Annotated in this window: 49 protein-coding genes, 4 tRNA genes and 1 pseudogene (1 of these 54 cut by a window edge); 37 read left to right on the forward strand and 17 right to left on the reverse strand. The window is 58.8% G+C overall.

From position 1 onward, the window contains the following. Nucleotides 1-1628, reverse strand: the 5' portion of a protein-coding gene (locus tag KGA98_RS15375; RefSeq protein ID WP_223502729.1) for a response regulator. 1126 nt of this gene lie to the left of the window's left edge; the window shows 1628 of its 2754 coding nt (coding positions 1-1628); the start codon lies at nucleotides 1626-1628; the stop codon falls past the left edge of the window. A 215-nt stretch (nucleotides 1629-1843) separates the two neighbouring features. On the opposite strand from KGA98_RS15375, the gene KGA98_RS15380 reads away from it, so the two are divergent. From KGA98_RS15380 to KGA98_RS15420, 9 genes are all read left to right on the forward strand, one after another. After that, nucleotides 1844-2563: a response regulator transcription factor gene (locus KGA98_RS15380; protein WP_090457285.1), complete on the forward strand. Its 720-nt coding sequence runs from the start codon at nucleotides 1844-1846 to the stop codon at nucleotides 2561-2563. Beyond that, the gene (locus KGA98_RS15385; RefSeq protein WP_154860361.1) at nucleotides 2553-3911 is read left to right on the forward strand and encodes a sensor histidine kinase; all 1359 of its coding nucleotides are present in this window, start codon (nucleotides 2553-2555) and stop codon (nucleotides 3909-3911) included. Before KGA98_RS15380 ends, KGA98_RS15385 begins: the two co-directional genes overlap by 11 nt. 132 nt (nucleotides 3912-4043) lie before the next feature. Then, nucleotides 4044-4544 carry a hypothetical protein gene (locus KGA98_RS15390; protein WP_223502730.1) on the forward strand — a complete coding sequence of 167 codons (501 nt, stop codon included), beginning with the start codon at nucleotides 4044-4046 and terminating at the stop codon, nucleotides 4542-4544. Nucleotides 4545-5391: 847 nt separating this feature from the next. Next, nucleotides 5392-6294, forward strand: coding sequence for a cysteine synthase CysM (cysM, locus tag KGA98_RS15395; protein WP_057713655.1), 903 nt, complete (start codon nucleotides 5392-5394; stop codon nucleotides 6292-6294). Continuing rightward, complete coding sequence (rlmD, locus tag KGA98_RS15400; protein WP_057713656.1) at nucleotides 6294-7646, forward strand: 23S rRNA (uracil(1939)-C(5))-methyltransferase RlmD; 1353 nt, start codon at nucleotides 6294-6296, stop codon at nucleotides 7644-7646. Before cysM ends, rlmD begins: the two co-directional genes overlap by 1 nt. A gap of 122 nt (nucleotides 7647-7768) precedes the next feature. After that, nucleotides 7769-10012: a GTP diphosphokinase gene (gene relA, locus KGA98_RS15405; protein WP_090457279.1), complete on the forward strand. Its 2244-nt coding sequence runs from the start codon at nucleotides 7769-7771 to the stop codon at nucleotides 10010-10012. A 133-nt stretch (nucleotides 10013-10145) separates the two neighbouring features. Further along, nucleotides 10146-10979 carry a nucleoside triphosphate pyrophosphohydrolase gene (gene mazG / locus KGA98_RS15410; protein WP_218494360.1) on the forward strand — a complete coding sequence of 278 codons (834 nt, stop codon included), beginning with the start codon at nucleotides 10146-10148 and terminating at the stop codon, nucleotides 10977-10979. Nucleotides 10980-11007: 28 nt separating this feature from the next. Further along, nucleotides 11008-11550 (forward strand): DUF2058 domain-containing protein, encoded by a 543-nt coding sequence (locus KGA98_RS15415; protein ID WP_008051468.1) that lies wholly within the window; start codon nucleotides 11008-11010, stop codon nucleotides 11548-11550. Between the two features lie 158 nt (nucleotides 11551-11708). Next, entirely contained in the window at nucleotides 11709-12656 is a 948-nt protein-coding gene (locus tag KGA98_RS15420; RefSeq protein WP_223502731.1) for a hypothetical protein, read from the forward strand. Between the two features lie 67 nt (nucleotides 12657-12723). On the opposite strand, the gene KGA98_RS15425 is transcribed toward KGA98_RS15420, so the two are convergent. The 6 genes from KGA98_RS15425 to KGA98_RS15450 form a co-directional block, all read right to left on the reverse strand. Beyond that, nucleotides 12724-12912, reverse strand: coding sequence for a hypothetical protein (locus tag KGA98_RS15425; protein WP_057713661.1), 189 nt, complete (start codon nucleotides 12910-12912; stop codon nucleotides 12724-12726). 400 nt (nucleotides 12913-13312) lie between these two features. Further along, nucleotides 13313-14533: a beta-ketoacyl-ACP synthase I gene (gene fabB, locus KGA98_RS15430; protein WP_007974551.1), complete on the reverse strand. Its 1221-nt coding sequence runs from the start codon at nucleotides 14531-14533 to the stop codon at nucleotides 13313-13315. An 11-nt stretch (nucleotides 14534-14544) separates the two neighbouring features. Then, the gene (gene fabA / locus KGA98_RS15435) at nucleotides 14545-15060 is read right to left on the reverse strand and encodes a 3-hydroxyacyl-[acyl-carrier-protein] dehydratase FabA (protein ID WP_003227150.1); all 516 of its coding nucleotides are present in this window, start codon (nucleotides 15058-15060) and stop codon (nucleotides 14545-14547) included. Between the two features lie 247 nt (nucleotides 15061-15307). Further along, a complete protein-coding gene (locus KGA98_RS15440) occupies nucleotides 15308-17209 on the reverse strand; it encodes an ATP-binding protein (protein WP_223502732.1) in 1902 nt (633 codons plus the stop codon). Beyond that, the gene (locus KGA98_RS15445; RefSeq protein ID WP_223502733.1) at nucleotides 17206-18138 is read right to left on the reverse strand and encodes an ABC transporter substrate-binding protein; all 933 of its coding nucleotides are present in this window, start codon (nucleotides 18136-18138) and stop codon (nucleotides 17206-17208) included. Before KGA98_RS15445 ends, KGA98_RS15440 begins: the two co-directional genes overlap by 4 nt. Nucleotide 18139: 1 nt before the next feature. After that, the gene (locus KGA98_RS15450) at nucleotides 18140-20263 is read right to left on the reverse strand and encodes a TonB-dependent receptor plug domain-containing protein (RefSeq protein ID WP_223502734.1); all 2124 of its coding nucleotides are present in this window, start codon (nucleotides 20261-20263) and stop codon (nucleotides 18140-18142) included. Nucleotides 20264-20458: 195 nt separating this feature from the next. On the opposite strand from KGA98_RS15450, the gene KGA98_RS15455 reads away from it, so the two are divergent. From KGA98_RS15455 to KGA98_RS15475, 5 genes are all read left to right on the forward strand, one after another. Further along, nucleotides 20459-21484, forward strand: coding sequence for an NAD(P)H-dependent glycerol-3-phosphate dehydrogenase (locus KGA98_RS15455; RefSeq protein ID WP_150812165.1), 1026 nt, complete (start codon nucleotides 20459-20461; stop codon nucleotides 21482-21484). A 30-nt stretch (nucleotides 21485-21514) separates the two neighbouring features. Beyond that, nucleotides 21515-21862, forward strand: a complete 348-nt coding sequence (locus KGA98_RS15460) for a DUF4389 domain-containing protein (RefSeq protein ID WP_057713666.1) — start codon at nucleotides 21515-21517, stop codon at nucleotides 21860-21862. Next, on the forward strand, nucleotides 21859-22314 hold the full coding sequence (gene sixA, locus KGA98_RS15465; protein ID WP_223502735.1) for a phosphohistidine phosphatase SixA: 456 nt from the start codon (nucleotides 21859-21861) through the stop codon (nucleotides 22312-22314). Before KGA98_RS15460 ends, sixA begins: the two co-directional genes overlap by 4 nt. A 200-nt stretch (nucleotides 22315-22514) precedes the next feature. Continuing rightward, nucleotides 22515-24182, forward strand: a complete 1668-nt coding sequence (locus KGA98_RS15470) for an AMP-binding protein (protein ID WP_223502736.1) — start codon at nucleotides 22515-22517, stop codon at nucleotides 24180-24182. 32 nt (nucleotides 24183-24214) lie between these two features. After that, nucleotides 24215-24661 carry a hotdog fold thioesterase gene (locus KGA98_RS15475; protein WP_223456127.1) on the forward strand — a complete coding sequence of 149 codons (447 nt, stop codon included), beginning with the start codon at nucleotides 24215-24217 and terminating at the stop codon, nucleotides 24659-24661. Between the two features lie 1355 nt (nucleotides 24662-26016). On the opposite strand, the gene KGA98_RS15480 is transcribed toward KGA98_RS15475, so the two are convergent. Together KGA98_RS15480 and KGA98_RS15485 are read right to left on the reverse strand one after the other, a co-directional pair. Continuing rightward, nucleotides 26017-27132: a TadG family pilus assembly protein gene (locus KGA98_RS15480; protein ID WP_223502737.1), complete on the reverse strand. Its 1116-nt coding sequence runs from the start codon at nucleotides 27130-27132 to the stop codon at nucleotides 26017-26019. Between the two features lie 21 nt (nucleotides 27133-27153). Continuing rightward, entirely contained in the window at nucleotides 27154-27564 is a 411-nt protein-coding gene (locus KGA98_RS15485) for a TadE/TadG family type IV pilus assembly protein (RefSeq protein ID WP_223502738.1), read from the reverse strand. A gap of 1387 nt (nucleotides 27565-28951) precedes the next feature. On the opposite strand from KGA98_RS15485, the gene KGA98_RS15490 reads away from it, so the two are divergent. From KGA98_RS15490 to pyrF, 6 genes are all read left to right on the forward strand, one after another. Beyond that, complete coding sequence (locus tag KGA98_RS15490; RefSeq protein WP_046042984.1) at nucleotides 28952-29758, forward strand: alpha/beta fold hydrolase; 807 nt, start codon at nucleotides 28952-28954, stop codon at nucleotides 29756-29758. After that, nucleotides 29755-30609 (forward strand): alpha/beta hydrolase, encoded by an 855-nt coding sequence (locus KGA98_RS15495; protein ID WP_218494369.1) that lies wholly within the window; start codon nucleotides 29755-29757, stop codon nucleotides 30607-30609. The genes KGA98_RS15490 and KGA98_RS15495 overlap by 4 nt, the downstream gene beginning before the upstream one ends. Nucleotides 30610-30659: 50 nt before the next feature. Continuing rightward, complete coding sequence (locus KGA98_RS15500; RefSeq protein WP_223502739.1) at nucleotides 30660-31319, forward strand: glutathione S-transferase family protein; 660 nt, start codon at nucleotides 30660-30662, stop codon at nucleotides 31317-31319. Nucleotides 31320-31327: 8 nt separating this feature from the next. Beyond that, nucleotides 31328-32134, forward strand: coding sequence for a DUF4892 domain-containing protein (locus tag KGA98_RS15505; protein WP_223502740.1), 807 nt, complete (start codon nucleotides 31328-31330; stop codon nucleotides 32132-32134). 69 nt (nucleotides 32135-32203) lie between these two features. Next, entirely contained in the window at nucleotides 32204-33259 is a 1056-nt protein-coding gene (locus KGA98_RS15510; protein WP_090457260.1) for an AI-2E family transporter, read from the forward strand. A 213-nt stretch (nucleotides 33260-33472) separates the two neighbouring features. Next, a complete protein-coding gene (gene pyrF, locus KGA98_RS15515; RefSeq protein ID WP_008016546.1) occupies nucleotides 33473-34171 on the forward strand; it encodes an orotidine-5'-phosphate decarboxylase in 699 nt (232 codons plus the stop codon). 131 nt (nucleotides 34172-34302) lie between these two features. Here the strand turns inward: pyrF and KGA98_RS15520 are convergent, their stop codons facing one another. Beyond that, nucleotides 34303-35307: an NADP-dependent oxidoreductase gene (locus KGA98_RS15520; protein ID WP_223502741.1), complete on the reverse strand. Its 1005-nt coding sequence runs from the start codon at nucleotides 35305-35307 to the stop codon at nucleotides 34303-34305. Nucleotides 35308-35545: 238 nt separating this feature from the next. Between KGA98_RS15520 and KGA98_RS15525 the strand changes: the two genes are divergently transcribed. From KGA98_RS15525 to KGA98_RS28680, 4 genes and pseudogenes are all read left to right on the forward strand, one after another. Then, complete coding sequence (locus KGA98_RS15525; RefSeq protein WP_223502742.1) at nucleotides 35546-36307, forward strand: SDR family oxidoreductase; 762 nt, start codon at nucleotides 35546-35548, stop codon at nucleotides 36305-36307. A gap of 265 nt (nucleotides 36308-36572) precedes the next feature. Further along, nucleotides 36573-37958 (forward strand): PLP-dependent aminotransferase family protein, encoded by a 1386-nt coding sequence (locus KGA98_RS15530; protein ID WP_223502743.1) that lies wholly within the window; start codon nucleotides 36573-36575, stop codon nucleotides 37956-37958. Between the two features lie 987 nt (nucleotides 37959-38945). Further along, nucleotides 38946-39170, forward strand: a pseudogene (locus KGA98_RS28675) (HAMP domain-containing protein); the annotation flags it as partial. Beyond that, nucleotides 39168-40031, forward strand: coding sequence for a methyl-accepting chemotaxis protein (locus KGA98_RS28680; protein ID WP_411736667.1), 864 nt, complete (start codon nucleotides 39168-39170; stop codon nucleotides 40029-40031). The pseudogene KGA98_RS28675 and the gene KGA98_RS28680, both read left to right, overlap by 3 nt. Nucleotides 40032-40147: 116 nt before the next feature. Here KGA98_RS28680 and KGA98_RS15540 read toward each other — a convergent pair whose 3' ends face one another. Next, a complete protein-coding gene (locus tag KGA98_RS15540; protein ID WP_057713677.1) occupies nucleotides 40148-40906 on the reverse strand; it encodes a hypothetical protein in 759 nt (252 codons plus the stop codon). Between the two features lie 386 nt (nucleotides 40907-41292). Here KGA98_RS15540 and KGA98_RS15545 point away from each other — a divergent pair. From KGA98_RS15545 to KGA98_RS15560, 4 genes are all read left to right on the forward strand, one after another. Continuing rightward, nucleotides 41293-41368: transfer RNA gene (locus KGA98_RS15545), tRNA-Glu, on the forward strand. Between the two features lie 2 nt (nucleotides 41369-41370). Continuing rightward, nucleotides 41371-41446: transfer RNA gene (locus KGA98_RS15550), tRNA-Gly, on the forward strand. A gap of 104 nt (nucleotides 41447-41550) precedes the next feature. Then, nucleotides 41551-41626 (forward strand) — tRNA-Glu (locus KGA98_RS15555). A gap of 3 nt (nucleotides 41627-41629) precedes the next feature. Continuing rightward, a tRNA-Gly gene (locus KGA98_RS15560) sits at nucleotides 41630-41705 on the forward strand. A 57-nt stretch (nucleotides 41706-41762) separates the two neighbouring features. On the opposite strand, the gene KGA98_RS15565 is transcribed toward KGA98_RS15560, so the two are convergent. Further along, nucleotides 41763-42632, reverse strand: a complete 870-nt coding sequence (locus KGA98_RS15565; protein ID WP_223502745.1) for an AraC family transcriptional regulator — start codon at nucleotides 42630-42632, stop codon at nucleotides 41763-41765. Nucleotides 42633-43042: 410 nt separating this feature from the next. Between KGA98_RS15565 and KGA98_RS15570 the strand changes: the two genes are divergently transcribed. The 9 genes from KGA98_RS15570 (at nucleotide 43043) to KGA98_RS15610 (ending at nucleotide 51282) form a co-directional block, all read left to right on the forward strand. Next, nucleotides 43043-43237, forward strand: a complete 195-nt coding sequence (locus tag KGA98_RS15570; RefSeq protein ID WP_223502746.1) for a Flp family type IVb pilin — start codon at nucleotides 43043-43045, stop codon at nucleotides 43235-43237. Nucleotides 43238-43438: 201 nt separating this feature from the next. Then, nucleotides 43439-43963 (forward strand): prepilin peptidase, encoded by a 525-nt coding sequence (locus KGA98_RS15575; protein WP_223502747.1) that lies wholly within the window; start codon nucleotides 43439-43441, stop codon nucleotides 43961-43963. A gap of 2 nt (nucleotides 43964-43965) precedes the next feature. Further along, nucleotides 43966-45294 (forward strand): AAA family ATPase, encoded by a 1329-nt coding sequence (locus tag KGA98_RS15580; RefSeq protein ID WP_223502748.1) that lies wholly within the window; start codon nucleotides 43966-43968, stop codon nucleotides 45292-45294. A gap of 15 nt (nucleotides 45295-45309) precedes the next feature. Further along, on the forward strand, nucleotides 45310-46134 hold the full coding sequence (gene cpaB / locus KGA98_RS15585; RefSeq protein WP_223502749.1) for a Flp pilus assembly protein CpaB: 825 nt from the start codon (nucleotides 45310-45312) through the stop codon (nucleotides 46132-46134). Nucleotides 46135-46209: 75 nt separating this feature from the next. Then, entirely contained in the window at nucleotides 46210-46644 is a 435-nt protein-coding gene (locus tag KGA98_RS15590) for a hypothetical protein (RefSeq protein WP_317848888.1), read from the forward strand. Beyond that, on the forward strand, nucleotides 46638-47858 hold the full coding sequence (locus KGA98_RS15595) for an AAA family ATPase (protein ID WP_154909326.1): 1221 nt from the start codon (nucleotides 46638-46640) through the stop codon (nucleotides 47856-47858). Before KGA98_RS15590 ends, KGA98_RS15595 begins: the two co-directional genes overlap by 7 nt. A gap of 3 nt (nucleotides 47859-47861) precedes the next feature. After that, a complete protein-coding gene (locus KGA98_RS15600) occupies nucleotides 47862-49304 on the forward strand; it encodes a CpaF family protein (protein WP_223502750.1) in 1443 nt (480 codons plus the stop codon). Next, nucleotides 49301-50287: a type II secretion system F family protein gene (locus KGA98_RS15605; RefSeq protein ID WP_223502751.1), complete on the forward strand. Its 987-nt coding sequence runs from the start codon at nucleotides 49301-49303 to the stop codon at nucleotides 50285-50287. The genes KGA98_RS15600 and KGA98_RS15605 overlap by 4 nt, the downstream gene beginning before the upstream one ends. A gap of 29 nt (nucleotides 50288-50316) precedes the next feature. After that, complete coding sequence (locus KGA98_RS15610) at nucleotides 50317-51282, forward strand: type II secretion system F family protein (protein ID WP_223502752.1); 966 nt, start codon at nucleotides 50317-50319, stop codon at nucleotides 51280-51282. A 199-nt stretch (nucleotides 51283-51481) separates the two neighbouring features. On the opposite strand, the gene KGA98_RS15615 is transcribed toward KGA98_RS15610, so the two are convergent. The 5 genes from KGA98_RS15615 to KGA98_RS15640 all read right to left on the reverse strand — a co-directional run bounded on the left by KGA98_RS15615 (nucleotide 51482) and on the right by KGA98_RS15640 (nucleotide 57351). Continuing rightward, entirely contained in the window at nucleotides 51482-51751 is a 270-nt protein-coding gene (locus KGA98_RS15615; RefSeq protein ID WP_150672620.1) for a DUF3613 domain-containing protein, read from the reverse strand. 18 nt (nucleotides 51752-51769) lie between these two features. After that, nucleotides 51770-52483, reverse strand: a complete 714-nt coding sequence (locus KGA98_RS15620; protein WP_223502753.1) for a tetratricopeptide repeat protein — start codon at nucleotides 52481-52483, stop codon at nucleotides 51770-51772. A gap of 119 nt (nucleotides 52484-52602) precedes the next feature. Then, entirely contained in the window at nucleotides 52603-53826 is a 1224-nt protein-coding gene (locus KGA98_RS15625; protein ID WP_223502754.1) for a type II and III secretion system protein family protein, read from the reverse strand. 595 nt (nucleotides 53827-54421) lie between these two features. After that, nucleotides 54422-54829 (reverse strand): PA2817 family protein, encoded by a 408-nt coding sequence (locus KGA98_RS15635; protein ID WP_007972361.1) that lies wholly within the window; start codon nucleotides 54827-54829, stop codon nucleotides 54422-54424. A gap of 74 nt (nucleotides 54830-54903) precedes the next feature. Then, nucleotides 54904-57351 (reverse strand): acyl-CoA dehydrogenase, encoded by a 2448-nt coding sequence (locus tag KGA98_RS15640; protein ID WP_223502756.1) that lies wholly within the window; start codon nucleotides 57349-57351, stop codon nucleotides 54904-54906. Nucleotides 57352-57550 lie beyond the last annotated feature (199 nt).

Below are 57550 nucleotides of genomic sequence, written 5' to 3' on the forward strand. Positions count from 1 at the left end.
AACGCCTGCCGTGCCAGCTCGTGGTTTTCCAGTACCGCCACCCGTCGCCCGAGCAAGGGTGCCGAGGGCAGGTCTTCGGCATCGTCGCGGGTTTTTGGCAGGCTCAGGCTGATCCAGAATTCCGACCCTTCCCCCGGCGTGCTGTCGACGCCGATCTCACCGCCCATCTGTTCGATCAGGCGCTTGGAAATCACCAGGCCCAGGCCAGTACCGCCGGGTTGCCGCGACAGCGAGTTGTCGGCCTGGCTGAAGGCCTGGAACAGGGCGCGTACGTCCTGGTTCGACAGACCGATGCCGGTGTCCTGAATGCTGATGCGCAACTGCACGGTGTCTTCGTGTTCTTCTTCGAGCATGGCGCGGGCGACGATGGTGCCTTCGCGGGTGAACTTGATCGCATTGCTCACCAGGTTCGTCAGGATCTGCTTGAGCCGCAGCGGGTCGCCCACCAGCGACAGCGGCGTGTCCCGGTACACCAGGCTCACCAGTTCCAGCTGCTTGGCGTGGGCAGCCGGGGCGAGGATGGTCAGGGTGTCCTGTAGCAGGTCGCGCAGGTTGAACGGAATATGGTCGAGCACCAGCTTGCCGGCCTCGATTTTCGAAAAGTCGAGAATCTCGTTGATGATGCCCAGCAGGCTGTCGGCGGATTTTTCGATGGTGTCCAGGTAGTCGAGCTGGCGCGGGGTGAGCTCGCTTTTTTGCAGCAGGTGGGTGAAGCCGAGAATGCCGTTGAGCGGCGTGCGGATTTCATGGCTCATGTTGGCCAGGAATTCGGACTTGATCCGGCTCGCTTCCAGGGCTTCCTTGCGCGCCAGGTCCAGTTCGATGTTCTGGATCTCGATGGTTTCCAGATTCTGGCGCACGTCTTCGGTGGCCTGGTCGATGCTGTGCTGCAATTCTTCCTGCGCATTTTGCAGGGTGCCGGCCATGCGGTTGATGCCGGAGGCCAACTCGTCCAGTTCCTGACTGCCGAGTGGCGGCAGGCGGGTTTCCAGATGACCGTCCTTGAGTTGAGCCACGGCCTGCTTGATCTGGCTCAATGGCCGATTGATCGTGCGACCCATGCGCAAGGCCAGCAGTGCCGCACCTATGAGCCCCGCCGCGATTAACATCAGGCTGGCGAACAGGCTGCGGTAACCGCGCAACAGCATGCTGTTATGGGACAGTTCAAGCTCGACCCAGCCCAGCAGGCGGTCGGCTTCTTCGGGAATCACGTCCCCGGCCAGGTTGCGGTGTTTGCCGAATACCGGCAGCAGATAGCGGGTCGCATCGTTGCCACTGCGGCGCAGCATCTGCGTGCCACTGCCGGAGGGTGTCTGGTTGAGCATGGTCGGGCCGGCGTGGGCCAGCAGCGTGCGGTCAGGAGCCAGGAAGGTCACGGCCCGCACGTCGGTTTGTTCCAGGGCCTGGGTGGCGATGCGTTCGAGCAGTTCGTTGTCCTGATGGCCCATGGCTGGCGCCGTCAGTGGAGCCAACTGCTCGGCGATCATTTCGCCGCGCTGCATGAGTTGGGTTTGCAGGTCAGCCTGTTGCATCCAGGTAAAATATCCCCCCAGCACCAACGCCATCAGGCTGGTTGGCAACAGGGTCAGCAACAGCACGCGGCCTTTGATTCCCAGTTTCTTGAGCACGCATCTCTCCTGCATCCCGCTATTCATAGGCCTGCACATGCATCCGCCATGCACCACTTGCGCAGTGTAGCGATTTGCTCGCGGGCAATCTTCGTAAAAATGGTGCCGTTATTCGTCGGTCCAGACGACTCATTGTCAATACGGACAAACGGTGGGTTGCCCCTGGCGAGGCAATCTTGAATAATCACTCAACTGAGAATTATTTGCAGATAATTATGACTCCCATCACTGCCGGCCTTCCCCGAATCCTGTCCATCGAAGACGACCTTGTGCTCGGAGCCTACGTTCATGAACATCTGGACCGCAGCGGGTTCCAGGTGACCTGGTGCCAGAACGGTCAGGAAGGCCTGGACATTGCCCGCCGGCAACCATTCGACGTGGTGTTGATGGATATTCTGCTGCCCGGCATGGACGGCCTGGCGGTACTGACCCAATTGCGCCAGAGTCATTCCACCCCAGTGTTGCTGATGTCGGCCCTCGGTGCCGAGGCCGATCGCATCAGCGGCTTTCGCCTGGGGGCTGATGATTACCTGCCAAAGCCCTTCAGCATGGTGGAGTTGCGGGTGCGCATCGAAGCCATTCTGCGGCGGGTGGCACTCGACCGCCGACCGGCACCCGCAGTGCCGGCCCCGTCGATGGACAGCCTGCGTTTCGACGATGAAAGCTTCGAGGTCTTTTATGGCGAACAGGCCGGTGGCCTGACCCGCAGCGAGTATCGGTTGCTGGAGACGCTGCACCGCAGCGCCGACGAAGTACTGAGCAAAGCCTTTCTTTATCAACAGGTGCTGCAGCGCGGTTACGCGGCCCATGACCGCAGCCTGGACATGCACATCAGCCAGATTCGCCGCAAGCTCAAGGCCATTGGATATACCGAGCGCGAAGTGCGTACGGTTTGGGGCAAGGGCTACATCCTGAGCGCCGCCGATGACATGTAACTTGCCGGGCAGGCATTCACTGTTCTGGAAACTGGCCTGTCTATTGGTCGCTTTCTGTCTGCTGATGATCTGGCTGAGTTGGTCCTGGGGCCGTTACATGGAGCAGCGTAACCAGTTTCTCTCCGATGAGGCCCGCGGCACCCTGTCCGGTTATGCCGCCGAAGCCGAGCAGGCATGGCAGCAGCGTCAGAGCGCCGGTATCGATGACTGGCTGCAAGGCATGCATCAGCGGGAAAAAGGCTGGGTCGGTGTCATCGGCGGTGATTTGCAGTCCTTGAGCAACCAATCGCTGACGGACAAGGAAGTTGAACGCCTGACTTTTTTGCGCGGCCTCGATTGGCCCATCCACAAGAAAGGCCGGCCGTGGATGCGCATACCGTTTCCCGGTGACCCCTCCGTCGGCAGCCTGGTGATCGAGTTGCCCAAGCGCTTCGTACCCGGGCGTTACCGGGTGTTCTGGCGGGTGATCACCAACGGCGTGATTCCGGGATTGTTCACCTTGCTGTTGTGCGTCGGGCTGTATCGTTTGTTGGTGGTGCCGCTCAACAGTCTGCGTGAACAGGCCAATGCCTGGCGTGCCGACCAACTGAATGTGCGCCTGTCGAGCCGCACCACCAATCGTTCCGATGAATTGGGCGAGTTGGGCAGGGCGTTCGATCACATGTCCGAGCGCCTGCAAAGCACTGTGGCCTTGCAGCAGCAACTGCTGCGCGACTTGTCCCACGAATTGCGCACGCCCTTGAGCCGCCTGCGGGTGGCCAGTGAAAGCGAGCAGGGGCTGGAGCCATTGCGCGAACGCATCGGCCGTGAAGTCGATGGCATGCAGCGCCTGGTGGAAGACACGCTGCAACTGGCGTGGCTCGATACCGAGCGCACCCGATTGCCTGACGAAGCGATCCAGATCCAGGCCCTGTGGGAAATGCTCACGGAGAACGCCTGCTATGAAAGTGGTTGGCCCGATACGCAGTTGCAATGCACCGTAGATTCATCCTGTTGGGTTCGCGGTCATCTCAACACCCTGGCCCAGGCATTGGAAAACATTCTGCGCAATGCGATTCGGCATTCACCTGATGGTGGGGTTGTCCTGCTCGGCGGCCGGCGTGATGGAGATTTCTGGCATCTATGGCTGGAGGATCAGGGCGGCGGCGTGGCGGAAGCTGATCTGGAGCGGATCTTCCTGCCGTTCACCCGACTCGACGGTTCGCGGCCGGGGGATGGTGGATTTGGGTTGGGCTTGAGCATCGCCCGAAACGCGGTGCAGCGTCAGGGCGGACAGCTTTGGGCGCAGAACACCGGGAGCGGTTTGCGGATGAATATGCGGTTGTTGGTTCATACGTCGCCGGTTTAACGGGCGATATTCAGATTTTTGTTTTGAGATAATTCGCAACATCTTCACAGGGTATTCCTTGGATAAAACCCTCAAGGTTTAAAGTTGAGTGGCGATATCTGATTTGAGAATAAAAAAGCCAAGGAGATGTCGATGAATATTAATTATCCGGCCTTGTCGATGAAGGCAGATGCCTATTTTGTCAAGAATCCTCTCGAAACAGCCAACAGCTACACAAAGGGGAGCGCCGATGATGCCGTTGATGCGCTAAAACTAAATGGCAAGCTTTCACTTGAAGAGCTGAAAAACTCATTGAAGGGGTATGATTTCACGTCAGTCAGTACCTATGAACTTGCAATGGCAGGTTCTTTGCTTTTTGAACATGGCCTGTTAGGTGACGATGTGGCGCACTTTTTTACTTCCGGCAGGATGGCCTATGATGAAGCTGGTCGTCCAACGGGAACGGATGTTAAATTCAATGCAATAGCCATGTTCAATCAGATGCTTGAAGACAGGCTGGCGGATGGTGAAACGCACGCGGAAGGTTTTCATAGAATAACCAAGGGCTTGATTCAAGCGAACCATGTCTTGGGGGCGCTCTCTTATTTTGCGAACTCGGCTCAAAGTGACCTTTCGGTCAGCATCCAAGCCTGACCTGCCAATGCCCGCCGTGGAGCAGGCGGGCATTGGCAGGCTTACTGTTTATCGACCATAACGCGTAGTGCCGGAATATCCTCTGGCCACGTTATGATTATTTACATGACGAACCCTATATGTACCTAGTGGCCCAAGTGTCGAAGCAGTGCTGCGATTACCTCCGTCAACCTGCTTCCAGGTTGAGCCATCCAGTTTTTCAATTACAAGGCTCGGAGGGGAACCCACTCCCAAGGCCGTAATGGTAGAAGTGATATTTGCTTGTCGGCATCCATTTGCGCCAGTGATGGTAAAGGGGCCTTGTACGATAACGTCAGAGTCGGCAGGCACAATTCCGCTATAAGTGTTTTGAATGTAAATGCATGCAGCAGAAGCTTGGCCGGTCGCAAATATCAGAGCAGCGAAGGGTAGGGCAAGTAAAGTCTTCATTTGTTTTCTTCCTTGATATAAATCCAGCTTGGAAAAACTTTAAGGCGTCGGCATCGCAAACGAGTTGCTGCGTTGCCCGGCACCCTATGCTCAGGCAGACATCTTGTTTGACTGAGCATTGAAAAAGATTATCTGCTGCTTCGGGGGGGGCACTAGTTCATGCATGTCGTTATGAGGTGCAGGAAACTTCCGATGAATTCATTCTATTTTCCTACAGTAAATTGCGTTTTCTGACAGCGATTTCTTACCTTACCCCGCGTTTTTCAAGGCGGGTCGGAAAGCTGCGACCAGATCCTCCCATTCATCGCCAAATTCGCCCTTATTCCCATAAACCATAAGCACCGCACTTTGCGTGATATGGCCTGGGAACGTTTGCCGGTATGATAGTCGCCCCCGCAGTCTGGATTGCGAATACGCCATGACCTTGCAGTACCCAACCATCGCCGATTGCGTCGGCAACACTCCGCTGGTCCGTTTGCAGCGCCTGCCCGGCGCCACCAGCAATACCCTTTTGCTCAAGCTCGAAGGGAACAACCCGGCGGGTTCGGTCAAGGACCGTCCGGCGCTGTCGATGATCACCCGCGCCGAGTTGCGCGGGCAGATCCACGCCGGTGATACGCTGATCGAGGCGACCTCGGGCAACACCGGGATCGCCCTGGCCATGGCCGCTGCGATCAAGGGTTACAAGATGATCCTGATCATGCCCGACAACTCCAGCGCGGAGCGCAAGGCAGCCATGACGGCCTATGGCGCCGAGCTGATTCTGGTCAGCCAGGAGCAGGGTATGGAAGGCGCCCGTGACCTCGCGCAGAAGATGGAAGCCGAAGGCCAGGGCAAGGTACTGGATCAGTTCGCCAACGGTGACAACCCCGAGGCGCACTACACCACCACCGGCCCGGAAATCTGGCGCCAGACCCAGGGCACCATCACCCATTTCGTCAGCTCCATGGGCACCACCGGTACCATCATGGGTGTGTCGCGCTACTTGAAAGAGCAGAACGACAACGTGCAGATCATCGGCCTGCAACCGATGGAAGGCTCGGCGATCCCGGGGATCCGCCGCTGGCCCCAGGAATACCTGCCGAAGATCTACCAGGCTGACCGCGTGGACCGGATCGTCGACATGGCGCAAAGCGAAGCCGAAGACGTGACCCGTCGTCTGGCCCGCGAAGAAGGCATTTTCTGTGGCGTGTCCTCGGGCGGTGCCGTGGCGGCAATGCTGCGCCTGTCCAAAGAAGTGGAAAACGCGGTGATCGTCGCGATCATCTGCGACCGTGGCGACCGTTACTTGTCGACCGGCATTTTCGACGCGCCCAACTGATGGCCAAACATGAAAGAGGCCTGCGCTTCCAGCCCACCGGCGGCAGCAAGGCCCCGCAAGTCCCGACCGGCAAAAAGCAGCGGCTGACCATCGAGCGCCTGGCCAATGACGGTCGCGGTATCGCGTTTTTCGAAGGTCGCACCTGGTTCGTCATCGGCGCATTGGCCGGTGAAGAGATCGAGGCGCGCGTCCTCGGTGCCCACGGCAAGGTGGTCGAGGCGCGCACCGAACGGGTGTTCAAGGCCAGCGAATTACGCCGCCCTGCACCGTGCGCCCATGCCGGCCGCTGTGGCGGTTGCAGCGTGCAGCATCTGCCCCACAACGAACAGCTTGCCCTGAAACAGCGCATGCTCGCCGAGCAGTTGTCGAGAGTCGCGGGCGTCGAACCCGATGAGTGGGCAGCGCCATTGAGCGGTGCGGAGTTCGCTTACCGCCGTCGCGCCCGCGTCGCGGTGCGCTGGGACATGAAGGCAAAAAAACTCGAAGTCGGTTTCCGTGCCGCTGGCAGCCAGGACATCGTGGGCATCGATGACTGCCCGGTGCTGGTACAGCCCTTGCAACCGATCATGGCCCGCTTGCCGGAGATGCTGCGGCGCTTGAGCAAACCCCAGGCACTCGGGCATGTGGAGTTGTTCAGCGGCTCGACGCTGGCGGTTTTACTGCGGCACATGGCGCCGTTGTCCGATGCCGACCTGACGATCCTCAAGGAATTCTGCGCGTTCCACGAAGCCCAGTTGTGGCTGCATGGCGATGGCGAACCGCAACCGGTCGAGGCTGATCAGTCGTTGGGCTATCGTCTTGAACAGTGGGACCTGGAGCTGGCGTATCGTCCCGGGGACTTCATCCAGGTCAACGCCGCCGTCAACGAAGCGATGGTCGCCCAGGCGCTGGACTGGCTGAAGCCGACAGCGGATGAGCGCGTACTCGATCTGTTCTGTGGCCTGGGCAACTTTGCCTTGCCGCTGGCCAAGGCCGCTCGTGAAGTGGTGGCGGTCGAAGGCGTGCAGGTGATGGTCGATCGGGCCGCGGCGAATGCGGCCAGCAATAATCTGCATAACGCGAAGTTTTTTCAGGCCGATTTATCCCAGCCTTTGACGGACGCCGAATGGGCCGCCGAAGGCTTTTGTGCGGTACTCTTGGACCCACCGCGTGACGGTGCTTTCGAGGTTGTGCGCAAGCTCAGGAGCCTGGGCGCCGAACGTTTGGTGTATGTGTCGTGCAACCCTGCAACTCTGGCGCGCGACACGGTCGAATTGATCAAGCAGGGCTACCGGTTAAAACGTGCCGGGATTCTCGATATGTTTCCTCAAACGGCACATGTCGAGGCCATGGCGTTATTTGAAGCGAGCTAGGATGCTCGTCTGGTCCGACTGGTCCGCCCGTGCAGCCGCGCACCCAGCCCGACGTGGGCGCACCGGCAACGAAGGTCAGCGATTTGACGCATTGAATCTGCGTCGTAGGGAAGGTAAGCAAGATGGTACAGGTGAGAGCACACCAGCCGATCAACACCGACGGCAGTATCAATCTCGAGGCTTGGCTCGATCACGCGGTAAGTGTCGATCTGGCACTGGATCGCGAAGCCTTGAAAGAGGCCTGCGAGTACGCTCGCGAGGCCGAACAACAAGCCAATGCGGCACAGAATCTGTGGTCGGAAGGTAACTCGACTTTCCGTACAGGGCTTGAGATCGCCGAGATCCTCGCCGATCTCAAACTCGACCAGGACTCTTTGGTCGCCGCGATCCTGTATCGAGGCGTGCGCGAAGGCCAGATCAAGTTGCCGGCCGTCAGCCAGCGCTTCGGTCCGGTGGTGTCCAAGCTCATCGACGGCGTGCAGCGCATGGCCGCGATCAGCGACAGCCTGAGTCCGCGAAAATCCCTGGTGCTGGGCACCCAGGGCCAGGTGGAAAACCTGCGCAAGATGCTGGTGGCCATGGTTGACGACGTTCGCGTCGCCCTGATCAAACTGGCCGAACGCACGTGCGCGATCCGTGCGGTGAAAACCGCCGACGACGAAAAACGCAACCGTGTGGCCCGTGAAGTCTTCGACATCTACGCGCCATTGGCCCATCGTCTGGGTATCGGTCATATCAAGTGGGAACTGGAAGACTTGTCCTTCCGTTACCTTGAACCGGACCAGTACAAGCAGATCGCCAAGTTACTCCATGAGCGGCGCCTGGATCGCGAGCGTTTCATCAGCGACGTGATGAGCCAGCTGAAAAACGAACTGCAGGCCACCGGCGTCGATGCCGACATCAGCGGCCGGGCCAAACACATCTATTCGATCTGGCGCAAAATGCAGCGCAAGGGTCTGGAGTTCAGCCAGATCTACGACGTGCGTGCCGTTCGCGTGCTGGTGCCGGAAATGCGCGACTGCTACACCGCGCTCGGCATCGTCCACACTCTGTGGCGGCATATCCCGAAAGAGTTCGACGACTACATCGCCAACCCCAAGGAAAACGGCTACCGCTCGCTGCACACGGCGGTGATCGGGCCCGAGGGCAAGGTACTGGAAGTGCAGATCCGCACCCACGCCATGCACGAAGAGGCCGAGCTGGGGGTATGCGCCCACTGGAAGTACAAAGGCACCGACGTCAAATCCGGTTCCAATCACTACGAAGAGAAAATCTCCTGGCTGCGTCAGGTGCTCGAATGGCACGAAGAGCTGGGCGACATCGGTGGCCTGGCGGAACAGCTGCGGGTCGATATCGAACCTGACCGGGTCTACATCTTCACCCCGGACGGTCACGCCATCGACTTGCCGAAGGGCGCGACCCCGCTGGACTTCGCCTACCGCGTACACACCGAAATCGGTCACAACTGCCGTGGCGCCAAGATCAACGGGCGCATCGTACCGCTCAACTACAGCCTGCAAACCGGTGAACAGGTCGAGATCATCACCAGCAAGCACGGCACCCCGAGCCGTGACTGGCTGAACCCGAACCTGGGTTATGTCACTACGTCGCGGGCACGGGCGAAGATCGTTCACTGGTTCAAGTTGCAGGCTCGCGACCAGAACGTCGCGGCCGGTAAAACCTTGCTCGAGCGCGAGCTCAATCGCCTCGGCCTGCCGGCGGTGGATTTCGACAAGCTGGCCGACAAGGCCAACATGAAGACCGCCGAAGACCTGTTCGCCGCCCTCGGCGCCGGGGATTTGCGCCTGGCGCAACTGGTCAACCTGGCGCAGCAACTGGTCGAGCCGGAGCGTGGCAACGAACAGCTTGAACTCATACCTCGCAAGGCCACCGGCTACAAACCGGGCAAGCGCGGCGACATCCAGATCCAGGGCGTCGGCAACCTGATGACCCAGATGGCCGGCTGCTGCCAGCCATTGCCGGGTGATGCCATCGTCGGTTACATCACCCAGGGCCGCGGCGTGAGCATTCACCGCCAGGACTGCGCCTCGGTGCTGCAACTGAGTGGGCGGGAGCCGGAGCGGATCATCCAGGTCAGCTGGGGCCCGGTACCGGTGCTCACCTATCCGGTGGACATCATCATCCGCGCCTACGACCGTTCCGGGTTGCTGCGTGACGTCTCGCAGGTTTTGCTCAATGAGCGGATCAACGTGCTGGCGGTCAACACCCGCTCGAACAAGGAGGACAACACCGCGCTGATGTCCCTGACCATCGAGATTCCGGGGCTGGATGCATTGGGGCGGTTGCTGGGGCGGATTTCCCAGTTGCCGAACATCATCGAAACCCGGCGTAACCGGACGCCGTGAAGATCGACGTCAACTCAATGTGGGAGCGGGCTTGCTCGCGAAGAGGGGGTGTCAGTCGACATCAATGTTGCCTGGTCTACCGCTTTCGCGAGCAAGCCCGCTCCCACAATGGTTTTGTGGTGAGACATAAATGATGTACAGCCTTGAAGACCTGCTTCACCTGATGAATCGCCTGCGCGACCCGCAGTACGGTTGCCCGTGGGACATCAAGCAAACTTACGCGACCATCGTCCCCCACACTCTGGAAGAAGCCTACGAAGTCGCCGACGCCATTGAGCGCGGTGACTTCGATCACTTGCAGGGGGAGCTCGGCGACTTGTTGTTCCAGGTGGTGTATTACAGCCAGTTGGCCCGGGAAGAAGGGCGCTTCGAGTTTGAAGGTGTGGTCGACAGCATCACCCGCAAGCTGATCCGTCGTCACCCCCATGTGTTCCCTACGGGCGACCTCTATGCACCGCTGGATGTCCCGCGCCTCAGCGAAGAGCAGGTCAAGCAGCGCTGGGAAGAGATCAAGGCCGAGGAGCGCGCAGAGAAGTCCTGCGCGCCCGAACAGCTGTCATTGCTCGATGACGTCCCCGCTGCATTGCCGGCGTTGTCACGTTCGGCGAAATTGCAAAAGCGCGCGGGGCAGGTCGGGTTCGACTGGCCGGACGCCTTGCCGGTGCTCGACAAAGTGCGTGAAGAGCTCGATGAAGTCCTCGAAGCCATGTCGGAAAATGATCCCGAGGCCGTGGCCGAAGAGATCGGTGACCTACTGTTCTCCGTGGTGAATCTGGCGCGGCATCTCAAAGTTGATCCGGAAACCGCACTGCGGAGTGCCAACGGCAAGTTTGAAAGACGCTTTCGTTTTATCGAACAGGCATTGCGCGACACCCGCCGTCCCATGGAAGATTGCACCCTCGAAGAGTTGGACGCCTTGTGGGGCGAAGCCAAACGTCAGGAAAAGAATTTGCCCAGCTGCGGTTGAGCAGTGGCCTAAGTGAGTAATAAGCACCATGAGCATTTCCCTTCGCGACCAGTTGCTCAAAGCAGGGCTGGTCAACCAGAAGCAGGCCAAGCAGGTCAGCAAAGACAAGCAGAAACAGCAACGCCTGGCCCACAAAGGCCAGATCGAGCTGGATGACTCCCAGCAGCGCGCGGCACAGGAAGCCATGGCCGAGAAGGTCAAGCGCGACCAGGAGCTCAACCGCCAGCAGCAGGAAAAGGCTGAGGCCAAGGCCCGTGCCGCGCAGGTCAAGCAATTGATCGAAGTCTCGCGCCTGCCGAAATTGACGACCGAGGATTACTACAACTTCGTCGACGACAAAAAGGTCAAGCGCATCTGCGTCAACACGCTGATGCGCAACAAGCTCAGCAGCGGTTCGCTGGCCATCGTGCATCACGCTGGCGGCTACGAAGTGATTCCGCGCGAGGCGGCATTGAAGATTCAGGAGCGGGACCCGCAACGCATCGTGCAGCTGAATGTGCAGACCGAAGAAGTTAGCGTCGAGGACGATCCGTATGCAGCCTACAAGATCCCTGATGATCTGATGTGGTAATCGCTCCTCTTCCATTACATGTTTGTTAGTACATTGCTGGATTAATGAATTGAACCCGAAAGATCGCGTCGATACGATCTCTCGGGTTTTCTTTTGCCCGAAATATTCTCAGGGGGGAGAACTAATGGAATGAAATTAAATGAATAAGGATATTGTCAATGCTGGTAAGTATCGCCTCGTTACGCCAACCCACTTTTAAATCGCAGCTTTCACAGCCGCGACAACCCGATCAATCCATTCACGATTATCTGGACGACGAGCTTGTCGCACGAGCGGAGCTTGTGCGCCGAAAGATCAAGATCGCTGCGAAAGCTGCTCGCGACGATCACGGCAGGCCCGCGTGCGTTTTCGTAACCCTGCCTGAGTTTTTCTGGAACATTCCCTGGCACGAAGTCCGTAATGAACAGGAGCTTCACGAACTGAACTCTGCTTATCTGACGAAGGTGACCGAGTGTGTGACGCTGTTGATAAGTGATCTGCCAGTGCAGCGCTACGGCAAGATCGTTTTATTGGCGGGAAGTTGTGCGACGCTGATCAAGGTGGGAGAGGGGGAGTCGAGCTATTACGATGTGATTAATTATGTGCTCACAATTTCCAATAAGGAATATGAGGTCGACATGCCGCTGATGTCGATGTGGCCGAAGCGTTATGTGTCAGGAATCGATTTTGGAAGACATGTAGGCTCGGAAGACAGGTACTGGTTTTTCAAGTTGTTCGATGAGGTTGTGGTACGCGTAAAGAAGGTCAGTAGTGTACAGGCCGAGCACAGTTACTTTGGTGGCTACGAAGGAATATTTATTAATAGTCTTGTAATGGGTTGCCCATTCGGCATCAACTTGTGCCTCGATTATGCGGTGTTGAAAGACGGTGAACGCGACAAGGAGGTTGAGCTGGCGGGGGCAAAAATCGATTTTCTGATTGCCTGTGGCATGGACTTCGATTACGGCAAGCGTCATCTATCTTCGCTTCAGTTTGCCGTCCGCAATGACGGCATGGGCGATGGTGAGTGCGAGGTGGTGAAACTTGAGGCGGGCTGGATCGTCGGTGTTGTTCCTTCGGTGGTGATCGACGACTCCCTTCATTTGGCGGCCGTTCAGATTGCCTGAGCCGCGTGCTCCGGTTGCAGCCTGCCCGTGCGGGAAGGGGCAGGCTGCACGGTGGTGGAGTCTGTCTTCAACCGGTTGCGAGCTCGCGGTTGCGCTCGAGCATTTCCAGTTCGGCCCTGTAGTTTTGCGCGTCGATCTCGGAGTGGAACATCCCGACCAGCAGGTCTTGTTGATGCACGTCCCAGATCCGGATACCGGCGGCTACACCCTCGTGGGATTTATGTGAATCGTCGCGTTCAGTTACTTTTACAGTCATCTGCTAGCTCCAATCTCTGTTATCTGCAGCAAGGCGTGTGCAGGACTCTGTTATATGTTTTGTTAGCTTGCTAAGTAAATAACTGAGTTTGGTAAGGGTTTTTTGCAAAAATGGAAACAGTCCTGCAGCCCACGGAATCCGCGATATTCAGTCGCAGGGCGTTAAGTTTCATGACAAACGTTTCATGTTGAAGGCACCACAAATCCAGTGTCGAGCACTGAAACTGTGGGAGCGAGCTTGCTCGCGATGGCGGTGGGGCAGACAGCAATGATGTCGATTGACACTCCCTCATCGCGCGCAAGCTCGCTCCCACAATGGTTGTGGTGTCGAATTCTTTGAGGCCAAAAAAAACGCCCCGAACCAGTCGGGGCGTTTTCATGTGCGACTCAGCAGCGGGAAATTACTTACCTTCCCAGCGCTTCAGTACCAAAGTGGCGTTGGTGCCACCGAAACCGAAGCTGTTGCTCATCACGGTGTTGATGGTGGCGTTTTCGCGGGTCTTGGTCAGCACCGGCAGGTCGGCCACTTCAGGGTCCAGCTCGTCGATGTTGGCGGAGCCGGCAATGAAGTTGCCTTCCATCATCAGCATGCAGTAGATCGCTTCGTGAACGCCGGCAGCGCCCAGGGAGTGACCCGACAGGCTCTTGGTGGAGCTGATGGCCGGAGCCTTGTCGCCGAACACTTCACGCACGCCTTTCATTTCCGCGACGTCGCCGACCGGGGTCGAAGTGCCGTGGGTGTTCAGGTAGTCGATCGGGGTGTCGACGGTGGACAGCGCCTGCTGCATGCAGCGGATCGCGCCTTCGCCGCTCGGGGCAACCATGTCGTAGCCGTCGGAGGTCGCGCCATAGCCAACGATTTCCGCGTAGATCTTCGCGCCGCGGGCCAGAGCGTGTTCCAGCTCTTCAACCACGACCATGCCGCCACCGCCGGCGATGACGAAACCGTCACGGTCTGCGTCGTAGGCACGGGAAGCTTTTTCCGGGGTGTCGTTGCGCTTGCTGGACAGGGCGCCCATGGCGTCGAACAGGAACGACTGGCTCCAGTGCTCTTCTTCACCGCCGCCGGCGAAGACGATGTCCTGCTTGCCCATCTGGATCTGTTCCATGGCGGTACCGATGCAGTGAGCACTGGTGGCGCAGGCAGAAGCGATGGAGTAGTTCAGGCCCTTGATCTTGAACGGAGTGGCCAGGCAAGCGGAAACGGTGCTGCTCATGGTCCGCGTTACGCGGTATGGGCCGACGCGCTTGACGCCTTTCTCGCGCAGGATGTCCAGCGCTTCCATCTGGTTCAAGGTCGATGCACCTCCGGAACCGGCGATCAGGCCGGTACGCGGGTTGGAAACCTGCTCTTCGGTCAGGCCGGAGTCAGTGATGGCGTCTTTCATGGCCAGGTAGGCATAAGCTGCCGCGTGGCCGACGAAGCGATAGATCTTGCGATCGATCAGTTCTTCAAGGTTGAGGTCAATGGAGCCGGAAACCTGGCTACGCAGACCCATTTCGGCATATTCCGGGTTGAACCGGATGCCAGGGCGGCTTGCACGCAGGTTAGCGGAGACGGTCTCTTTGTCATTGCCCAGGCAAGAAACGATGCCCAGACCAGTGATAACGACGCGGCGCATGCGGATAACCCTTAGAAGTTGTCAGTGGAGGTGAACACGCCGACCCGGAGGCCTTCGGCGGTGTAGATTTCGCGACCGTCGACAGTGACCGAACCGTCGGCGATGGCCAGGTTCAGCTTGCCCTTGAGGACGCGCTTGATATGAATGTTATAGGTGACTTTCTTGGCGGTCGGCAGGACCTGGCCGAAGAATTTCACTTCGCCCGAACCCAGCGCACGGCCACGGCCCGGCAGGCCTTGCCAGCCCAGGAAGAAACCGACCAGTTGCCACATGGCGTCGAGGCCCAGGCAGCCCGGCATCACCGGATCGCCTTCGAAGTGGCAGGCGAAGAACCACAGGTCCGGATTGATATCCAGCTCGGCGACCAATTCACCTTTGCCGTACTTGCCACCTTCTTCGCTGATCAGGGTGATGCGATCAACCATCAGCATGTTCGGGGCGGGCAGTTGCGCGTTACCAGGGCCGAACAGCTCACCGCGACTGCAGCGCAGCAGATCTTCCCGGGTAAAGGCGTTTTGTTTGGTCATGCGAGCTCCTCAATAGTCCCATGCGGCAGGTGGGGCAAATCTTCCCGGCCGATCGAAGCGTTCATGCCTCGAACCGGCAGCCTACTCATAGACTATTGCGTTGTGGTGAAAGTCACAGCACCAAGGACATGAATGTACACTTGTGCACTGAAATTATTATTCAAGCCCCTTTTCGGGCCTGTCGAGGTGCCTAAGACTGCCGCACTTTCGCCTTTCACGCCAGTCACAGATGGTCGAAAGGCCTGTTCTACTGCACCCATCGCTGCAGAATTTGCTGCAGATCAGTCCGTTTGAACGGCTTGGCCAGGTAATCGTTCATCCCCGCCGACAGGCAGGCTTCGCGATCGCCCTGCAAGGCGTTGGCGGTCAGGGCGATGATCGGCAGGTCGGTGCAACCGGGTAGCTTGCGTATTTGTCGGGTGGCTTCATAGCCATCGATGATCGGCAAGCGGCAATCCATCAGGATCGCTTCGAAGATCAGGCTCTCGGCGCTGCGTACCGCCTGCGCACCGTCGGCAGCAACACTGACCTTGAAGCCCAGGCTGCGCAACATGGCTTCGATGACGGTCTGGTTGACCGGGTTGTCTTCGACCAACAACACATTGCGTCCTTCGCCGTTGCTGTTGCGCGATTGCGCGCGAGGGGGTGGCAGCGGTTGTGTCTGCTGGTGCAATGCCAGGGGAATTTCCAGGGTAAACACCGAACCGCGGCCTTCCTCACTCTGCGCGCGCAAGGTGCCGCCCATGCGTTCGGCCAGGGTACGGGCAATCGGCAGGCCCAGCCCCGTACCGCCATAGCGTCTTGAAATAGAACTGTCGGCCTGCTGGAAAGCGTTGAACATCAATTCCAGGTTTTGCGCCGGGATGCCGATGCCGCTGTCGCGCACGGTGCAGGTGAACCACAGCAACTCGTGGTCCAGCGATTGCCACTGCGCCTCGATCGTGACGCGGCCCTGCTCGGTGAACTTCAGCGCATTGCCGACCAGGTTGACCAGTATCTGACGGATACGCGTCGGGTCGCCCTTGACCTGCAAACCGCGCATATCGTCGGGGATCATCAGTTGCAGGTCCAGGCCGCGTTGCGCGGCGCTGTGCTGGAACGACTGGGCGCAACTGCCGATCAGGTCGGTGAGGTTGAACGCAATGTGCTCCAGCTCCAGCTCTGAACGTTCGATCCGCGAGAAATCCAGGATGTCGTTGATGACCTTGAGCAAGTGCTCGGTGGATTCGGAGGCCAGCGCCGCGTACTCCACCTGCTCCTCGGTCATGTCGGTGGTTTCCAGTAACTGCAGCATGCCCAGTACGCCATTCATCGGCGTGCGCAGTTCATGGCTCATCATGGCGAGGAAATCGGATTTGGCGTTGTTGGCCTTTTCTGCTTCTTCGCGGGTCTGGATCAACTGTGCCATGGCCTGATGCTGTTCGCGGCTGGCCTGCTCGAGACCGCTGGCGAGGTTGTTGATGTGTTGCGACAGTGCCCCCAGCTCGGTGTCGTCGACAATGGGCAGCGGTGTGTTGTAATCGCCGTCCTGGATCGCCTTGACCGCATTGCCGATATCACGGATCGGTTTCGACAGGCTGCCCGCCAGACGGCGGGCCACGAGGAAGGTAAACAGCAGGGCAAACAGCGCCAGGATGGCGGCCTTGAGCACGATTTCCTGTTGGCGCCGGCTGAAGGCATCGTTGGACAGCCCGACGATCACCCGACCGAGGTAGTCCTCGGTGGGGGTGGCAGTGGCGGTTTTGCTGCTCTGGAAAAAATCATTGTGCAACGCGATACGCTGGAGCCGTATCGGTGCCTGGAACACTTCGAGCTGTTGCGCGCGATTGTGGTGTTCGCTCGGTTGTTCGACGTACACCAGAACCCGGTTTGCACTGTCCTGGATTTCCAGAAAACTCACGTTGGGCGTGGCCAGCGTTGCCTTGAGCAAGGTTTCGAGCACTTCGATGTTGCCCGAAATCACGCCGTACTCGGTGGCCGGGGCCAGTTGATTGGCGATCAACTGGCCGGTGTGGGAGATTTCCTGACGCAGATCCTGGATGCGCACGAACGTGAAGAAACTGATCAGCAACAAGGTCAGCAGCAGTGCGGGGCCGAGGCTGATCAGTTGGGTGCGAGTGTTGATGTCCCAGCGACGGCGCAAGCTCATGGACGGCGTTCTCCTTCAGCCAGCAGTGTGGCGACAGACGCTTCGTTTATCTGTTCGATACCCAATGAACGTGCGACTTGCGGGTTGCTCGCGACCTTGAATCGATGGGGAAAGTGCGTGCGCGGCCAGGTGGCTGGTGGCCGGTCGAGCAATTCGTCGAGGACCGCCAGCCAGTCGCTCTGATCGCTATAGGTGCTGGCCAGGCTTCCGGCCTTGACGAATCCGGCGTTGGGTCCGATCAGGGCCACTTGCCGCGAATAGCTGCTCAGCAGCAGGTTCTTTGCGGTTTGCGGGTTGTACAGGTCGGCATCGTCCAGTCCCAGCAACACGTCGCTGTTATTTAGCAGTGCCTGTAATGGACGACTGTCGTGAATGTTGTCCCAGCGCTGGGTGACCATCTCAAGACCCAGGGGGAGGGCGGCCTGACGCAGCTCATTCAACAGGAATTCACTGTGGGTGTCGTAGAGCACGCCGATGCGTCTGGCTTGTGGCAACAAGGTGCGGGTCAAGCGTAACTGGCGGTCCAGTGGTGGATCGCTCCATAGCAGGCACAGGCGCGCAGGCAACGTATTGTTCAAGCGTTGCCGGGCTTGCAGGCGGCTGATGCGCAGTACGAGAGTCGCCGGGCCCTGGGCGTTTTGCAGGCGCCAGTCGAGGCTGGGCAGGTCGAGCAGTATCAAGCGGATGTTTTCCGGCAGCTTGTCCGGTATCGGCATTTTGGCCAGCGTCTGGAAGCGTACGTTATCGCGTGGTCGCAACTCGCTCAGGGCCTGGGTAAACGCCCGCACACTGGGGCTGTCTTCGGCCCCAGTGAGCAAAATGTCGGCCGCGTTACTCGCCAGGCTGCCCAGCAGGCCGCTTGTCAGCAGGCAAAGTATGGCCAGCAGCCGACCCAGGGGCGGCATTCTGCAGGCCGGGCGATTCGGCATCTTAAAGCTCCAGCTCGGCGCTGAAATACATCACCTGGCGCTGGTCATAATTATTGTCGATGAAGGTGGTCGGCTGATTGTCCAGCCGTTGCTGGAGCACCCCGGCCAGTTCGAGGCTGGCCTTGCCCAAGGCGATACGTTTGGCGATGCGCGCATCGACCCGTTCAAAGCGGTAGCCGTTGAGGGCGTCATCGCCATAGTAGAAAAGCGCACTGTTCCAGCCTTGGCCCCAATCGCGCAGCCATCCGGCCGAACCACTGTTACTTGCAGTCTGTCTGGCATCCAGCGGATTGCTGGCATCGGTATCGACGTAGGCATAAGTCAGTCGCAGGCGATCGAGGCTTCCGACACGCCAGTCGAGCTGGGTTTCGACCCCCGAAAAGCGCGCCTTGTTGGCATTGCTGGCAATGTACTGATTGTTGCGCAGCGGCTCACTGATCATGCCGGTGATTTCGTCGTGGAACAGCTTCACGTCGAGCGCCAGCCCCGGTTCGGGAAAATAGCCGTTGTAGCCCAGTTCCCGGGAGCGCATGTGCTCTTGATCAAGGTCGCCGGGGCCGCGGGTCTTGACGAAATAACGGGCGCTGGACTGGCCAAACGCACCGGGCTTGAGGTTGGTGACCTGATAACTCCAGTTGACGTTGTTCTCGAACATGTCCGGTGAGCGGATGGCCTCGGAGTACACCGCTCGCAAGCCGTGGCGCGGGTTGATCAGGTAGTTGACCGCCATGCGAGGTGTCAGCGAGCTGCCGGTCAACCGGGTGTCCTCGAACATGGCGCCGCCTTGCAACAGCCAGTGTTCGGTGGCACGCCACTCGAACTGGCCGAACGCTCGCCAGATCCTGTCATCGAGCGTGCCATTGAAGTAGGTTTCGGAGTCCGCCCGGTCGTAGCGATAGTTCATCCCGCTGACCAGCCGCAGGTTATCGGCAAGGCTCAGGGTGTCCTGCAGTTCGAGGTCGTAGCGCGATTCCCGGGTGCTCTGGTCGATGTCGCCGCAAACGGTCTGGCTCGCGCCGTTGCGCCATTGATCGAGTACCTGGTTGGCCAGCGCCTGTTCGGCGGGCGTGCCGGCCGGCGCACCAGAGCCGATGAAACGCGTGATATTGCGGGCCAGGCGCTCGGTGTAGTTCGGGTTCAACTGCCAGAGTTCGGTCAGTTGCGGGCTGAACGAAACTTCTGCATCGCAGGCGCGCCAGGTTTGCTGGCGATCCCAGTGTTGGGCCGAACCCTGGATGTAAAGGCTGTGGTCGGGATTGACGTCCAGATTCCAGCGTAATGACCCTGCGTAGTCCTTGGCGGTGACGTCGGAGTCGTCGCCGGCGCGGGTAATTCCCGGGAACACCGGCCGGTAGGTATAGGGCCGCTCGTTGGTGCCGTCCTTGGCATTCAATTGCCAATCGAGGCTTTGCCGTTCGTCGAGGCTCTGGCTGACGGTGAGGTTGAAGCGCTCGAGGCGACGACTGTCATGGTAGTCAGCGCCAGTTCTGTCGGTGTCGAAGCCGTCGTCTTGCTGGCCGGACAGGGACAGGCGCATGTCACCATCCTCCCAGCCCAGGCCCTGGCTGGCGTAAAAGTCGTTGATGCCGCGCTGACCCCGGGTGACCTTCATGCGCGTGCCGTGACTGTCGGCCGGGCGCCGGGTAATGATGTTGACCACCGCCATCAGGGCGTTGGCGCCGTAGCTGACGGTATTCGGTCCGCGAAAGACTTCGATGCGCTCGATGTCTTCCATGGCCACCGGAATGTCACTCCAGTCCACGGTGGCCAGGCCGGCGCGATACACCGAGCGCCCGTCGATCAGCACTTGCATGCGCCGCGCTTCATTCGCATTGGTGCCGTGGTAGTTCACCGTCGCCTGATTGCCGCTGATGTTGCCGACCATCATCCCCGGCACCAGGCGCAGCAGTTCGCTGATGTCACGGGCACCGCTGGCGTGGATCAGGGCACTGTCGATCACCGTCATGCTTCCCGGCACGGCCGCCGGCGCCTGCTTCAGGCGCGTGGCGGTGAGTACTTGCGGCAGCGGTTCGCTGTCCAGGAACAAGTCGTCGGCCAGCGCCGGTGAGCTGAAAATCAGCGCCAGTACCAGAGGTGAATGCGGTGAAGGAGAGCCCGGAGACACAACACATCCCTGTCAGTGATTGTTGGCGCGCATGTTAACCGAGCCGAATGACTTTTCCATTCACGATGTCTGCATTTTCCTCGGTTTTATTGGTCTTCTTCCTACGGGTGCAGGTATTTGATGTCGGGGCTGGCCGTCGATGGACTGCCCCGTATAATGCCGACATCGCCACTGGTATGGATTAACGGATTGCATATGACTGAACAGCGCCCGATTGCGGTCCTGGGAGGCGGAAGTTTTGGAACCGCCGTGGCTAATCTGCTGGCCGAAAACGGGCATCAGGTCCTTCAGTGGATGCGTGACCCCGAACAGGCCGAGGCCATTCGGGTCAATCGCGAGAACCCGCGTTACCTCAAAGGCATCAAGATTCTGCCCGGCGTCACGCCGGTCACCGACCTGCAAGCCACCCTGGACGCCTGCGACCTGTGTTTCGTCGCATTGCCCTCCAGCGCGCTGCGCTCGGTGCTGGTGCCGCACGCCGAACGCTTGACCGGCAAAATGCTGGTGAGCCTGACCAAAGGCATCGAAGCCCACACGTTCAAGTTGATGAGCGAGATCCTCGAAGAGATCGCCCCGCAGGCGCGCATCGGCGTCCTGTCCGGACCCAATCTGGCCCGTGAAATCGCCGAGCACGCGCTGACCGCCACGGTGGTCGCCAGTGAAGACGAAGAACTCTGCCAGCAGGTTCAGGCCGCGCTGCACGGACGCACCTTTCGTGTGTACGCCAGCGCCGATCGTTTCGGCGTGGAGCTGGGCGGGGCGCTGAAAAATGTCTACGCGATCATCGCCGGCATGGCGGTGGCGCTGGGCATGGGAGAAAATACCAAGAGCATGCTGATTACCCGGGCATTGGCGGAAATGACCCGCTTCGCGGTGAACCAGGGTGCCAACCCGATGACCTTCCTGGGGCTGGCCGGCGTGGGCGATCTGATCGTGACCTGTTCGTCGCCCAAGAGCCGCAACTATCAGGTCGGCTTTGCCCTCGGCCAGGGCCTGAGCCTGGACGAGGCGGTCACGCGCCTGGGCGAAGTCGCCGAAGGGGTCAATACCCTTAAAGTGCTCAAGGCCAAGGCCCAGGAGGTTGGCGTGTACATGCCGCTGGTCGCCGGGCTGCACGCGATCCTGTTCGAGGGGCGCACGCTGGAGCAGGTCATCGGTCTGTTAATGCGTGGCGAGCCGAAAACCGACGTCGACTTTATTTCCACCAGTGGTTTCAACTAATCACGCTTGCCAGAAAGCAGGGAGTTGCGCATGAACGATCCAAAAATAGAAGCCAAGTACGAGTCCATCCTGCTGCGGGTGCTGTGGATGATCCTCTTCGTGCTGGTGTGGCAAGTGGCGCAGTTCATCCTCGGCGCTGTCGTGCTGGTGCAGTTGATCTATCGTTTGTTCTATGGCGCCCCAAGCGCCAGCTTGATGAATTTCGGCGACAGCCTGAGCCAGTTTCTGGCGCAGATCGGTCGTTTCGGCAGCTTTCACAGCGACCAGAAGCCCTGGCCGTTCGCCGACTGGCCGACGCCGCGTACACCGGAAGGTGAGGCGCCGCATGTCGTGGCACCGGCACCGCATCCGGCCCGAGATGAGGAACCCAAGCTATGAAACTCTGGGTATTGCGTCATGGTGAAGCTGTACCGCACGGCTCCCGCCCCCACGATTCGGAGCGGGAACTGACGGACCACGGTCGTAAGGAAGTGCTACGTAGCGCCGAGCAGTTGATGGGGCAGCCGTTGACGGCGATCTATGCCAGCCCGTACCTGCGAGCGCAGGAGACCGCGCATCTGGTGCGCGAGGTTTTGGGGTTCGAGCCGGAAATCCGCACCGTCGAGTGGCTGACGCCGGACACCGAGCCGGACAAGGTCGCCGAGCAAATGGTGGCGGTGAGCGATGTCCTGCTGGTCAGCCACAATCCGCTGGTGGGGAATTTGTTGAGTTACTTGCAACATGGCGCTGGACATCCACCGGAGCGGGTCAGCACCGCCGGCCTGGCCGAGCTCGAGAGCAATGAGTTGTTGGTCGGGTCGATGAGGCTCAACAGCATCAAGCACCCGTAACACCGCGTTTCTGTGGGAGCGTGGCTTGCCCGCGAAGGCATCGACTCGGTCATGCCTGATAAACCGCGGAGCCTGTATCGCGGGCAAGCCACGCTCCCACAGGTACGTCATAACCCGAAAATTTTTGTATGAAATAGTCAACCAAGCACTTGCTTGGTTGACTACGCTTGCTCCAGACCAAAATCACAGGAGCGAGTCGCATGTCTGCTGCTTTTCGTTTGCCGCTGGACGTTTTCTACGAGCGTGAGGCCCGTCATCCCCGCCAGCGCTTTCTGGTCCAGCCTGTCGGAGGCGGCCAGGTCGAGACCTTGACCTGGGCGGACGTCGGTCATCAAGCACGCTGCGCAGCCCACTGGCTGCGAGCGCGGGAACTGCCGCAGGGCAGCCATATCGCCCTGATCTCGAAGAACTGTGCGCACTGGATAGTTGCCGATCTCGCGATCTGGATGGCCGGGCATGTGTCGGTGCCGTTGTACCCAAATCTGACCGCCGAGACCGTTGCCCAGGTACTCGAACATTCGCAAGCAGCGCTGGCATTCATCGGCAAGCTCGACGACTGGCCAGGTATGTCCCGTGGTGTCAGCTCCGACCTGCCGACCATCAGCCTGCCCCTGCATCCTCCCGGCGACTTCGATTTCAGTTGGGACGACCTGCAACGCAGTTCGCCCATCCAGGACAATCCCAAGCCTGACGCCGATCAACTGGCGACCATCATTTACACGTCCGGCACCACGGGCATGCCCAAGGGCGTGATGCACAGCTTCGGCACTCTGGGGTTTGCCACCACCCGCGGCACTGCGTTGTTCGGTCTCAACGAGTCGGACCGGCTGTTGTCCTACCTGCCGCTGTGCCACGTTGCCGAGCGCATGTTCGTCGAGCTGGCATCGATCTATACCGGCCAAACGGTGTTTTTCGCCGAGAGCCTCGATACCTTCCTCACCGACCTGCGCCGTGCGCGCCCGACCGCACTGTTTGGTGTGCCGCGCATCTGGACCAAATTCCAGATGGGCGTGTACAGCAAGATCCCGGCAAAACGTCTCGACTTCCTGCTCGGCCTGCCGATCATCGGCAAACGGGTCGGGCATAAAGTCCTCGCCGGGTTGGGGCTGGATGCGTTGCGCATCGCGTTGTCCGGCGCGGCTCCGGTGCCGCAGACCTTGTTGCAGTGGTACCGCAAACTGGGGCTGGACGTGCTGGAGGTCTACGGCATGACCGAGAGTTGCGGTTACTCCCACATCGGCATGCCGGGCCAGAACAAACCGGGCTGGATCGGCAAGCCGTGTCCGGAAGTCGAAGTGCGGATCGCCGAGACGGGGGAAGTCATGGTGCGCAGTGGTGCGACCATGCTCGGGTATTACAAGGAACCGGAAAAAACCGCCGACACCATTACCGAGGACGGCTTCCTGCGTACCGGCGACAAGGGCGAGGAGGACGCCGAAGGCAATCTGCGCCTGACCGGGCGCCTGAAGGAAATCTTCAAGACCAGCAAAGGCAAGTACGTGGCCCCGGCACCGATTGAAAATCGCCTGGCCGTGCATTCGCGCATCGAACAGGTCTGCGTGGTGGGCGATGGCTTGAGTGCGCCGCTGGGTTTGTGCGTGTTGTCGGCGGTCGGCCAGCAGGATGCCGGCGGGGCCGCGCGCGCCGGTTTGCATTCGAGCCTGGAAAAACTGCTGGAGGAGGTCAATGGTGCCCTCGACAAGCATGAACAACTTCGGCGCCTGGTGGTGGTCAAGGATAGTTGGGCTGTGGAAAACGGCTTTCTTACCCCGACCCTGAAGATCAAGCGCAACGTGATCGAAGCGGCTTACGGTGAACGCTTTGAGGAATGGAGCGAGCGCAGCGAAGCGGTGCTGTGGCAGGATTGATCCACGAACAAAACCAACGAGGAAACTCTGCGATGAGCCTGTGGCGCACCACCCCGAACATCGAGCAGTTGAACGCAATCCAGAAAAACACCATCGGCGAAGTGTTGGACATCCGTTTCGAAGCTTTTGACGATGAGTCCCTGACCGCCAGCATGGTCGTCGATCACCGCACCCATCAGCCTTACGGCTTGCTGCATGGCGGTGCCTCGGTGGTGCTGGCCGAATCGGTCGGCTCGATGGCCAGCTACCTGTGCATCGATGCCAGCAAATTCTATTGCGTGGGCCTGGAAATCAACGCCAACCATTTGCGCGGCCTGCGCAGCGGACGGGTGACGGCGGTGGCCAAGCCGATCCACATCGGCCGCACGACCCATGTCTGGGACATTCGGTTGACCAGCGATGAGGGCAAGGCCAGTTGTGTGTCGCGACTGACCATGGCGGTGGTGCCGTTGGGGGAAACACCGCCGAGCAGTTCATAACGTTGACGACTCTCTCTGCTGGCAGATTCAAATGTCGTGGACGCTGTGGCGCCGGGTGAAAGTTCTGTCGGGAAATATGGCTTCTGTCGTCTGAACGTCCGCACTCATGCTGTTCGCAACTTGTGGGTTAAGTTGACGATACCCATTCCGAGCGGCCTGCATGATCGCGCTTCGATATTCGGTAGCCGCAGAGAGAATGCCGCTTGCACCACCGCTCAGGATGGTTGCCAGCGCCCCTCGCTCGGAGTTGGGTAGTGCGGTTGCCAGTTGGGTGTTGGCTTCAACGGCCCTCGCCGCACCGTAGCTGTACACAGACCCGGTCACCCTGCCGGCCGACCCATATAGGGTATCGAGCGGCGGCGGTGTCTGTAGCGAGAGGGAACCTGCACTGTGCCTGGTTCCCGAATGAAGGCCTCGCAGCCATGTGCCGATGAATCCATCTATCCCCTCCACCATGGGAGATAGATAAGAACGACAAAGCCGAGTTGGAGGATCTCGCAATAAAACTAGGTGTGGCTGTAGAGGACCTAACCTATGAAAAGCTCACTTCCCGGGTAATAGAGTTCTTATCCGAGCGCTTTAGTAACGATCGCTTGAGCAATCGGCTGTCTGACCTGTGTGGGTTGGTAAGGACTGCTTGGGACTGGCTTGGATCATTGCTTCAAATAGGCCCATTCCTTGGGGTAGTCTGGTTCACGATTACTGAGTCACTGACGAATGCCATCTTTTCCTGGTGGATTGTCGGTATCGGGTTGTTCTTTTGGATTGTTGGAGTGCTTTTTGCTTTGGCCTGCCGACTTTTGACGGACCGCTACCCAGGTCAAGCCAAAAAAGCCAGAGAAGCCAGAAAAGCCAGAAAAGCTACGGCCGAATTCCTTAGCATACGGTGGAAGCAGAGTTCTTCGTCGGAGGATGAAGTGTGAACTCAAGCTGGGCCCCAGCAAGCCTAACGATTGCCAATATGAAGCTTTCGATAGACCGTTTTCGACCCAGAGTGTGTAAAACGGGCTCGTGGTTTCGAAATCTGTGTTCCTACGTGGAGTTTGGTGTAGACCCGCTACTCAGCAGACCTGAATTTTACTTAGGGGCGCGATTTTTCGCGTGATCTCGGGCAAAGCGTCAATCCAAATCGTTTTTACACAGCCTCGACCAAAAGCCGCCGCTCAAAGTTCACTACAGAAATGTGGGCGATTCAGTCGATTTCCAGAAGCGTTACGGTACTCATGAGAGTTCCTCCTTCGGTAAAGATAGAAGCCCGGTAAGTCTATCCATTCAGATGTTCGAGAAATAGAAAGCCTGAACAGCAGTACGACGATATCCCATAGGCGGTACCAATGATGGCTATCGCTTTTGCACTACTGAACAAGTCGTGGTGGTGTGATGGCGCCATACGCCGGGCCAATGCCACTTGAGTTAAGAGGGGGGCACTTTGTACTCATTTCAACTTGAATGTACTTTCCTGATCCTCCTACCGCTGAGTCGATGTGGAGGCAAGCAAAAGCCACAATGGGAACAGACGAATGAGTGGATACATTTACAACGATCGGAATCGTAACATACTCGCAGCTTTTGTCCCCTGCCGCACTGCAGTCATTTACCGAGCTGAAAAGTGTATTTTTAGTGCCCGGCTGAATCCAGGTATTAGTCCCGATACTGAGTGGTGTTGGGTTTCCTTCAGTAATAAGATCTCTTATTGTTGGAACGTCATCTTTGTCTTGAGTGAATGATGTCCATTGCCCAGATTCGCATGGTCCGTAATGATAGTCTGATCCAATTTTAAATACATAGGGCTTTCCCGTGGCAGGGTCAATTTTCGGTTGATTCGGATTTGAGCTTGAATCCCAAAAATTATCGTACATACATTTAGTCATTACCATGGGGAGAAGCCCCTGCGCAACGGTTCCGGGGCTTGATATTATTGCAGTAGCAGTGGAAGTAATAGGTACGGTGTCAATACCAAAAATGCGTGCAAAAAAAGTATTTACAGGTCCGCCGTTTAGGCCTGTATCTTTTTTGATAGTCACTTGCACAGCTGGAAAAAGTGATGCGCCCGGAGAAATTTGCATGCCACTTGAAGGGTTTGTAACATTCCAGTAACCGGTTACGATACTACCGTTGGTTATAGTGGCGTTTGCGGTTTTATTTAGTGCAAGCGCCGTATTTGCGCGACTAGATGCTGTGGTGAAATCTGGTGCGCTGCTAGTTGAATTTCCACATTCAATGCGCGGGTATATACACCCCGTACCTGCAAGAGCAGTGGCGTCAGCGGCGTTTTGAAGTTCGTTACGCACAACGTAAGCATAAGCATAATCTATAGCCAATGCTGAAAAACCAAGTAGTATGGGCAGTGCAAGGACAGCCAAAATCAACACTGCGCCTTGCTGGTTTCTCTTGATCTCAATATGGCCTGCTATTTTTTTTTGGCTATATTGGCGTGTGGCAATGCTTTTGGTTTCAATCGCTGTGCACATGGTGAGCATCCTAAATTGAAGTCACTCATTTAGCATCACTGTTGTCGCCGACAAGTTCATGGGGTTATCGACTACGTGGAGAATGCCGCCAAGAATCATGGTGGAGTATTGGTATGTAACCTGGACGGTGAGTGACGTTCCAAAAAGTCCTCCATTCGCTTGTGTAACACTTACCGCTGGGGTGACGGAAGAACCAAATGTTATCAAGTAAGAGCCTAAATAATTATTGGCAACACTCTGAATTTGAGCGGTGGTTAGTTTTGGCGATTTTAATACTATGCCAGCTCTTGCTGCTTCTCGGCTGGCATTTGTTATTATGGCCTTGTTATAAAGGGCAATACTAAATTCCATAGTTAAAAATAAGATTAGAAAAAGAACTGGCAGCACGAGCGAGAGTTCGATAGCGGCAAGTCCTTGTTGTTTTTTTCTCATGCTACGCACCTTTGCTATCTGAACCTTCTTGTACGACAATGCATGCTCTATACTTACATGCGCCACTTAACTGGCGGCTTCGTTGCTTCGTAAAAAAACCAGCCATTTACGTATTTACCATAGATTCATTTGGCCAAAAGTAAAGCCTGTTTAGCGTTAATTTTTGGGGTTTTTGGTTGTGTGGTTGGCTGCTGAAGAAACTGCCGCAGAAGTCAGCTCTCACTCGATCTGAGACATTATCGATAGAAATCAATATTATAAGTAAGTGCGCGATACTCACCCATTAATCGAGGGTTTATTTCAAATCGCTCCATGGGGCTGTAGCTATCCAGGTTTTTGCAATATTAATCGCGAATTGAAGTGGTTAGCTTGCTTCGATATAGCCGTGCTCTATAGGACTGAGGGTTATCAGTCGGATTGCGTCAATTGATCGAATCAGAGTTGTCGCTTGTGTGTAGTGGTCGTCGCTAATGGCCGTTATCTGCTTGATGTAGACGCAGTTAGCCATAGCGAAAAGGTGGATTGAGAGAGCTTGGTGGTACAGAACTGGTACGAACGGAACAGAAGGCTGCTGTAACCCTTTGTCTTAAAGGGGTTTATGGATAGTTATTCCAATCCATCATCGGACTGATCCAGCTACGCATGGATTCCGGCACGAATTGACTGAACGCACCGTTGAGTCCGGTCAGTGCGCAATAGGCAAGCGCTGTCCTACCGATGGTAGGCAACCGTTGCCGAACATTGACGCTGCCCCAGGGGAAGTTTGATCCATGCCCTCTGAGTATTTGTTGCGAGAGTTCCCGGGCAACTGACCCAGCCGCCACACGGATTCGATTGATAGCGACTTGGTTGCGCTCGATCTCTTCAGTATCGGCTACTTCGTCGTTGGCACTCTGGATTGCCGGCTGAACTCCAACAAGTAGCCCTGGAGCCGCGCCGAGCCCCACCGCGCCAGGATGATTCTGGCAGCCAGCCCACCGCCGACAAGCGCGACAGCGAAGCCTTCTATCGCACCCGCTGTTATTCCAGGCCATTGTTGGTTGCACGCGTGGGAGTGTCGTACACCTGCTGGGAGATGTAAGGTTCCGGCGATGATGCACTGTCGCGACGGTGATAGGCGATATCACGCACACCCAACCCGCGAGGATCGAACGCTTTGATAGCGGGGTGTTGGCGTGGGTCATTACGATCGTGCCCATGACTTGGCATGACAGACTCTTATCCGCGTCGGGAGGATTGACTGTCAACTGTCAGAAATAACAGGTATTGCCACGCACGGCGTTTTAACCACGGCAGGTCTGTCACCCTTCCTGGCAGTTACGGTCATTGCTGTAGGACGCGGTCTTGCGGACAATCTACGCCTGTTCTCGCTCATGGATTTGCAGGTATGTCGCAACAGATCTTTTTCGCCCACGCCAATGGTTTTCCTTCGGGGACCTACGGCAAGTTGTTTGCGGCGCTGGCACCCGAGTTTCAGGTGACGCATCTGGAGCAGCACGCCCACGACCCGCGTTTCCCGGCGGACGACAATTGGTACAACCTGGTGGATGAGCTGATCCATCACCTGCAACAACAGGCCGAACCCGTGTGGGGCGTCGGTCACTCCTTCGGTGGCGTGTTGCACCTGCATGCGGCCTTGCGTTGCCCCGAGTTGTATCGCGGGGTGGTGATGCTCGACTCGCCAGTGCTGACCCGGACCGATCAATGGGTCATACGGGCGGCCAAACGCTTTGGTTTCATCGACCGCTTGACCCCGGCCGGGCGTACCCTGGGCCGCCGTGAAGAATTCGCCGACCTGGAAAGCGCCCGGAAGTATTTCGCCGGAAAAACCCTGTTTCGTGGCTTCGACCCGGAATGTTTCGATGCCTACCTGCAACACGGCTTGCATCAGGTCGGCGACAAGTTGCGCCTGCGGTTCGACCCAGCCACGGAAATCAGCATCTATCGCGGTGTGCCGCACACCAGCCCGGGCAGCACCCGGCAGTTGCAAGTGCCGCTGGCGGTGGTACGCGGGCACAACAGCCGCGTGGTGATGCGCCATCACGCCAGTTCGGTCGACCGCCTGCCGCTGGGCGAGTCGTTGACCATGCCTGGTGGCCACATGTTTCCGCTCGAACGTCCCCTTGATACCGCTGACATGCTCAAAGGCCTGTTCTACCGTTGGGGCGGCCGTCGACAACAGGATTGCGCATGAACCACGTCGTCGAAGAGGTCCGCCTGAGCCTGCCGCACATCGAACTGGCGGCGCACCTGTTCGGTCCTGAAGACGGATTGCCGGTCATTGCCCTGCATGGCTGGCTGGACAACGCCAACAGTTTTGCCCGTCTGGCGCCGAAGCTTAAAGGCCTGCGCATCATCGCCCTGGACATGGCCGGTCACGGTCATTCCGGGCATCGCCCGCCGGGAGCCGGCTACGCCATGTGGGACTATGCCCACGACGTGCTGCAAGTCGCCGAACAGCTTGGGCTGAAGAAGTTTGCGTTGATGGGGCATTCGATGGGCGCCATTGCTTCGTTGATCATCGCCGGGTCGATGCCCGAGCGGGTCACCCACCTGGCGTTGATCGACGGCATCATTCCTCCTACAGACAAAGGTGAAAACGCTGCCGAGCGCATGGGCATGGCCCTGCAGGCGCAACTGGATCTGCGGGAAAAGCGCAAACCGGTCTACGACACCCTCGACCGAGCCATCGAAGCGCGCATGAAAGGCCTGGTGGCGGTCAGCCGCGAGGCCGCAGAACTGCTGGCGCAGCGTGGCCTGATGCCGGTGCCGGGCGGTTACACCTGGCGCACCGACAATCGCCTCACACTGCCATCGCCGCTGCGTCTTACCACCGAACAGGCCATGGCCTTCGTCCAGCGGGTCAAGTGTCCTGCAACACTGGTGGTTGCCGCCGACGGCATGCTCGCCAAACACCCAGAGTTGCTGGAGCGTCTACCCTTTAGCCGGGAACAGCTGCCAGGCGGCCACCATTTGCACCTCAATGATGAGTCTGGTGCCGATCTTGTCGCAGACTGTTTCAATCGGTTTTTCGCCATTCCTTGACTTGCGCCGGGCAACTGTCGAGGCTTGGCGGGTTGAAAAGGGAGACAACCATGATAGATCTCTACACCGCTGCGACCCCGAATGGCCACAAGGTCTCTATCGTGCTCGAGGAACTCGGCCTGCCCTACACGGTGCATGCCTTGAGTTTCGACAAAAAGGAGCAGAAGTCCGCGGACTTCCTCAAGATCAACCCCAATGGCCGGATTCCGGCGATTGTCGACCGCGCCAATGGCGATTTCGCCGTGTTCGAGTCAGGCGCCATCCTGATTTACCTCGCTGAACAGACCGGCAAACTGATGCCATCGGACCCGAAGGGGCGTTCGCTGGTATTGCAGTGGCTGATGTTCCAGATGGGGGGCATCGGCCCGATGCAGGGCCAGGCCAACGTGTTCTTCCGCTACTTTCCGGAAAAACTCCAGAGTGCCATCGACCGGTATCAGCATGAAACCCGTCGCCTCTACGAAGTGCTCGACACGCGGTTGCAAGGCGTGGAGTTCCTAGCCGATCAGTACAGCATTGCCGACATTGCCACCTTTCCCTGGGTGCGCGGCTACGAGTGGTCGGGCGTCTCGGTGGATGGCTTGACGGCGTTGCAACGCTGGATGGCAACCATGGAGGACCGGCCGGCGGTGCAGCGTGGCCTGCAAGTACCGAAACGCGCCGATGAAGCCAGTATTATCAAGGGCGCCCAGGCCATGCTGATCCGATGAGTCTATCCATGCGTTCATTCAGTTTGCTGGTGCTGTGCAGTTTCAGTCCCTTGTTATTCGCCGCCGATGTTCCGGGCAGTCAGGACCTGCCGATAGTGCCGCGCATGGTCGACGCCCAGATTGTCGACTATCGCCCCGCCGCCGAACTGGAGCGGATCTACCCGTTGGGCTCGATCCGTAAAATCAGTGGCCAGTTACGATTCGACGGCCAGGTCAGTGCCCGCGGCAACGTCACTTCGGTGACCTACGAATTACCCTCGGAGCATTCATCCATCGAGGCGTTCACCGCTGCCCGCGAGGCTTTGCAACAGCAGGACGCCGGGTTGCTCTTCTGGTGCCAGGCGCGCGATTGCGGTGAAAGCAGCCTCTGGGCCAACCAGGTCTTTGGCAACGCCAAGCTGTACGGCGCCGACGATCAGCAAGCCTATTTGTTGCTGCGACTTGCCGCTCCACGGGACAACACGCTCGTTGCGCTGTACAGCATCACCCGCGGTAATCGCAAAGCCTACCTGCATGTCGAACAGTTCGAGGCTTCGACACCGCTGGGTGAGTTGTTGCCGACCTCAGCGACTTTGTTGCGTGAACTCAAGAGCACCGGCGAGCTCGATTTTGCCACGTTGAACAGCGCACCTGACGAGACCTGGCTCCGCTTGATTTCTCGCGGACTGAATCTGGACACCACCTTGCGGGTCAGCATTTCCGGAGCGAACGCCGAAGCCTGGCGTCAGGCACTGATCGCCCAGGGCGTGCGTACCGCGCGGATGGAAGTCGGCAGTGCCGAAGGCTCTGGCCTGCACATCGAGCTATTGCGCTAGGCTGTACCGGGCGAGCGCGTACGTCGCGTTCGCCTACTCTTTTGCTGACTGACTTTTTCGAGACTTTTGATGATCAATAACGATCGCCTGTTGGTGCAGATCCTGCTCGTGGCGTTGTTCGGCGCGAGCTTCTGGGTGATGGCGCCGTTCTGGTCGGCGATGTTCTGGGGCGCGGTCCTGGCGTTTGCCAGTTGGCCGCTGATGCGCTTGCTGACCCGTTGGCTCAATGGCCGCGAGTCGCTGGCGGCGGCATTGCTGACGCTGGGCTGGATGGTGTTGGTAGCGGCACCCTTGGTGTGGCTGGGTTTCAACCTTGCCGATCATGTGCGCGATGCCACGGCATTCATCAAGGATGCACAGGTTGAGGGGCTTCCCGAAGCGCCGCTGTGGCTGGGTTCGATTCCCCTGGTGGGCGGGCGGCTGGTGGGGATCTGGAACAGCATCGATGAGCAGGGCGCGGCGATGATGGTGTCGCTCAAGCCTTATCTGGGGCAGGTGGGTAACTGGTTGCTGGCGCGCAGCGCGCAGATCGGCGGCGGTATTCTCGAACTGACCCTGAGCGTCGTCTTCGTGTTCTTTTTCTATCGTGACGGGCCGCGCCTGGCGGCATTTGTACACACACTGCTGGAGCGGCTGATCGGTCAACGGGCCGGCTACTACATTGAGCTGGTGGCGGGCACGGTACAACGGGTGGTGAACGGTGTGATCGGCACTGCGGCGGCCCAGGCGATCCTGGCGCTGATCGGGTTCCTGATTGCCGGCGTACCGGGTGCGCTGGTGCTTGGCATCGTGACGTTCATGCTCAGCCTGATCCCGATGGGCCCGCCGCTGGTGTGGATTCCGGCGACCGCGTGGCTGGTCTGGAAAGGCGAGTACGGGATGGCCATATTCCTTGGGATCTGGGGCACATTCATCATCAGCGGTGTCGACAACGTGCTCAAGCCGTACCTGATCAGCCGTGGCGGCAACCTGCCGCTGGTCATTGTGCTGCTTGGGGTGTTTGGCGGGTTGATTGCCTTTGGCTTTATCGGCCTGTTCATCGGCCCGACATTGCTGGCGGTGGCCTACAGCCTGTTGATCGACTGGAGCACGACCCAGGCACGGGGTGAAGATCGCCGGCCCTGAGGCGGGAAGTGCTGTTGTAGGGACCCGTTGCGGTTGCCGAGGGTTGCGGGTCAGGGTGTTGCGGGCGTGTCGTGTGTGTATTGAACTCGACACAATGGCCTCAAGGGCTAGTCTTGCCTGAGCCGTCGCGACGATTTACCGATCATCGGGTCCCGCAGCGGCGCTGGTTCCGCTACAATGCGCGCCGATTTCGACTTGCCTGAGAGCCCACTCATGTCCGCCTGCCAGACTCCCATCATCGTCGCCCTGGATTTCCCTACCCGTGACGCCGCACTGAAGCTGGCCGATCAGTTGGACCCGAAGCTGTGCCGGGTCAAAGTCGGCAAGGAACTGTTCACCAGCTGCGCCTCGGAAATCGTCGGCACCCTGCGCGACAAAGGTTTCGAAGTGTTCCTGGACCTCAAGTTCCACGACATCCCGAACACCACCGCGATGGCCGTCAAGGCGGCGGCGGAAATGGGCGTGTGGATGGTTAACGTGCATTGCTCCGGCGGCCTGCGCATGATGGCTGCGTGCCGTGAAGTGCTGGATCAGCGCACCGGTCCTAAACCACTGCTGATCGGCGTGACCGTGTTGACCAGCATGGAGCGTGAAGACCTGGCGGGCATCGGCCTGGACATCGAGCCCCAGGAGCAGGTGCTGCGCCTGGCCGCCCTGGCGGAAAAAGCCGGGATGGACGGCCTGGTGTGCTCGGCCCTCGAAGCCCAGGCACTGAAAGCGGCGCACCCGTCGCTGCAACTGGTGACCCCGGGGATTCGTCCGGCGGGCAGCGCCCAGGACGATCAGCGCCGCATTCTGACGCCACGTCAGGCGCTGGATGCCGGTTCCGACTATCTGGTGATCGGCCGTCCGATCAGCCAGGCGGCGGATCCAGCCAAGGCATTGGCGTCGGTCGTGGCCGAACTGGCCTAAACACCGCTAAACCTGTGGGAGCGAGCTTGCTCGCGATGGGGGAGGATCAGTGACATCAATGTTGCCTGACACTCCGCTATCGCGAGCAAGCTCGCTCCCACAGTGGTTTTTGGGTGAGTTCAAATATCGGGTTAGACCTTCAACACCAGCTTCCCGAAATTCTCCCCGCTGAACAATTTCATCAGCGTCTCCGGGAAAGTCTCCAGTCCTTCGACAATATCTTCCTTGCTCTTGAGCTGCCCATTGGCCATCCAGCCGGCCATTTCCTGGGCGGCGCCGGCGTATTGGGCGGCGTAGTCCATCACCACAAACCCTTCCATGCGCGCGCGGTTGACCAGCAGTGACAGGTAATTGGCCGGTCCCTTGACCGCTTCCTTGTTGTTGTACTGGCTGATGGCACCGCAAATCACCACCCGCGCCTTCATGTTCAGGCGGCTCAACACTGCGTCGAGGATGTCGCCACCCACGTTATCGAAATACACGTCGACGCCCTTCGGGCACTCGCGCTTGAGGCCGGCGAGGACGTCTTCGCTCTTGTAGTCGATAGCGCCATCGAAACCCAGTTCATCGATCAGGAACTTGCACTTGTCGGCGCCACCGGCGATGCCAACCACCCGGCACCCTTTGATCTTGGCGATCTGCCCGGCAATGCTGCCCACTGCGCCCGCCGCGCCCGACAGCACCACGGTGTCACCGGCCTTCGGAGCGCCGACGTCGAGCAGGGCGAAGTACGCCGTCATCCCGGTCATGCCCAGCGCGGACAAGTAACGTGGCAGCGGTGCCAGTTTCGGATCGACCTTGTAGAAACCTCGCGGTTCGCCGAGGAAGAAGTCCTGCACACCCAGGGCGCCGTTGACGTAATCCCCGACCGCGAACCCCGGGTTGTTCGACGCAATGACTTTGCCCACACCCAAGGCGCGCATGACTTCGCCGAGCCCGACCGGCGGGATGTAGGACTTGCCCTCGTTCATCCATCCACGCATGGCCGGATCCAGGGACAGGTATTGGTTTTCGACCAGTATCTGACCCGCCGCAGGCTCGCCGACCGGTACTTCCTGGTAGGTGAATGTCTCGCGGGTCGCCGCGCCAACCGGACGTTTGGCGAGCAGGAATTGGCGATTGGTCTGGGAGCTCATGGCAGGCACTCAAGTTGAATGAAGCTTTGTTGATAGCCGGTCAGCGACGATGCTGCAAGTTCGGCTGATGCGGCGAATGCAGGTTGATCCAGTGCAGTGATAGTTGGTACGGCAGTTCCATCACTGCAACTCATGGGCGCCCAACCGGAGCCTTGATAGTGCTGCCGTGTTCAAGACCTCCATGGCTAGACTGGTCCTACGCGATTCCCCGCATTCTTCTTTTTGAGGACAAAACAAAATGAGCATGACGTTTTCTGGCCAGGTGGTCGTGGTGACAGGCGGGGCGGCCGGTATTGGCCGCGCGACCGCCCAGGCATTTGCCGCCGAGGGCCTGAAGGTAGTAGTGGCCGATATGGACGTGGCAGGCGGCGAGGGCACGGTGGCGCTGATTCGTACCGCTGGTGGCGAAGCGACCTTCGTGCGCTGCAACGTTACCCTGGAGAACGATGTAAAAAATCTGATGGGGGAGGTGATCAATACTTACGGTCGCCTCGACTATGCCTTCAACAATGCCGGCATCGAAATCGAGAAGGGCAAGTTGGCCGAAGGTACGCTCGACGAGTTCGACGCGATCATGGGCGTCAACGTCAAAGGTGTCTGGCTGTGCATGAAGTACCAGTTGCCGCTGCTGCTGGCGCAAGGGGGCGGCGCGATCGTCAATACGGCATCGGTGGCCGGCCTTGGAGCCGCGCCGAAAATGAGCATCTACGCAGCCTCTAAACATGCGGTGATCGGCCTGACCAAGTCGGCGGCCATTGAATATGCCAAGAAGAAAATCCGGGTCAACGCCGTGTGTCCGGCGGTGATCGACACGGATATGTTCCGCCGCGCTTATGAAGCCGACCCGAAAAAAGGCGAGTTCGCCAACGCCATGCATCCGGTCGGTCGCATCGGCAAGGTCGAAGAGATCGCCAGCGCGGTGCTGTACCTGTGCAGCGATGGCGCGGCGTTTACCACGGGGCACTCATTGGCCGTGGACGGTGGCGTTACTGCGTTTTAAAAAGCGACGTACAGATTCACGAGTACACACGCAGCCTGTGGGAGCGGGCTTGCTCGCGAAGGGGGAGTGTCAGTCGACATCAATGTGGATTGGCAAACCGCTTTCGCGAGCAAGCCCGCTCCCACTTTTTTGGGGTTCCGCTAAAGGGCCAGGCAATGTGTATCAAATGATTAGATCGAATGGTTTTGGCGGCGTTGTCGCACAAGTCTTCGAACACGCCTGTGATTAACTGCTTATCGCAAAATCAACAGGGGTTTGCTTGCTCATGGAATTGAGAATCGACCGACAGGCGCTGGTGCCCGTCGTACAGCAAATTGTTGACGCGCTGACCTGCTGGCTTCATTCCAGCGGGGTATCGCCCGGTACGCGCCTGCCTTCGGTGCGACAGATCGCGCGGATCAATTTGCTCAGTCAGTTAAGCGTCGCTCAGGCTTGTGAACGCCTGGTGACACAGGGAATGCTGGTGTCAGGTCATGGAGCCGGCTATGCGGTTGCCGATCCGGCATTGGCCACAGGCACAAAGCACGAGCCGGTGTGGTTCGAGGGGGCGGAGCCCGATCACGGGACTTTTTCGAGTGAGTTGAGGCTGGGCTGTGGCGGGCTGCCTGAAAGCTGGCGCGAGACAGACGATCTGACTTACGCGATTCGGCAAGTCAGTCGTACCGACACGGCCAGCCTGTTCAACTACAGCACGCCGTTGGGTTTGCCAGCCTTGCGACAACAGATCCTCAAGCACCTCAGGCAGCTGGATATCCGGGCAAAGGACAACCGGATCATGACCACGGCGGGTGCCAGTCAGGGGCTCGACCTGATTGTGCGGACGCTGTTCAAGGCCGGTGACTGTGTGGTCGTGGAGAGTCCCGGTTATCCGGTGCTGTTCGATCTGCTCAGGCTGCACGGCATCCACATGGTCGAGATACCGCGAACACCGCGCGGGCCGGACGTGGAGGTGCTCGAGTCGGTGCTGGTCAAACACCGGCCCCAAGGGCTGTTCATCAATAGCTTCTATCACAACCCGACCGGCAGCAGCCTTGCACCGGTGGTGGCGCGCCGCGTGCTGCAACTGGCCAGGACCTTCGGCGTGCAGGTGATCGAAGACGACGTTTATGCGGATTTGCACAGCGGTTCCGGTATGCGACTGGCTGCGCTGGACGACGATGTGATCTACGTGGGCAGCTTTTCCAAGACCCTCAGCAGTTCCTTGCGGGTCGGTTTCGTGGTGGCCGATGCCGAAGTCATTACACGTCTGGCCGAGGTCAAGATGATCAGTGGCATGGGCGCCTCGCGATTTTGCGAATCGGTGCTGGCGTGCCTGTTGGCTAACGGTGCCTACCGCAAACTGGTACAGCGTCAGCGCCAACGTTTGAGCAGCGACCGGCTGGTAGTGCTGCAATTGCTCGAAGATGCCGAATGGGAAGTTTTCGGCAAGCCGGCGGGAGGCCTGTTCATCTGGGCGCGATCACGAATGTCCGACTACGATCAGCTGCGAACCCAGGCGCGGCGCCTGGGTGTACTGCTGTCATCGAAGACCGCCTTCAACCCCTCGGGTGAGGCCAGTGACTGGCAGCGTATCAACGTGACATATGCCTGCGATCCGCGTGCCCGGGCGTTCTTTCAGGCCACTGCCCGGGATCGACCTCAAGCGTTCTGAAAACGACGTTGGCGTAGCTTTTTGCCATTATTCCGGAGCCAGAGCCTTGTGTTGCCACTGGCCCGTTGCGAATCTGCGTCTACAGACTTTGGCAGGGGACTAAGTGCAATGAATTCGGCCGTGCAAGGACGTTTTGCCAACCTCGGTATGGCGAAAAAACTGGGTGTCGGGTTTGTCCTGGTGCTGTTGTTGACTGCGCTGGTGGCGGGCATTGGCGTTTGGTCCCTGCAAACCATCAGCCAGCGCTTCGATGGGCTCAAGCAAATGTCATCGCTCAACAGCGGTTTGCTCAAGGTGCGGCTACTGGAGCAGGAGTACGCCTTGCACGGCAATCCGAAAACCGTCGATGCCCTGCACGAGGGCGTCGATGGCTTGATTGCCCTGGCCGGCCAGCTCAAAGCCGCGTCTGCGGCCAACGTGCCGGTGATGAATGATGTCGAACAGTCCCTGGGGGCCTATCGCAAGGCCTTCGACGAGTTTGTCTCGCTCAGCCAGGCCAAGGACCTGGCGCTGGAAATGGCCAGCTGGTCGGTGTCCAGCGTGGCCAATAACCTTGATGTATTGCAATCCGGGCTCGCCGATGACGGCACCTATACGCTGAAAGACTCCGAAGGCAAGGACGGTGCGCAATTCATCGAGCAGGCCAGTCAGGTCAGCCAGGTTTCACGCTTGATGCTGCAAGCCATGAATGAAGCGCGCGTGCGTCTGGATCAAAGCCGCAAAGGCGACGACAGCGCCGGGCAGGGCAAGATTGAACAGGCCAGCCAGGCATTGACCCAGGCCGAGCAGCTCAAGACTACGGTCAAGGACGAGGGTTACCAGACCGTCCTCAATGAGGTGATGGGTCATATCGTCAGTTTCAGTGACAAGCTCGCCGAGTACACCGGCCTGCTGGAACAGGAAAAAACCGTCTATCAACAATTACACCAGCGCGCAGCCCAAGTGGTCGAGCGGGTGGATCAGGCTTATGTCGCGCAAGACCTGGCGATGCAGGCTGAACTGAAAAAGAACTCGCTGCTGATCATTGGCTCTTCCGCCCTGGCCTTGCTGGTTGGGCTGGTTGCCGCGTGGATCATCACCCGGTTGATCGTGGCACCGCTGCGCCGTGTGATTCAGGTGGCGCAGCAGATTGCCTCAGGGGATTTGAGTGCGACCATTGACGTGACCCGCCGTGATGAAATCGGCCAGTTGATGCAGGCAATGCAACAAATGGGCGCGGGGCTCAGCCACATAGTCAGCGGCTTGCAATCGGGTATCGAGCAGTTGGCGACTTCTGCCCAATCGTTGTCGGCGGTGACTGAACAGACCAATCTCGAAGTCAGCACGCAGAAGGAGGAAACCGAACAGGTCGCCACCGCAATGAATCAGATGACGGCCACGGTGCATGACGTCGCGCGTAATGCAGAGGAAGCTGCGCTGGCCGCGCAAACCGCTGACGGCAAGGTTGAAAGTGGTCAGCAGGTGGTGCGCCAGAGCATGGCGCGGATCGAGCAGTTGGCGGGCTCGGCCACCTCGGCCAGTTCGAGCATCGAAAGCCTGAGTGCGGAAATCCAGAACATCGGCACGGTTTTGAGTGTGATCAAAAGCGTGGCGGAGCAAACCAATCTGCTGGCGTTGAACGCGGCGATCGAGGCAGCCCGGGCCGGCGAGCAGGGCAGGGGCTTTGCAGTGGTGGCCGATGAAGTGCGTGCGCTGGCCAAGCGAACCCAGCAATCGACCGAGGAAATCGAACGCCTGGTCAGCGCCTTGCGCTCGGCGGCGCAGTCGTCGGTGCAGCAGATCCAGAGCAGTGGCGAGTTGGTGAAGCTGGCGGTCAGCGATGCCTTGCAGACCGAGAGTGCGCTGGGAAGCATTGCGGCGGCGGTGTCGTTGATCCAGCAGATGAACCAACAGATTGCCGCGGCGGCCGAGGAACAGAGCTCGGTGGCCGAGGAGATCAACCGCAGTGTCACCAGTATTCGCGCCAGTGCCGATCAGTCATCGCTGGCGATGCAGGGCAATGCCGCGTCGAGTATTCAGCTGGCGCAACTGGGGGTTGAACTGAAGGGGATGGTGGGGCATTTCAGGCTATAGGATGTAGGAGCGAGCTTGCTCGCGATGGACGCAAGAACGACGTGTATAGCCAGTAAACACGCGTTCTCCTTTACGACCATCGCGAGCAAGCTCGCTCCTACAGTGTTTTTCGATGATTAGTCGTAGATCGCTTTCTTCTTCCAGTCCGCGTCAGCCTCTACGTCCTTGAGGCCTTCGGTCAACTGGTTGACCTCGCCTTCGACCGGCGCGATGCGATCCATGACCTGGTCGTTGGCCCGGGCCAGGAGTTTTTCCAGGTACTCCAGTTGCTCGGCATAGACCTGTGGTTCCTGCTGTTTGCGCAGGTATTGCACGCCACGTTCGAATGCCAGGCGGGCCTGTCCGGGCTGGTTCTGTTGCAGGGAGTGCTGGCCGAGGTTGTTGAAGAACTCGATGTGCAGCAGCACCAGGATGTGGCGCACTTCACGTATCCAGCGCTTGGCCTCGTTGGGGGGCAGGAAGCCGTCCTGGGCCGCGCGGGTAACCTGGCCGTGCAGGGCTTCGAGCAGGAAGCGCACATCCTTGGCCTTGGCTTCAGTCTGGATCGGTGCTGGCGGATTGTTGACCGGGATGGATTCACCCTGGCCGACAAGGGCCTCCAGTTCGGCGATCCGTGCCTTGAGGTTGGCGCTGGATTTTTCCAGGTTAAGCAGGCGCTGGCAGACGTTCAGTTCCAGGCGGGCCAACAGCAGCTTGAGGGCCGGGGTCATCAGCTGGCCGGGGAACGTCTCGGTGATTTCGCCGCAGCGTCGCAGGCGATCGTTGAGCTCAATCTTGGTACGGGCCTTTTCCAGCTTGTTGTTTTCCACCACATGGTTCATGTAGCCAATGGCGATCAACAGTGCGATCCCGGCTACGACTAGCAGGGTGATCATGAGTGGCGTCACCGGTAAGACCTCTTTATAGGTTACGCATGCGAGTCTGGTGGCTTGGCATTTGAGCCACCAGGCCCGCACGACGGGTTGGATCGGACATGCTTGTTCTTACTATCGGCCGGAGCCCCGCTTCTATGAATGATGGCACTCGATACTCAGATTGCCATCATCGGGTGGACTATAACGTCTTGGCGGGTGCCAGAATATAGGCGTCAAACGCCGGGCAGCGGAAAAACCGCAATGGCTCCCAAAAGCAGGGCGAAGTCATTGATTTAAATAAATTTATATCAGGGGGTTGACGACCTCTCAATCCATCCATAGAATGCGCGCCACTTGCAGCGTAAAGCACACAGCGAAACGAAGCAGGGAGTGAATGTTGTACGTGTGTCCCCTTCGTCTAGTGGCCTAGGACACCGCCCTTTCACGGCGGTAACAGGGGTTCGAGTCCCCTAGGGGACGCCAATGCGGGAATAGCTCAGTTGGTAGAGCACGACCTTGCCAAGGTCGGGGTCGCGAGTTCGAGTCTCGTTTCCCGCTCCAATTTTAAACAGCGTTGCTTTCGGGCAGGGCTGAGTGAAACCAGAACCAAGTCTTCGGATGCGGCTCTGGACACCGAAACACACACCATGTGTTCCGGGTAGCGTGTCCCCTTCGTCTAGTGGCCTAGGACACCGCCCTTTCACGGCGGTAACAGGGGTTCGAGTCCCCTAGGGGACGCCATTTGCGGGAATAGCTCAGTTGGTAGAGCACGACCTTGCCAAGGTCGGGGTCGCGAGTTCGAGTCTCGTTTCCCGCTCCATATTTAACGAAAACGCCGCTCATTGAGCGGCGTTTTTGTTTGCGCGTAAAAAACAGATCAACTGCTGAGGCTTTGTACCAGGCTTTCGAGCGCTTCAGAGGTTTCTTCATCTTGCTCCAGTTGCAAAGCTGCAGCCGCTCTGAGTTGGCGTGCCAGGCGGTATTCGCTGGGCGTGCAGTTTGCGAACTGCTTGAAGGCACGAGCGAAGTAGGAAGGATCCTTGAAGCCGGCCTCATAGCCGATGCTGGTAATCGGCATCTGGCTGTTGTCGAGCAGATCTTTGGCGAAGTTCATGCGCTTGTCCAGGATGTAATCCGTGAAGCCAAGTCCATTGGCTTCCTTGAACAGGCGGCTGAAGCGAAATGTCGTCATGCCGCAGCGCTGTGCCAATTCCCTCTGATCGATGCTGTCTCGAAAGTGCTGTTCGATGTACAGCATGACATTGCTCAGCGCCTGGTGTTTTTGATGTCCTGAGGTCCGCCGGATGCTGTCCGGCAGGGTCGGGGCGTGGTCGATTTGCGATGATTTGACCTGGCCGTGGGCATTTCGGCGCAGCTCGCAGAGCTGCACCACCGCCGTCAGGTAACGCTTCTTCTCGGTGGTCGAGAGCGGGAGCACCATGTATTCCCAGACGCTCGAGCGCATGGCCCATACAGCCAGTTCCTCCGAGTGCTGCACGGTGAACATGGTGATCGGGATGCTGGGGGTGGTGCGTTTGATCTCCAGCAACAGCCTCAAGCCTGGCGTGTCAGGGCGATCAAAATGGACGCAGATCATGTCTGCCTGTTCCCTGATGGGCAGCACGGAGTTTTTCGCCAGATTGCAGTCGCAGGAACCCTCGAACTGCGCGACGAGTTCTTTCGTGGACCGATCATGAGTCAGATCGAACCACAGGAGCGATGGCCTTTTGGTCAAATTGGACGTCATGTCTCTACTCTGGGGTTCTTGGTGACTCTCTCGCTAAGGAGTATTGCCAAGGTGCCATCACTTTGCAGATTTAATCCTGATAGGAAAGGCGATTTTTAGTTCTTTTCGCTCTATGGGTTACTTGGAGGGCAGCCCCGGGCGAGTGTTTGCTCGTGTGTTGTCGATAAACACGGGTTTAGCCGCCTGTCGCTTGTGAATCAATGGCAATTGCCTTTGCGTTTCAGTGCCTGGTTTACCCCTCCCGTTACTTCTGCAAAGGCCAATGCCCCCGTATTTGGCCGCCCCGCAAAAAAGTCCTAACGATGTGCAAAATCTTCCTAACGCCAATGCCTTGTCCCTGACTAGGGTTGCATCAGGCAGCGCAGAAAGTACTGCCTCAGAAAAAACAACATTCGAGTGAGGTGGGCAAAATGATCATGCAAACAATTAAGGCTTCGGTAGTGAAGTTCATCAACGACGAAGATGGCCTGACCGTTGTGGAATACGCGGTAGCCGGCGGGTTGGTTACGGCGCTTGTCGTCGGCATTTTCACGACCCTTGGAACAGCAGTTGCGGCCAAAATGCAGACACTGTGCACCGCGATCAATGGTGGTGTTGCCTGCTGATAGTTCCCGCTGGGGGACACGTCGATGTCCATGGGACGGGACAGCCGGTTGCCGCTATTTTTTATAGGGCGCCGGCAACTTTCTTCATGGACTTCGCGTTGTCCCTGTCAATTTGCGTAGAGAGCGCAATTCACTGTGCTGTTCAAGGCCGCCAATAGCAACGTTGCGTGCTAACGATTAATACCTGCAGGGAGACATGCCATGTCCACGGAACTGCTATCGATGGTTTTACTGATAGGACTTTTGGGCGTGGCGGTGGTGAGCGATCTGCTTCGCCACCGTATTCCCAACATGCTCGTCCTGGTGGGCCTTGTCTTGGGATTGATCGGTCAAATGTATTCAGGTGGTGTCAGTGGATTGGGTGACAGCCTGCTGGGCATCCTGATTTGTTTTGCGCTGTTTCTGCCGATGTACGCCTTCGGTGGCATGGCTGCCGGTGACGTCAAGTTAATGACCATGGTCGGCAGTTTTCTACCGTTCCAGTTCGCGTTGTGGGCTGCAATGTTTAGCCTGATAGCCGGCGGCGTATGCGGTTTATTGATCGTGCTGGTTCGCGGTCAATTGCGTCAGACCTTGGGGCGCTATTGGCTAATTCTAAGGGCGCAGGCTTATCTGGCACCAACTTCAGATGAAGTAGCCGGCAAGCCTTTCCCATATTCGATTGCAATATTGATCGGCACTTTGAACAGTGTCTACTGGCAAATTGCCGGTGGATTCGGAGGTTAGACATGCACGTCATCGTCGATAGTGATGCCTACCCCAGCGATCGGGGAGCGGTGCAACGGCTGGCTCCTCAGCCCTGCACTATCCGCGAAACTGGCCTGACGGACAGTTTTCTCGGCGAGTTGGTGTGCAAGCATTTGTTTGATGCCGGTGTGCTGGACATGTCGCGGCTGGTGGAACGCCTGGCGCTGACCGGCGCGGTGCTTGAAGAGGTCCTGGCGTTTCTGCGCAAGGATGGCCGTGTCGAAGTGCTGGGCCAGGTGAGTCAAACGGGCGGGCAGATGTTGCGTTATGGCCTGACCGAGCGTGGTCGCAGTGTCGCCCGCGATGCCCTGTCGCGCAGTGGCTATATCGGTGCGGCACCCTTCCCGGTGAGTACCTACCGCTCCCTGATCAAGCTACAGACCATTCACCATGGTCGCATCAATGCCAACGATATGCGCAATGCCCTGGCTGGCGTAGTGCTCACGGAGGAGATGCTCGATCAGTTGGGTGTGGCGATGAACTCCGGGCGCGCGATCATGATTTATGGCCCCGCGGGTACTGGCAAGACTTATGTCAGCAGTCGGCTGATCCGTCTGTTCGCCGAGGCCATCTGGGTCCCTTATGCCATTGTCATCAACGAGTCGGTGATCGAGATCTATGACCCGCAGGTGCATCAGCGCCTCGATGACAACGCTCAGCAGAACACCCTGATGCTCAACGAAGGCATCGACCGTCGATTGCTGTGCTGCAAACGCCCGATCGTCATCACGGGCGGTGAGTTGAGCATGGAACAGCTGGACGTTCGCTATGACCCCTTCACCCGTCAATACCAGGCCGCCTTGCAGCTCAAGGCCAGCAATGGCCTGTTCATCATCGACGACATGGGGCGCCAGCGCATGGCACCCGCCGAGCTGCTTAATCGCTGGATCGTCCCGATGGAAGAGAAACGCGATTTCCTCAACCTGGGCGGCGGTCGGCATTGCGAACTGCCGTTCGATCTGATTCTGGTGTTTTCCACCAACCTCAATCCCCTGGAACTGGCCGATGAGGCCTTCCTTCGCCGGATTGGCTACAAGCTGCAATTCGGATACCTGAAGCCCGAGCAGTACGAAAAGATCTGGCGTCAGGAAAGCGAGCGTCTGGGCATTTCCTATGACCCGCTGCTGGTGCGTTATGTGCTGCAAAGGCTGTATGCAAGTGAAGGCATGCCCCTGGTGCCCTGCCATCCCCGCGATCTCCTGAACATGGCGCTCGATCGCCAGCGTTATATCGGCGGTTCCGGACCACTGTCACCGAAAGAGTTGGAATGGGCCTGGCACAACTACTTCGTCCAGCTCGACTTTCTTTGATACGGAGATACTGACATGAGCTCTCGTACTCTTACCCTGATAGGCGTTTCCCTGGCCATGGGCCTTGGGGCTGCATGGATGGCCGACTCCTGGCTGAGCGCGCGGCTCAATGCCAGCCCGGATGACCACCTTCGAAGCGTGGTGGTCGCCACCGTAGAGATTCCATTCGGGCAGATGGTCGAGGCCCAGCAGGTCACGACCGTACGCATGCCCATGGATACGATCCCGGACGATGCCTTCGATGCCAGCGAAAAAGCCGTGGGCAAGATCGCAACGTTCGACATTCTGCGGGGCGACATCGTGCGCGGTGCGCGTCTGAGCGAGCACCTGGGTGGCAGCACCCTGGCCTCTTTGATTGCGCCTGACAAACGCGCCATATCGGTACGCGTGGACGATGTGGTCGGCGTGGGCGGATTCCTGTTGCCGGGTAACCGGGTCGATGTACTGGCGACCAAACGCACGGACGGTGCCGGCAATAACGCCGTGTCCAAGACCATCCTCGAGAATTTGCGGGTGTTGGCGGTGGACCAGACGGCGGGTACCGACAAGACCCAGCCGGTAGTGGTGCGCGCGGTGACCCTGGAGATGTCGGCCGCTGAAGCGGAAGCCCTGGTCACGGCGCAGACGGAAGGCAAGTTGCAACTGGCGCTGCGTAACCCGCTGAACCTCGAGAAGAAAATCCCGGCCGTTGCGCCAGCTACGCCTTTTGCACCTGCTGCCCCGGCCATGGCTGTAGCCACCGCCGAGGCACCAAAACGCGTGGTACAGCGCAGCAGTGGCGAGGGCGGGGGTATCACCGTTATCCGCGGGATCGAAGCCAAAGTAGTCAAAATTCGCTGACACGGCGCAATCAGTATCCGGGCACCAGGGTATTGGCGGAGCCGATCCGGATCAGTATCGGCAATCGAGGGCTTGATGATGAATCTTCGTATTCAGCAGCCGTTCACTTCGAAGCCAAGGCGCCAGGAAGGATCGGTGAGTGTATTGATGGTGATCGCGTTGGCGGCGATGGCGATGATGGCGGCGGTGTGTGATATCGACGATTCGATGATCCGGCAGCGGGCGATCTTAAATGCCGAGGGCGATGAAGGTACGAGTCAGCTGATCGGCGATCTGGCCATCGGCCACCTGACGCTGACCTATCTTGACGTAAACGGCGCGGAGGTGACCAATCCCGCTACCAGCGGCTTCCGCGCCATCCGCTATGTCCGGTTGAGTCTGGAAGACTTTGTTTTCAACCTGTTTATTCCCGGGTTTGGCGTGCGCATTACCCTGCCTGCATTCAGGGCAACTTTGCCACGCGAAAGCCTAGGGCGTCATTCCGGTTCCGGGGAGATCACGCCATGCTGAATACCAAGGACACTCCACTCTCAAGTTCGACCGGCAAAGCCGGGCTCAGGTTGCTGATCAGCAGCCGTGATGCCACGTCGTTGCGCGACCTGCAGAGCGTCTGCCAACGCATGCCCAGCCTGGAGGTGAGCACTCGCCTGGTGAGCAATGGGCATGTCGACCCGCTCTACGGTCTGGACCGGATGCCTGATCTGTTGCTGTTGCGCGTCAGCCACCTGTGGCGTGAAGAGCTGGCGGCACTGCTGCAGCGCCCGGCCCATGAGCGTCCGCCGATGTTGGTGTGCGGTCTGCTGAGCGAACAGGAAGGCATGCGCCTGGCGATGCAGGCCGGCGCCCGTGACGTGCTCCCGGAGCCCGTCGCCGAGACGGAACTGGTCGCCGCCTTGAATCGGCTGGTCATGGAGGTTCGGACCGGCAGCGGGACAGAAGGGAAATTGCTCGCCGTGATCAGCGCCAAGGGCGGATCCGGCGGCACCATGTTGGCCTGCAACCTGGCTCAGCAGCTCAGCCTGAAGGGTGGCAGTACCCTGTTGCTGGACATGGACCTGCAATTTGGCAGCGTGACGCATTACCTGGATGTGGCGCAAACCCACAGCCATCTAGAGGTGTTGCATCAGATCGACGGCATGGACAGTGTTGCGCTACGGGGTTTTTGCAGCCACTTCAGCCCGACCTTGCATGTGCTGGGTGGCCGGGCCGGAGAGCTGTGTCTGCCGCAGGATGCTCAACCCGAGCAACTTGACACCCTGATGCAGTTGGCCCGTGCCAGCTATGACTGGGTGGTGATCGATCTGCCACGGCAAATCGACCACCTCACCGGCTCCGTACTGGAACAGGTGGATCGGGTGTACGTGGTGGTGCAGCAGAGCGTCAGCCATCTGCGCGATGCCAGCTCCCTGGTGCGGATTCTTCGCGAAGACCTGGGCGTGCGTGGGGATCAATTGCAGATAGTGGTCAACCGCTATGACAAGACGGCAGCGGTCAGCCTCAAGGATATCGGCGAGGCGCTGCGCTGCACGAACCTGTCGAAATTACCCAATGATTTCAACCTGGTCAGCCAGAGTCAGAACACTGGTGTGCCATTGGGTCTGCATGCGCCGAAGGCGGCGATCACCGTTGCCCTGTGCAACGTGGCCGATGACCTGCTCGGCAACCAGATGGCTGGAAAAAAAGGCGTGTTCAAACGCGCCTTCAACCGTTTTTTCGGGGGGTGACCCATGATCAGCGACTTTCGTAACCGCTTGCGCAAACAGTCCGGTAAACCCGCTTCATCGCCGGCTAACCAGCCGGGTGACGACCATCTGGATCCGGCCGAGGAAATAATGGAGTGGGAACGTGCAACGCCGGACGTTCTTTACGAAACCAGAAGTCAGGTCACCCCAGTGGAAGCCGAGTGGCGAGAAAAGATCTATCAGCAGTTGCTCAAGGTCATGGACCTGTCCTTGCTGGACTCCCTTGAACAGGCTGAGGCCACGCGGCAGATTCGCGATATTTGCCAGCGCCTGCTCGATGAGCATTCGGCACCGGTGAGTACTTCCAGCCGCCAGTTGATCATCAAGCAGATCACCGATGAGGTGCTCGGCCTTGGTCCCCTGGAACCGTTGCTGGCCGATCACAGCGTGTCCGACATTCTGGTCAATGGCTATGCCTCGGTCTATGTCGAGCGCTTTGGCAAACTGCAACGTACCGATGTGCGCTTTCGCGATGATCAGCATTTGCTGAACATCATTGACCGCATCGTTTCCAGCCTGGGGCGGCGTATCGACGAGTCTTCGCCCTTGGTGGATGCCCGGCTCAAGGACGGTTCGCGGGTCAACGCGATTATCCCGCCGCTGGCCATCGACGGCCCGAGCATGTCGATCCGGCGCTTTGCGGTGGACCTGCTCAATACCGACAGCCTGATCCAGGTGGGTACATTGACCCCGGCCATTGCCCTGCTGCTCAAGGCGATAGTGCGTGGGCGCTTGAACGTGCTGATTTCCGGCGGTACCGGCAGCGGCAAGACCACCATGCTCAATGTCCTGTCCAGTTTCATTCCGCACAACGAGCGGATCGTCACCATCGAAGACTCGGCCGAACTGCAACTGCAGCAACCCCATGTAGTGCGTCTGGAAACCCGGCCTTCGAATATCGAGGGGCGTGGCGAGGTGAGCCAGCGGGAGTTGGTGCGCAACAGCCTGCGGATGCGCCCGGACCGCATCGTGATCGGCGAAGTGCGCGGCGTCGAGGCACTGGACATGCTGACGGCGATGAACACCGGCCACGACGGCTCGTTGACCACGATCCACGCCAACACCGCGCGCGATGCGTTGGGGCGGGTCGAGAACATGGTGTCGATGACTGGGGCGACCTTCCCGATCAAGGCCATGCGTCAGCAGATCGCTTCGGCCATCGATGTGGTCATTCAGCTGGAACGCCAGGAGGACGGCAAGCGCCGCCTGGTCAGTGTGCAGGAGATCAACGGCATGGAAGGCGAGATTATCACCATGACCGAAATCTTCTCCTTCGCGCGCCATGGCATGGGCGAAAACGGCGAGGTACTCGGGGATTATCGGCCCAGCGGCATGATCCCCGCCTTCCGCGATGTGCTGGCCAAGCGCGGCATCGAGTTGCCGCTTGCGATGTTCAGGCCTGAGTGGATGGAGGCACGGCAGCCATGAACAGTATTCCTGGTGAATTCATTCTGATGTTCCTCGGCATGGTGTTTATCGCCGTCTTCCTCCTGTCCCAGAGCGTGGCTGTGCCGGTGTTTGGCGAGGCCGGCAAGATGCGCAAGCGCATCCGCGGCCGTTTGCATGTACTGGAGAAAGCCAATAATTTGCCCAACATGCAGACCGTGTTGCGACAGAAATACCTGACGCGTTTGTCGCCGTTGGAAGCCAGGCTTGAACAGCTGCCCTTTATGGAAGCATTGACGCAAATGATTGAGCAGGCCGGGCACGAATACCGGGCCTACCGGGTATTGCTGCTCGGGCTGGTGCTGGGTGTCTGGGCGGGTATCTTGATCTGGATGGTTTCGCCAGTCTGGTGGATGGCGCTGATCGCGGGTTTCGCGGTTTTCTGGTTACCCATACTGAAAATCTCTCGCGACCGTGGCAAGCGTTTCGCTGAGTTCGAGGAAGGCCTGCCGGATGCACTGGATGCCATGTGCCGCGCTCTGCGCGCCGGGCACCCATTCAACGAAACCCTGCGCCTGGTGGCCGAGGAACACAGGGGGGCGGTCGCTCATGAGTTCGGCCTGACCTTCTCCGATATCAACTATGGCAATGATGTTCGCCGGGCCATGCTCGGCCTGCTGGAGAGGATGCCAAGCATGACGGTGATGATGCTGGTGACCTCGATCCTCATCCATCGCGAGACCGGCGGTAATCTGACCGAGGTGCTGGAGCGTCTGAGTCGGCTGATTCGCGGGCGCTTCCGCTTTCAGCGCAAAGTCAAAACCCTGTCGGCGGAAGGGCGTATGTCGGCCTGGGTGCTGGTGGCGATTCCCTTCGTGCTGGCGATCGCGATCATATTCACCACTCCCAGTTACATGCCGGTTCTGATCAATGATCCCACCGGTCACAAGCTGATCATCGGGGCGTTCTGCGCCATGTTGATCGGGATTTTCTGGATACGAAAAATCATCCGGATTCAGGTTTAAGCGGTGTTCGCTACCGGGAGGTACAGGTCATGGACTTTTTGCTCGGGTTGTTCAGTCGGGTCACGGCAAACGAGGAGATGGTGCGCCTGTTGTTCCTCGCCGTGATCGGTTTGAGTACGGTGCTTGCGGTTGTCGCCGTGATCTTGCTGATGATGGGGCTTCAGGATCCGGTGCAGCGTCGTCTGGCGTTGATCAAGCGTGGTCATTTAGGCAACACGACCGGGCAGGAAGCTCCGGGTAACCTGCAACTGTTGCTGGAGCGGGTTGGCCAGCGCTTTGGCTCGGCCGAATCGGCTCAGACGTCCGTCACCCAGACCCTGTTGATGCATGCGGGATACCGTTCCTCGTCGGCGGTGCAAATATATTGGGCGGTACGCTTGATGTTGCCGCTGTTATTGATCGGTATTGCGTTGCTGCTGTTGCCGATGATTCCCAAGGTTTCCCTGATCATGGGGCTGCTGTTGGTGTTCGTGGTGGCCGCTATCGGATGGCTGGTGCCAGCGGTGTATGTCGCCAAGCGCAAGCAGTTGCGACAAGGTCGGCTGCGTGCTGCGTTTCCGGATGCGCTGGATCTGATGGTGGTTTGCGTGGAGTCGGGTCTGGCCCTGCCCACGACCATCGAACGGGTGGCTGAGGAGATGTCGGTCAGTCAGGTCGAACTGGCTGAAGAGCTGGCCCTGGTCAATGGGCAAATCCGCGCGGGCATTTCCAGTACCGAGGCGCTCAAACAACTGGCCGTACGCACTGGCCTGGATGACGTACAAGGGCTGGTCAGCCTGTTGGCGCAGAGTATCCGCTTTGGTACCAGCGTGGCCGACACCCTGCGCATCTACGCCGATGAATTCCGTGACCGGCGTACACAGGCCGCCGAAGAGATGGGGGCGAAAATCGGTACCAAGCTGATATTTCCACTGATTTTCTGTCTATGGCCGAGCTTCTTTCTGGTCGCTATCGGCCCGGCCCTGATCGGGGTACTCAGAGTATTCGGTAAGTGAACAGGAGTGGCTTGCTGTCGAACAGGATGGCTGTACTGCATAAGAACGAGGTGGAGCTGGCGAACGGAGTGCATTCACTCCAATCGCTTGCTCCATCTTTTAATACCTGGACTGTATTTTCCTGCACACGTGATTGAGCCTGGCTTTTTAGCCAGGCCACTCTGGACTACGCCAGAGGCTGATCACCCATCGACATGCCTCAGTCGCCGATGGTCATTTCTCCCGCTGTATCCTGGTCATAAAATTCCGGAATCGGGTAGTTGAAGCTGTTCAGCCAGCGCTGCATGGCCAGGTCACGCTCGGTGGCCGAAGCGGTTTGCAGGTGAGGGGATGCAACCACACCGCGAATTTGTAGTTGCAACCACTGCTCGGTGCCTTGTTGATACGGCGAGGAGGGCCCTGGCTCAATGGCCCAGGCAGTGGTTGACAGGCAAGCCGTGCACAGGATCAACAGCCGTTTGGTATTCATCTCGACTCCTCGTACGTTCTACTTGTTCGCACTGGTAGAGGCATCGGCTACCTCAGCCTTGCGATTCCCATCGCTAGCCACCACTTTTTTGGCGGAGGCCTTGAGTTTTTCCGCGCGGGTTTGAGCCTCTACGACTTGCTTGGGGCTCAAGTCGGCGCGGGTCACGAGTTCGGCTGCCGCCTTCCAGTTATCCTGGTAGATCAGCAGCGTCACCATATTGAGTGCCGCCAGTGTGTTTGCCTGCTTGAGCTCCATGGCGGTCATGAACTCAAAGCGTGCTTCGGGGATCCGTCGCTGATTGAGGTAGACGACCCCCAGGTCATTGCGCATCCTGTCGTCGGTGGGAGCCATCTTCACCGCACGCTCAAGGTGAGTGGCAGCGCTGGCGTTGTCATTTCTGGCGGCGGCCAACTGGCCCAGGCCATGCTCCCCTTCAGCCGCCAGACAGGTGCCTAGCAAGCCTTCGTACAACGGCTGCGCGTCGCCGCTACGCCCCATCAGGCGCAGTACCCGAGCCTTGCGCAGGCGAACCTGGACCAGGTTATCGGGCAATCCTTCCAGATTCGCCAGGCTGGCATACAAACGGCCTTCGTCGGCCATGTTGTCGGCCAGGTTCAGGGCCAGTTCTTGCTCCGAACCGGGCTTGGCACAGCTGGCCGGTCGCGAAGACAGGCCATTGCTGGCACAGCCTGCGAGCATTAATGTCGCCGCAATTGCAATGACTGCTTTCATCGAAGGTCCTCTGGCGACAACAGGTTGAGCGCCTGGCCAATGGCAATACAGCTGGCCCGGCAAGCGTTCAAAGTCACCGTTACGAGTGAGGGCGAGGCCAGTCTGGTTCAGGCTCCGGTTCATTGCGAGAGCCCGCTGCGACTGTCGAAGTCGCCATTTTCGAGGAAAAACATGCGGTAGAAGTTCGGGTCGTAATTGCGCAGCTGCTCACCAGGCAATGACGGTAGTTGTGCATTGGCCGCCAGTGGCTGGACCAGATGCGGGGTGACGATCATCAGCAGTTCGCGCTCTTCACGGTTGATGGTGTTGTCGCGGAAAAACGCGCCCAGAACCGGGATATCGCCCAGCCCCGGAAACTTGTTCACCTGGGAATTGTTGCGGGAGCTGATCAGGCCGCTGATGACGAAGCTTTCGCCGTCGGCCAGGGAGATGCTGGTATCGGTCCGGCGCACGTTCAGGGCCGGGACGACTGTGCCGGCGATGCTCACGGCGTTGGTGAAATCCAGTTCACTGACTTCCGGCGCCACCTTCAGCGCGATACGGTTTTTCCCGACGATGGTCGGCGTCAGGGTCAGGCGGATACCGAATTCCTTGTACTCGATGGACACGTTATCGCTGCCTGAACTGGGCACCGGAATCGGTATTTCACCGCCGGCCAGGAAGCTCGCACTCTGCCCGCTGAGCGCTACCAGGCTTGGCCGCGCCAGGGTGTAGGCGAAGCCGCTGCCCTCCAGCGCATTGAGCGCCACCAGGGTACTGCCGGTAGCAAACGTGAGGTTGAAGTTGTCGTTGTTCACCGGTATCGACGGCGTGACAATGCCGCCGATGGTAGGCAAGGTTCTCGGCGAGCCGAACAGCCAGTTGCCACGGACGCCGAAAATCGAGGCGGAGGCTTCCTTGAGTTTGGTCCGGCTGACTTCAACGAAGCGGATATCGGTCTGCACCTGGCTCGGTAGCAACGGGTCGTCGGAGGGCACCGACGGCACACTGGTCAGCGCCGATGTGGCTCTACCCTTGACGAACACCATGCTTTGGCGTGGCGTTTTCGAACAGGCGGTCCAGACCATCAGGCTGGTGGTCCCCGGCGCAATGCCCGTGAGTATGAATGCGCTGCTGCCGCTGGGCTGCACGTCGGCAATTTTCGGGTCACCCACCGCCAGTTGTGTTACTGGGACAGGGCTGCGCAGTTCATTCTGCAGCCCTTGGCCGACCTCGTACGTAGACGGCCAATTGTCCAGTTGCGAGCAATTGGCCGGCGCGGCCTGAGCCGCATCCACGCTGAGGCCCATCCAGAACAGGCCATGGAAAATTCGCTTGAAAGCGGGCACGGTACGAAGGCTCATTAAGTACATCCTCACTGGATAGGCCATCTTTAGTCAGGCTGAGTTGTCTCGGATCACTTCACGGGGATCGGGCTATCCCCCCCAATGCGCCAGACCACTTATCCACGGCCTTGGCGTTATTCCTTGCGTGCTACACGCATGCAGGCGCAATTCGCTGATCTGGCGGGACAGCGAGCGACCTTTGCTGAAACGGTTTTTAGTGATCCGGTTACCTGGACTGCCCGTCGGAGCAATACTCGCGCCTATGGGTCGACCTGGTTCCCCCGGAAAGTCATCGGCAATGCAGGTACAGAGCCGAAAAGCGCCTGCCAGGATCATGGTGAGGTAACTCCTTTTGCCAATCCGCTATCTGATCACTGAAGCTAACGTGAAAACTCGAGCCGTTATGACTTCTTGTAGTTTGAAGGTAGTTCAATCAAACCAAAGTGCCATGAGATAGAGAGAAAACTATTGGTGCAAAGGCTGGAGATAGGCAGGCGGACGTGCGGAAAAGGTCGCAGCACAGTGCGGTTGCATGAAGTTGACGGGGTGCGCTGAAGGAAAAAAAAGGCCCGCATGCTCAAGCATGCGGGCCTTTGGCATCACTGATTGACGATCAGTGCTTGCTGTCCTGGTTCGACAGCGCCAGCAACTGCTTTTCCTGGTTCCAGTCGAAGGGCTCGTCGTTCTGTTCGGCTTCGAAGCGGCGCTCTTCCAGTGCCTGATACAGGTCGATTTCATCATCGGGCATGTAGTGCAGGCAGTCGCCGGCGAAATACCACAGCAGGTCGCGCGGGACCAGGTGAGCGATTTGCGGGTAGCGAGTGATGACCTGGCACAGGATGTCCTGGCCCAAGTACTGGCTTTCGATCGGGTCGACAGGCAGTAACGCAAGCAGTTCGTCGAAGCGCTCAAGGAACAAGGCATGACTTTCGTCGGGAACCTGCTCGGCCTCACCTACGGCGACCAGGATGCTGCGCAGGTGGTCGAGTAAAACGAGATGATCGGCAACGATGTTGGACACGAGATAAGTCCTCAAGAGCAAAACGGGCGCGGGAGTATAAAGCGCCCGCGCCCGTTTTTACATGCTTGACGGGATCAGCGGACTTTTCCCTCGGCCAGTGCCAAGGCCTCTTGGTCAAAGTCATCGACATCGATCACCTTGCGCCGGGCCGCTTCGGCTTCTCGCAGGGTTTGGGCTTCCACCGGCTGCAATACACCAGCCTCGAGGGCGGCATCGATCACCGACTCGCCGGCCACCGGTTTGACCTGGCCACTCTTGAGTGCCATATGCAGTTTTTTCTGCAGCGGCTGTGCGGCGCTCAACAGATTGCAGGCGTGTTGCAATGCACCGACCGGATCGTCGCTCGCTTGCGGGCGGTAGCACCCCAGGAGCACTTCCTCCAGTGCCGGGTCGCCCTTGGCGCGGCCGATCACCCCTGCGACTTCGGCGCCGAGTTTGTCCGATGGCCCTTTGTGCCGGCGCCCGAACGGGAACACGATCACTCGCAACAGACAGCCCACGACTTTATTCGGGAAGTTGCTCAGCAGTTCATCCATCGCCCGTTCCGCCTGGCCCAGGCTTTCTTCCATGGCCCAGGTCAGCAGTGGTGCCATGTACTGCGGTGAGTCAAGGTCGTTGTAGCGCTTGAGCGCGGCGGACGCCAGGTAAAGGTTGCTCAATACGTCGCCTAGCCGTGCGGACAGGCGTTCGCGGCGTTTCAGTGCGCCGCCCAGCAACATCATGCTCAGGTCGGCGAGCAGGGCGAAAGCAGCGGCCTGACGGTTGAGTGCGCGGAAATAACCCTGGCTGAGTTTGTCGCCCGGAGTGTGTTCCAGATGCCCGAAACCGAGATTGAGCACCAGCGTACTGGCGGCGTTGCCCACGGCAAAACCGATGTGCTTGAGCAGCAGGTCATCGAATTCTCTGAGCGCCTGATCCTTGTCTTCACGGCCGGCGAGGGCCATTTCCTTGAGCACGAACGGATGGCAGCGAATCGCGCCCTGGCCGAAGATCATCAGGTTGCGCGAGAGAATGTTCGCGCCTTCGACGGTGATGAAAATCGGCGCACCGTTCCATTTGCGGCCGAGGTAGTTGTTCGGCCCCATGATGATCGCCTTGCCGCCGTGCACATCCATGGCGTCGCTGATGCAGTCGCGGGCGCGTTCGGTCAGGTGGTACTTGAGAATTGCCGACAGCACCGACGGTTTCTCGCCCAGATCGACTGCATTGGCGGTCAGCATGCGGGCGGCGTCCATCATCCAGGCGTTGCCGCCAATGCGGGCCATGGCTTCCTGGATGCCTTCGAACGAGGCAATCGGCACATTGAACTGCTCGCGAACCTGAGCGTATTGGCCCGTTACCAGACTGGTGAACTTGGCCATGCCGGTGCCCACCGCCGGCAGGGAAATCGAACGCCCGACCGACAGGCAGTTCATCAGCATCATCCAGCCTTTGCCGAGCATCTCCTGGCCGCCGATGAGGAACTCCAGCGGGACGAACACGTCCTTGCCCGAGTTCGGGCCATTCATGAATGCCGCGCCCAATGGCAGATGTCGGCGGCCGATCTCGACACCGGCGATGTCGGTCGGAATCAGTGCCAGGCTGATGCCCAGGTCTTCCTTGTCACCCAGCAGGTGATCCGGATCGTAGGCCTTGAAGGCCAGGCCGAGGAGGGTGGCCACCGGACCGAGGGTGATGTAGCGTTTTTCCCAGTTCAGGCGCAGGCCGAGGACTTCCTGGCCCTCCCATTCACCTTTGCAGATCACTCCAGAGTCCGGCATGCCGCCGGCGTCGGAGCCGGCCAGCGGACCGGTCAGGGCAAAGCACGGGATGTCGTCGCCGCGCGCCAGGCGAGGCAGGTAGTGATTGCGTTGTTCGTCGGTGCCGTAATGCAGCAACAGTTCGGCCGGGCCGAGGGAATTGGGGACCATCACGGTTGAGGCAAGGTCGCCGCTGTGGCTCGCCAGTTTCATCGCCACTTGCGAGTGGGCATAGGCGGAGAAGCCCTTGCCGCCAAACTCCTTGGGGATGATCAGGGCGAAAAAGCCGTTGTCCTTGATGAATGTCCAGGCTTGCGGCGGCAGGTCCATGGTTTGACCGAGCTGCCATTCACTGACCATGGCGCAGAGTGTTTCGGTCGGCCCGTCGATGAAGGCCTGTTCCTCTTCATTCAATTGCGCCTTGGGATAGGACAGCAGCTTGCTCCAGTCCGGACGGCCACTGAACAGTTCGCCGTCCCACCAGACGGTGCCAGCGTCGATGGCATCGCGTTCGGTTTGCGACATCGGCGGCAGGGTTTTCTGGAACCAGTTGAACATCGGCGCGCTGAACAATTTGCGGCGCAGGTCGGGCAGCAGCAAAGGCGCGGCGACGGCGGCGATCAACACCCAGAAAACCAGTAGCAGCCAGCCCGGTGCGCGGCTGAAAGCGCCCATGGCCACGACATAGATGGCCACGATGACCAAGGCGGGCAGCGGGGCGATGCGGCGGTGGGCCAAATAAGCAATCCCGACCAGCAAAACCAGTATCCACAACAACAGCATATTCATTCCTCCGTGAAACCAGGGCGAACCAGCCCACAGAGCTTAGACGGCATCCGCGAAACAGGCTGGTTGGAGCGATGTGATTCGAGTCGTGGGAAACCCAGCATGATTTTCGTGCGACAAATGGGCCGCACACGTGGGAAATACGTTCATTGAGCGAGCGGCAAAGCGGCCATGTTTGGCCGAAACGTCGTTATCT

Origin of the sequence: Pseudomonas sp. BF-R-24 (assembly GCF_019947335.1) — a bacterium.
GTDB classification, from domain to species: domain Bacteria; phylum Pseudomonadota; class Gammaproteobacteria; order Pseudomonadales; family Pseudomonadaceae; genus Aquipseudomonas; species Aquipseudomonas jessenii.

Coding starts and splice junctions, on each gene's coding strand:
- KGA98_RS15380 (WP_090457285.1), top strand. CDS start 1,844: ATGACTCCCATCACTGCCGGCCTTCCCCGAATCCTGTCCATCGAAGAC.
- KGA98_RS15385 (WP_154860361.1), top strand. CDS start 2,553: ATGACATGTAACTTGCCGGGCAGGCATTCACTGTTCTGGAAACTGGCC.
- KGA98_RS15390 (WP_223502730.1), top strand. CDS start 4,044: ATGAATATTAATTATCCGGCCTTGTCGATGAAGGCAGATGCCTATTTT.
- cysM (WP_057713655.1), top strand. CDS start 5,392: ATGACCTTGCAGTACCCAACCATCGCCGATTGCGTCGGCAACACTCCG.
- rlmD (WP_057713656.1), top strand. CDS start 6,294: ATGGCCAAACATGAAAGAGGCCTGCGCTTCCAGCCCACCGGCGGCAGC.
- relA (WP_090457279.1), top strand. CDS start 7,769: ATGGTACAGGTGAGAGCACACCAGCCGATCAACACCGACGGCAGTATC.
- mazG (WP_218494360.1), top strand. CDS start 10,146: ATGTACAGCCTTGAAGACCTGCTTCACCTGATGAATCGCCTGCGCGAC.
- KGA98_RS15415 (WP_008051468.1), top strand. CDS start 11,008: ATGAGCATTTCCCTTCGCGACCAGTTGCTCAAAGCAGGGCTGGTCAAC.
- KGA98_RS15420 (WP_223502731.1), top strand. CDS start 11,709: ATGCTGGTAAGTATCGCCTCGTTACGCCAACCCACTTTTAAATCGCAG.
- KGA98_RS15425 (WP_057713661.1), bottom strand. CDS start 12,912: ATGACTGTAAAAGTAACTGAACGCGACGATTCACATAAATCCCACGAG.
- fabB (WP_007974551.1), bottom strand. CDS start 14,533: ATGCGCCGCGTCGTTATCACTGGTCTGGGCATCGTTTCTTGCCTGGGC.
- fabA (WP_003227150.1), bottom strand. CDS start 15,060: ATGACCAAACAAAACGCCTTTACCCGGGAAGATCTGCTGCGCTGCAGT.
- KGA98_RS15440 (WP_223502732.1), bottom strand. CDS start 17,209: ATGAGCTTGCGCCGTCGCTGGGACATCAACACTCGCACCCAACTGATC.
- KGA98_RS15445 (WP_223502733.1), bottom strand. CDS start 18,138: ATGCCGAATCGCCCGGCCTGCAGAATGCCGCCCCTGGGTCGGCTGCTG.
- KGA98_RS15455 (WP_150812165.1), top strand. CDS start 20,459: ATGACTGAACAGCGCCCGATTGCGGTCCTGGGAGGCGGAAGTTTTGGA.
- KGA98_RS15460 (WP_057713666.1), top strand. CDS start 21,515: ATGAACGATCCAAAAATAGAAGCCAAGTACGAGTCCATCCTGCTGCGG.
- sixA (WP_223502735.1), top strand. CDS start 21,859: ATGAAACTCTGGGTATTGCGTCATGGTGAAGCTGTACCGCACGGCTCC.
- KGA98_RS15470 (WP_223502736.1), top strand. CDS start 22,515: ATGTCTGCTGCTTTTCGTTTGCCGCTGGACGTTTTCTACGAGCGTGAG.
- KGA98_RS15475 (WP_223456127.1), top strand. CDS start 24,215: ATGAGCCTGTGGCGCACCACCCCGAACATCGAGCAGTTGAACGCAATC.
- KGA98_RS15480 (WP_223502737.1), bottom strand. CDS start 27,132: ATGTGCACAGCGATTGAAACCAAAAGCATTGCCACACGCCAATATAGC.
- KGA98_RS15485 (WP_223502738.1), bottom strand. CDS start 27,564: ATGAGAAAAAAACAACAAGGACTTGCCGCTATCGAACTCTCGCTCGTG.
- KGA98_RS15490 (WP_046042984.1), top strand. CDS start 28,952: ATGTCGCAACAGATCTTTTTCGCCCACGCCAATGGTTTTCCTTCGGGG.
- KGA98_RS15495 (WP_218494369.1), top strand. CDS start 29,755: ATGAACCACGTCGTCGAAGAGGTCCGCCTGAGCCTGCCGCACATCGAA.
- KGA98_RS15500 (WP_223502739.1), top strand. CDS start 30,660: ATGATAGATCTCTACACCGCTGCGACCCCGAATGGCCACAAGGTCTCT.
- KGA98_RS15505 (WP_223502740.1), top strand. CDS start 31,328: ATGCGTTCATTCAGTTTGCTGGTGCTGTGCAGTTTCAGTCCCTTGTTA.
- KGA98_RS15510 (WP_090457260.1), top strand. CDS start 32,204: ATGATCAATAACGATCGCCTGTTGGTGCAGATCCTGCTCGTGGCGTTG.
- pyrF (WP_008016546.1), top strand. CDS start 33,473: ATGTCCGCCTGCCAGACTCCCATCATCGTCGCCCTGGATTTCCCTACC.
- KGA98_RS15520 (WP_223502741.1), bottom strand. CDS start 35,307: ATGAGCTCCCAGACCAATCGCCAATTCCTGCTCGCCAAACGTCCGGTT.
- KGA98_RS15525 (WP_223502742.1), top strand. CDS start 35,546: ATGAGCATGACGTTTTCTGGCCAGGTGGTCGTGGTGACAGGCGGGGCG.
- KGA98_RS15530 (WP_223502743.1), top strand. CDS start 36,573: ATGGAATTGAGAATCGACCGACAGGCGCTGGTGCCCGTCGTACAGCAA.
- KGA98_RS28680 (WP_411736667.1), top strand. CDS start 39,168: ATGGGCGCGGGGCTCAGCCACATAGTCAGCGGCTTGCAATCGGGTATC.
- KGA98_RS15540 (WP_057713677.1), bottom strand. CDS start 40,906: ATGATCACCCTGCTAGTCGTAGCCGGGATCGCACTGTTGATCGCCATT.
- KGA98_RS15565 (WP_223502745.1), bottom strand. CDS start 42,632: ATGACGTCCAATTTGACCAAAAGGCCATCGCTCCTGTGGTTCGATCTG.
- KGA98_RS15570 (WP_223502746.1), top strand. CDS start 43,043: ATGATCATGCAAACAATTAAGGCTTCGGTAGTGAAGTTCATCAACGAC.
- KGA98_RS15575 (WP_223502747.1), top strand. CDS start 43,439: ATGTCCACGGAACTGCTATCGATGGTTTTACTGATAGGACTTTTGGGC.
- KGA98_RS15580 (WP_223502748.1), top strand. CDS start 43,966: ATGCACGTCATCGTCGATAGTGATGCCTACCCCAGCGATCGGGGAGCG.
- cpaB (WP_223502749.1), top strand. CDS start 45,310: ATGAGCTCTCGTACTCTTACCCTGATAGGCGTTTCCCTGGCCATGGGC.
- KGA98_RS15590 (WP_317848888.1), top strand. CDS start 46,210: ATGATGAATCTTCGTATTCAGCAGCCGTTCACTTCGAAGCCAAGGCGC.
- KGA98_RS15595 (WP_154909326.1), top strand. CDS start 46,638: ATGCTGAATACCAAGGACACTCCACTCTCAAGTTCGACCGGCAAAGCC.
- KGA98_RS15600 (WP_223502750.1), top strand. CDS start 47,862: ATGATCAGCGACTTTCGTAACCGCTTGCGCAAACAGTCCGGTAAACCC.
- KGA98_RS15605 (WP_223502751.1), top strand. CDS start 49,301: ATGAACAGTATTCCTGGTGAATTCATTCTGATGTTCCTCGGCATGGTG.
- KGA98_RS15610 (WP_223502752.1), top strand. CDS start 50,317: ATGGACTTTTTGCTCGGGTTGTTCAGTCGGGTCACGGCAAACGAGGAG.
- KGA98_RS15615 (WP_150672620.1), bottom strand. CDS start 51,751: ATGAATACCAAACGGCTGTTGATCCTGTGCACGGCTTGCCTGTCAACC.
- KGA98_RS15620 (WP_223502753.1), bottom strand. CDS start 52,483: ATGAAAGCAGTCATTGCAATTGCGGCGACATTAATGCTCGCAGGCTGT.
- KGA98_RS15625 (WP_223502754.1), bottom strand. CDS start 53,826: ATGAGCCTTCGTACCGTGCCCGCTTTCAAGCGAATTTTCCATGGCCTG.
- KGA98_RS15640 (WP_223502756.1), bottom strand. CDS start 57,351: ATGCTGTTGTTGTGGATACTGGTTTTGCTGGTCGGGATTGCTTATTTG.